This window comes from Muribacter muris (genome assembly GCF_001038205.1).
Lineage (GTDB): Bacteria > Pseudomonadota > Gammaproteobacteria > Enterobacterales > Pasteurellaceae > Muribacter > Muribacter muris.
In genome coordinates, this window is sequence record NZ_JWIZ01000017.1 from 1 (window position 1) to 57,048 (window position 57,048).

56 protein-coding genes, 1 other RNA gene, 2 pseudogenes and 1 riboswitch (1 of these 60 only partly in view) are annotated in these 57,048 nt (G+C 45.6%); of the genes and pseudogenes, 30 read left to right on the plus strand and 29 right to left on the minus strand.

Annotated elements, in window-relative coordinates; genetic code table 11:
- Positions 1–78: pseudogene (locus tag RO21_RS12750) on the plus strand (IS1595 family transposase); the annotation flags it as partial.
- A 27-nt stretch (positions 79–105) separates the two neighbouring features.
- On the opposite strand, the gene RO21_RS03175 reads toward RO21_RS12750, so the two are convergent.
- The 3 genes from RO21_RS03175 to RO21_RS03185 are packed head-to-tail and all read right to left on the minus strand — an operon-like array spanning position 106 to position 2,462.
- Entirely contained in the window at positions 106–1,155 is a 1,050-nt protein-coding gene (locus RO21_RS03175) for a hypothetical protein (RefSeq protein ID WP_047976353.1), read from the minus strand.
- A gap of 18 nt (positions 1,156–1,173) precedes the next feature.
- Complete coding sequence (locus RO21_RS03180; RefSeq protein WP_047976354.1) at positions 1,174–1,560, minus strand: tellurite resistance TerB family protein; 387 nt, start codon at positions 1,558–1,560, stop codon at positions 1,174–1,176.
- Positions 1,561–1,568: 8 nt separating this feature from the next.
- Complete coding sequence (locus tag RO21_RS03185) at positions 1,569–2,462, minus strand: helix-turn-helix transcriptional regulator (RefSeq protein WP_047976355.1); 894 nt, start codon at positions 2,460–2,462, stop codon at positions 1,569–1,571.
- Positions 2,463–2,681: 219 nt separating this feature from the next.
- Between RO21_RS03185 and RO21_RS03190 the strand changes: the two genes are divergently transcribed.
- Entirely contained in the window at positions 2,682–3,026 is a 345-nt protein-coding gene (locus RO21_RS03190) for a helix-turn-helix domain-containing protein (RefSeq protein ID WP_047976356.1), read from the plus strand.
- Between the two features lie 86 nt (positions 3,027–3,112).
- Here RO21_RS03190 and fbpC read toward each other — a convergent pair whose 3' ends face one another.
- From fbpC to RO21_RS03205, 3 genes are read right to left on the minus strand one after another with little or no spacing between them, the layout of a single operon-like run.
- The gene (gene fbpC / locus RO21_RS03195; protein WP_047976357.1) at positions 3,113–4,165 is read right to left on the minus strand and encodes a ferric ABC transporter ATP-binding protein; all 1,053 of its coding nucleotides are present in this window, start codon (positions 4,163–4,165) and stop codon (positions 3,113–3,115) included.
- Between the two features lie 9 nt (positions 4,166–4,174).
- Positions 4,175–6,217 (minus strand): ABC transporter permease, encoded by a 2,043-nt coding sequence (locus tag RO21_RS03200; RefSeq protein WP_047976358.1) that lies wholly within the window; start codon positions 6,215–6,217, stop codon positions 4,175–4,177.
- A gap of 49 nt (positions 6,218–6,266) precedes the next feature.
- Positions 6,267–7,301 carry an ABC transporter substrate-binding protein gene (locus RO21_RS03205; protein ID WP_047976359.1) on the minus strand — a complete coding sequence of 345 codons (1,035 nt, stop codon included), beginning with the start codon at positions 7,299–7,301 and terminating at the stop codon, positions 6,267–6,269.
- A 172-nt stretch (positions 7,302–7,473) separates the two neighbouring features.
- On the opposite strand from RO21_RS03205, the gene bcp reads away from it, so the two are divergent.
- From bcp to RO21_RS03225, 4 genes are read left to right on the plus strand one after another with little or no spacing between them, the layout of a single operon-like run.
- Entirely contained in the window at positions 7,474–7,953 is a 480-nt protein-coding gene (gene bcp / locus RO21_RS03210) for a thioredoxin-dependent thiol peroxidase (protein WP_047976360.1), read from the plus strand.
- Positions 7,943–8,503 carry a D-glycero-beta-D-manno-heptose 1,7-bisphosphate 7-phosphatase gene (gene gmhB / locus RO21_RS03215; RefSeq protein ID WP_047976361.1) on the plus strand — a complete coding sequence of 187 codons (561 nt, stop codon included), beginning with the start codon at positions 7,943–7,945 and terminating at the stop codon, positions 8,501–8,503. The genes bcp and gmhB overlap by 11 nt, the downstream gene beginning before the upstream one ends.
- Positions 8,500–9,339 (plus strand): NADPH-dependent 7-cyano-7-deazaguanine reductase QueF, encoded by an 840-nt coding sequence (queF, locus tag RO21_RS03220; RefSeq protein WP_047976362.1) that lies wholly within the window; start codon positions 8,500–8,502, stop codon positions 9,337–9,339. Before gmhB ends, queF begins: the two co-directional genes overlap by 4 nt.
- Entirely contained in the window at positions 9,339–10,457 is a 1,119-nt protein-coding gene (locus RO21_RS03225; RefSeq protein WP_047976363.1) for an anhydro-N-acetylmuramic acid kinase, read from the plus strand. Before queF ends, RO21_RS03225 begins: the two co-directional genes overlap by 1 nt.
- 66 nt (positions 10,458–10,523) lie before the next feature.
- Here the strand turns inward: RO21_RS03225 and RO21_RS03230 are convergent, their stop codons facing one another.
- Positions 10,524–11,912: an aminotransferase-like domain-containing protein gene (locus RO21_RS03230; protein ID WP_047976364.1), complete on the minus strand. Its 1,389-nt coding sequence runs from the start codon at positions 11,910–11,912 to the stop codon at positions 10,524–10,526.
- 136 nt (positions 11,913–12,048) lie between these two features.
- On the opposite strand from RO21_RS03230, the gene RO21_RS03235 reads away from it, so the two are divergent.
- Together RO21_RS03235 and murQ are read left to right on the plus strand one after the other, a co-directional pair.
- Positions 12,049–12,894: a DMT family transporter gene (locus tag RO21_RS03235; RefSeq protein ID WP_047976365.1), complete on the plus strand. Its 846-nt coding sequence runs from the start codon at positions 12,049–12,051 to the stop codon at positions 12,892–12,894.
- 41 nt (positions 12,895–12,935) lie between these two features.
- Positions 12,936–13,835: an N-acetylmuramic acid 6-phosphate etherase gene (murQ, locus tag RO21_RS03240; protein WP_047976366.1), complete on the plus strand. Its 900-nt coding sequence runs from the start codon at positions 12,936–12,938 to the stop codon at positions 13,833–13,835.
- Between the two features lie 8 nt (positions 13,836–13,843).
- Here murQ and RO21_RS03245 read toward each other — a convergent pair whose 3' ends face one another.
- The 3 genes from RO21_RS03245 to RO21_RS03255 form a co-directional block, all read right to left on the minus strand.
- The gene (locus RO21_RS03245; protein ID WP_047976367.1) at positions 13,844–14,296 is read right to left on the minus strand and encodes a DUF441 domain-containing protein; all 453 of its coding nucleotides are present in this window, start codon (positions 14,294–14,296) and stop codon (positions 13,844–13,846) included.
- Between the two features lie 52 nt (positions 14,297–14,348).
- Complete coding sequence (gene grpE / locus RO21_RS03250) at positions 14,349–14,939, minus strand: nucleotide exchange factor GrpE (RefSeq protein ID WP_047976368.1); 591 nt, start codon at positions 14,937–14,939, stop codon at positions 14,349–14,351.
- Positions 14,940–15,038: 99 nt separating this feature from the next.
- Positions 15,039–15,551, minus strand: coding sequence for an isoprenylcysteine carboxyl methyltransferase family protein (locus RO21_RS03255; RefSeq protein ID WP_047976369.1), 513 nt, complete (start codon positions 15,549–15,551; stop codon positions 15,039–15,041).
- Positions 15,552–15,725: 174 nt separating this feature from the next.
- On the opposite strand from RO21_RS03255, the gene aspS reads away from it, so the two are divergent.
- The gene (aspS, locus tag RO21_RS03260; protein WP_047976370.1) at positions 15,726–17,495 is read left to right on the plus strand and encodes an aspartate--tRNA ligase; all 1,770 of its coding nucleotides are present in this window, start codon (positions 15,726–15,728) and stop codon (positions 17,493–17,495) included.
- An 84-nt stretch (positions 17,496–17,579) separates the two neighbouring features.
- Entirely contained in the window at positions 17,580–17,876 is a 297-nt protein-coding gene (locus tag RO21_RS03265; RefSeq protein WP_157019613.1) for a hypothetical protein, read from the plus strand.
- 114 nt (positions 17,877–17,990) lie between these two features.
- Here RO21_RS03265 and RO21_RS03270 read toward each other — a convergent pair whose 3' ends face one another.
- Positions 17,991–19,295, minus strand: coding sequence for an MFS transporter (locus RO21_RS03270; RefSeq protein WP_047976372.1), 1,305 nt, complete (start codon positions 19,293–19,295; stop codon positions 17,991–17,993).
- A gap of 50 nt (positions 19,296–19,345) precedes the next feature.
- Complete coding sequence (gene tenA / locus RO21_RS03275; protein WP_047976373.1) at positions 19,346–19,999, minus strand: thiaminase II; 654 nt, start codon at positions 19,997–19,999, stop codon at positions 19,346–19,348.
- Positions 20,000–20,117: 118 nt separating this feature from the next.
- Positions 20,118–20,206: riboswitch (TPP riboswitch) on the minus strand.
- A 164-nt stretch (positions 20,207–20,370) separates the two neighbouring features.
- Between tenA and RO21_RS03280 the strand changes: the two genes are divergently transcribed.
- The 6 genes from RO21_RS03280 to ruvC all read left to right on the plus strand — a co-directional run bounded on the left by RO21_RS03280 (position 20,371) and on the right by ruvC (position 23,737).
- Complete coding sequence (locus RO21_RS03280; protein WP_047976374.1) at positions 20,371–20,694, plus strand: MazG nucleotide pyrophosphohydrolase domain-containing protein; 324 nt, start codon at positions 20,371–20,373, stop codon at positions 20,692–20,694.
- Complete coding sequence (locus tag RO21_RS03285; protein WP_047976375.1) at positions 20,691–21,251, plus strand: LOG family protein; 561 nt, start codon at positions 20,691–20,693, stop codon at positions 21,249–21,251. The genes RO21_RS03280 and RO21_RS03285 overlap by 4 nt, the downstream gene beginning before the upstream one ends.
- Complete coding sequence (nudB, locus tag RO21_RS03290) at positions 21,252–21,719, plus strand: dihydroneopterin triphosphate diphosphatase (RefSeq protein ID WP_047976376.1); 468 nt, start codon at positions 21,252–21,254, stop codon at positions 21,717–21,719.
- 93 nt (positions 21,720–21,812) lie between these two features.
- A complete protein-coding gene (locus RO21_RS03295) occupies positions 21,813–22,553 on the plus strand; it encodes a YebC/PmpR family DNA-binding transcriptional regulator (RefSeq protein WP_047976377.1) in 741 nt (246 codons plus the stop codon).
- A 21-nt stretch (positions 22,554–22,574) separates the two neighbouring features.
- On the plus strand, positions 22,575–23,099 hold the full coding sequence (locus RO21_RS03300) for a hypothetical protein (RefSeq protein WP_047976378.1): 525 nt from the start codon (positions 22,575–22,577) through the stop codon (positions 23,097–23,099).
- Positions 23,100–23,158: 59 nt separating this feature from the next.
- Positions 23,159–23,737, plus strand: coding sequence for a crossover junction endodeoxyribonuclease RuvC (ruvC, locus tag RO21_RS03305; protein ID WP_047976379.1), 579 nt, complete (start codon positions 23,159–23,161; stop codon positions 23,735–23,737).
- On the opposite strand, the gene RO21_RS03310 is transcribed toward ruvC, so the two are convergent.
- A complete protein-coding gene (locus RO21_RS03310) occupies positions 23,734–24,081 on the minus strand; it encodes a RidA family protein (protein WP_047976380.1) in 348 nt (115 codons plus the stop codon). The two genes, ruvC and RO21_RS03310, sit on opposite strands and share 4 nt — an antisense overlap.
- 81 nt (positions 24,082–24,162) lie before the next feature.
- Positions 24,163–25,200 (minus strand): annotated as a pseudogene (locus RO21_RS03315) (branched-chain amino acid aminotransferase); the annotation flags it as partial.
- A 421-nt stretch (positions 25,201–25,621) separates the two neighbouring features.
- Here RO21_RS03315 and RO21_RS03320 point away from each other — a divergent pair.
- From RO21_RS03320 to RO21_RS03340, 5 genes are all read left to right on the plus strand, one after another.
- Entirely contained in the window at positions 25,622–26,512 is an 891-nt protein-coding gene (locus RO21_RS03320) for a transcriptional regulator GcvA (protein WP_047976382.1), read from the plus strand.
- 85 nt (positions 26,513–26,597) lie between these two features.
- Positions 26,598–27,272 (plus strand): pyrimidine 5'-nucleotidase, encoded by a 675-nt coding sequence (gene yjjG / locus RO21_RS03325; RefSeq protein WP_047976383.1) that lies wholly within the window; start codon positions 26,598–26,600, stop codon positions 27,270–27,272.
- Between the two features lie 45 nt (positions 27,273–27,317).
- On the plus strand, positions 27,318–28,301 hold the full coding sequence (cysB, locus tag RO21_RS03330) for an HTH-type transcriptional regulator CysB (RefSeq protein ID WP_047976384.1): 984 nt from the start codon (positions 27,318–27,320) through the stop codon (positions 28,299–28,301).
- Positions 28,301–28,942, plus strand: coding sequence for a hypothetical protein (locus RO21_RS03335; RefSeq protein ID WP_047976385.1), 642 nt, complete (start codon positions 28,301–28,303; stop codon positions 28,940–28,942). The genes cysB and RO21_RS03335 overlap by 1 nt, the downstream gene beginning before the upstream one ends.
- A gap of 370 nt (positions 28,943–29,312) precedes the next feature.
- Positions 29,313–29,738 carry a universal stress protein gene (locus RO21_RS03340; RefSeq protein WP_047976386.1) on the plus strand — a complete coding sequence of 142 codons (426 nt, stop codon included), beginning with the start codon at positions 29,313–29,315 and terminating at the stop codon, positions 29,736–29,738.
- Positions 29,739–29,742: 4 nt separating this feature from the next.
- Here the strand turns inward: RO21_RS03340 and RO21_RS03345 are convergent, their stop codons facing one another.
- Positions 29,743–30,633, minus strand: coding sequence for a LysR family transcriptional regulator (locus RO21_RS03345; protein WP_047976387.1), 891 nt, complete (start codon positions 30,631–30,633; stop codon positions 29,743–29,745).
- Positions 30,634–30,750: 117 nt separating this feature from the next.
- Here RO21_RS03345 and RO21_RS03350 point away from each other — a divergent pair, with 117 nt between their 5' ends.
- Positions 30,751–31,176 carry a DoxX family protein gene (locus tag RO21_RS03350; protein ID WP_047976388.1) on the plus strand — a complete coding sequence of 142 codons (426 nt, stop codon included), beginning with the start codon at positions 30,751–30,753 and terminating at the stop codon, positions 31,174–31,176.
- A 33-nt stretch (positions 31,177–31,209) separates the two neighbouring features.
- Here RO21_RS03350 and RO21_RS03355 read toward each other — a convergent pair whose 3' ends face one another.
- Together RO21_RS03355 and RO21_RS03360 are read right to left on the minus strand one after the other, a co-directional pair.
- The gene (locus RO21_RS03355) at positions 31,210–32,442 is read right to left on the minus strand and encodes an aromatic amino acid transporter (RefSeq protein WP_047976389.1); all 1,233 of its coding nucleotides are present in this window, start codon (positions 32,440–32,442) and stop codon (positions 31,210–31,212) included.
- A gap of 92 nt (positions 32,443–32,534) precedes the next feature.
- Complete coding sequence (locus tag RO21_RS03360; RefSeq protein WP_084724240.1) at positions 32,535–34,577, minus strand: OPT family oligopeptide transporter; 2,043 nt, start codon at positions 34,575–34,577, stop codon at positions 32,535–32,537.
- Between the two features lie 353 nt (positions 34,578–34,930).
- Between RO21_RS03360 and RO21_RS12755 the strand changes: the two genes are divergently transcribed.
- Positions 34,931–35,089 (plus strand): hypothetical protein, encoded by a 159-nt coding sequence (locus RO21_RS12755; protein WP_157019615.1) that lies wholly within the window; start codon positions 34,931–34,933, stop codon positions 35,087–35,089.
- A gap of 239 nt (positions 35,090–35,328) precedes the next feature.
- Positions 35,329–37,470, plus strand: a complete 2,142-nt coding sequence (gene rlmKL / locus RO21_RS03365) for a bifunctional 23S rRNA (guanine(2069)-N(7))-methyltransferase RlmK/23S rRNA (guanine(2445)-N(2))-methyltransferase RlmL (RefSeq protein ID WP_047976390.1) — start codon at positions 35,329–35,331, stop codon at positions 37,468–37,470.
- A gap of 164 nt (positions 37,471–37,634) precedes the next feature.
- On the opposite strand, the gene recB is transcribed toward rlmKL, so the two are convergent.
- The 3 genes from recB to RO21_RS03380 all read right to left on the minus strand — a co-directional run bounded on the left by recB (position 37,635) and on the right by RO21_RS03380 (position 43,743).
- Positions 37,635–41,210 (minus strand): exodeoxyribonuclease V subunit beta, encoded by a 3,576-nt coding sequence (gene recB, locus RO21_RS03370; RefSeq protein ID WP_047976391.1) that lies wholly within the window; start codon positions 41,208–41,210, stop codon positions 37,635–37,637.
- Positions 41,211–41,293: 83 nt separating this feature from the next.
- Entirely contained in the window at positions 41,294–42,088 is a 795-nt protein-coding gene (locus RO21_RS03375) for a TatD family hydrolase (RefSeq protein ID WP_047976392.1), read from the minus strand.
- Between the two features lie 50 nt (positions 42,089–42,138).
- Entirely contained in the window at positions 42,139–43,743 is a 1,605-nt protein-coding gene (locus RO21_RS03380) for a carbon starvation CstA family protein (protein WP_047976393.1), read from the minus strand.
- A gap of 379 nt (positions 43,744–44,122) precedes the next feature.
- On the opposite strand from RO21_RS03380, the gene RO21_RS03385 reads away from it, so the two are divergent.
- Complete coding sequence (locus RO21_RS03385) at positions 44,123–45,508, plus strand: DegQ family serine endoprotease (protein WP_047976394.1); 1,386 nt, start codon at positions 44,123–44,125, stop codon at positions 45,506–45,508.
- A gap of 103 nt (positions 45,509–45,611) precedes the next feature.
- Here the strand turns inward: RO21_RS03385 and trxB are convergent, their stop codons facing one another.
- The 4 genes from trxB to mdh all read right to left on the minus strand — a co-directional run bounded on the left by trxB (position 45,612) and on the right by mdh (position 48,816).
- Positions 45,612–46,562: a thioredoxin-disulfide reductase gene (trxB, locus tag RO21_RS03390; RefSeq protein ID WP_047976395.1), complete on the minus strand. Its 951-nt coding sequence runs from the start codon at positions 46,560–46,562 to the stop codon at positions 45,612–45,614.
- A 49-nt stretch (positions 46,563–46,611) separates the two neighbouring features.
- Positions 46,612–47,460, minus strand: coding sequence for a co-chaperone YbbN (locus tag RO21_RS03395; RefSeq protein ID WP_047976396.1), 849 nt, complete (start codon positions 47,458–47,460; stop codon positions 46,612–46,614).
- A 37-nt stretch (positions 47,461–47,497) separates the two neighbouring features.
- The gene (locus RO21_RS03400; RefSeq protein WP_047976397.1) at positions 47,498–47,773 is read right to left on the minus strand and encodes a DUF3761 domain-containing protein; all 276 of its coding nucleotides are present in this window, start codon (positions 47,771–47,773) and stop codon (positions 47,498–47,500) included.
- Positions 47,774–47,871: 98 nt separating this feature from the next.
- Entirely contained in the window at positions 47,872–48,816 is a 945-nt protein-coding gene (gene mdh, locus RO21_RS03405) for a malate dehydrogenase (RefSeq protein ID WP_047976398.1), read from the minus strand.
- A gap of 183 nt (positions 48,817–48,999) precedes the next feature.
- Here mdh and argR point away from each other — a divergent pair, with 183 nt between their 5' ends.
- Positions 49,000–49,461, plus strand: a complete 462-nt coding sequence (gene argR / locus RO21_RS03410; protein WP_047976399.1) for a transcriptional regulator ArgR — start codon at positions 49,000–49,002, stop codon at positions 49,459–49,461.
- A complete protein-coding gene (locus RO21_RS03415; protein WP_047976400.1) occupies positions 49,461–50,333 on the plus strand; it encodes a TIGR01777 family oxidoreductase in 873 nt (290 codons plus the stop codon). Before argR ends, RO21_RS03415 begins: the two co-directional genes overlap by 1 nt.
- On the opposite strand, the gene ampD is transcribed toward RO21_RS03415, so the two are convergent.
- The gene (gene ampD / locus RO21_RS03420; RefSeq protein ID WP_047976401.1) at positions 50,317–50,880 is read right to left on the minus strand and encodes a 1,6-anhydro-N-acetylmuramyl-L-alanine amidase AmpD; all 564 of its coding nucleotides are present in this window, start codon (positions 50,878–50,880) and stop codon (positions 50,317–50,319) included. The genes RO21_RS03415 and ampD overlap by 17 nt on opposite strands.
- 72 nt (positions 50,881–50,952) lie before the next feature.
- On the opposite strand from ampD, the gene RO21_RS03425 reads away from it, so the two are divergent.
- From RO21_RS03425 to ispA, 3 genes are all read left to right on the plus strand, one after another.
- Positions 50,953–51,792, plus strand: a complete 840-nt coding sequence (locus RO21_RS03425) for a 23S rRNA (adenine(2030)-N(6))-methyltransferase RlmJ (protein WP_047976402.1) — start codon at positions 50,953–50,955, stop codon at positions 51,790–51,792.
- Positions 51,793–51,931: 139 nt separating this feature from the next.
- On the plus strand, positions 51,932–52,156 hold the full coding sequence (xseB, locus tag RO21_RS03430) for an exodeoxyribonuclease VII small subunit (protein WP_047976403.1): 225 nt from the start codon (positions 51,932–51,934) through the stop codon (positions 52,154–52,156).
- A complete protein-coding gene (gene ispA, locus RO21_RS03435) occupies positions 52,156–53,049 on the plus strand; it encodes a (2E,6E)-farnesyl diphosphate synthase (protein WP_047976404.1) in 894 nt (297 codons plus the stop codon). The genes xseB and ispA overlap by 1 nt, the downstream gene beginning before the upstream one ends.
- Positions 53,050–53,116: 67 nt before the next feature.
- On the opposite strand, the gene RO21_RS03440 is transcribed toward ispA, so the two are convergent.
- From RO21_RS03440 to RO21_RS03450, 4 genes are all read right to left on the minus strand, one after another.
- Positions 53,117–54,565, minus strand: coding sequence for an alanine/glycine:cation symporter family protein (locus RO21_RS03440; protein WP_047976405.1), 1,449 nt, complete (start codon positions 54,563–54,565; stop codon positions 53,117–53,119).
- 581 nt (positions 54,566–55,146) lie between these two features.
- Positions 55,147–55,523, minus strand: an RNA gene (gene rnpB, locus RO21_RS12080) — RNase P RNA component class A.
- A 95-nt stretch (positions 55,524–55,618) separates the two neighbouring features.
- Positions 55,619–56,302 (minus strand): 2,3-diphosphoglycerate-dependent phosphoglycerate mutase, encoded by a 684-nt coding sequence (locus tag RO21_RS03445; protein ID WP_047976406.1) that lies wholly within the window; start codon positions 56,300–56,302, stop codon positions 55,619–55,621.
- A 166-nt stretch (positions 56,303–56,468) separates the two neighbouring features.
- Positions 56,469–57,048, minus strand: the 3' end of a protein-coding gene (locus RO21_RS03450) for an ABC transporter ATP-binding protein (protein WP_047976407.1). The gene runs 1,013 nt beyond the window's last position; only the last 580 of its 1,593 coding nucleotides appear in the window; its start codon lies off the right edge, out of view; the stop codon is at positions 56,469–56,471.

Genomic DNA, 57,048 nt, shown 5'->3' on the forward strand with positions numbered 1-57,048 from the left:
GAATGGCGTTTTAACCACAGTGAAATAAAAGTTCAATTTTCCATTTTAAAACAATTAGTAAAGCAGAATTTATTCTAGTTATCTAGTACAGCCCCTTTAAAAATATTAAGCTAAAAGTTTATTTCTTTTGCATTCGGCTAGCTGATTATTAAATTTCTCTTCATTATCCATAGGGATATTATCGTTATCTAATAACACTTCATTTTCGCTATCCATTTTAAATAATGGAATAATACAAATATCAGTGATAATGCTAGCTATGGCTAGACCGTTTTGAACCGCAAGCCCTATTCTTTCGGCTAAATTTTCTACCTCATTTCTAGGAAGTTTCTTCACAAAAACAGCCTTATACATCTTTTTAACTTCCGCATAATAGCTATTAAAGATATTTTCTATTTTTTTAGTTTCCCAATATACGTTATCAACATAACAGGCTACACTAGTATATTTACCTTTAATCTTTTCCATTTTTTCTATGGCGTTTTCTGCATCTCGTTTATATTGTCTTGCTTTAGATAAATTTTCCTCTGCATTTGAGGCATATGTCCAAGCAGCAATAGCAATAATTGGGGCTGCAACAACTCCTCCTAACAAGGCTGTTCCTCCTGCAATACCAAAACCACCAGCCGCTAAAGATCCCCCACCTAAAGAAGCTAGGGTTGCTTTTGTTGCCGCAGCTCCTGCTAAAGAACTAATTGCAGTACCTGTAGATGCTGTTGCAAGTGCCATTGTTCCACCATATGCGGCATAAGCTGCTACACCGCCGGCGATGGCCCCTGAAGCAATACCTGTAGTAAATTCGGCAACGGATAAACCAAAAGCGTCAATCCTTTTTAATTTGATATTGCTGATATTAAAATTAAACGTTTTTTCAGAGGAAATAAGTTTAAGTTTTTCTTGTAATTTTTCAGCCATTTCTTTCAACTCTTTGACTCTTCCTCCTATATGCAGGCGTAAGTTACCCACGGATTCTATTTTTTTATTTAATTTATTATGAGACTCTTCTAGCTCTTTAGTAGCTTTGCTGTACTCTGATTTTGCACTATCTATAATGCGTTCCGCTTCTGAGTTATCTTGATAACCATCATAGGCTTTTTTTGCTCCTGTTCCTACAGCAGCCACTGCTAAACCAGCTAAAATAAACGGTAAAGGCATAATAATTTCTCCTAAAAACTAACTTAATAACATTTCAACTTCTTTTGATAAAGCGAATTGCTTTTCAACCCACTGCTCTAATGAACTTAATTTTTCATCTGAAATACCTAATTTAGTTGCATATTGTGCAACTAAATCTCTTTCAGATTGGTGGTAATCTTCATTTGCATAGGCAACACCTAAAAGTTCAAGTACCAAAGAACATTTCGATCTTTCTGTATCAAATACATCTGCAAGGTCATCAGCAGAGATTGATTTCTCACTAATCCCTTCTTCAGACTGCTTTAATAAAATTTCGACCATACCTAATTGTAGTTCATCTGAACTGCCGTCAACCTCAGCGATTTTCTTTGCTAAGTAGAGTAATACAGATTGTTGGTCTCGATTTAGATTTTGTATAAACATACATTCTCCTAATTTTTTGTGGTTAATAAATATTGTTGTAACTTATTGTGCATTGAACTTTGCAACTCACTCGGACTAATAATCACCAAATGTGGTATCCAATATTGCACTAACGGGATAATGTCCAGCTCGTGAACATTTTCGCTGGCGAGAATCAGTTCGCCACTTTCCAGTTTATGCACTAATTTTTGATTAGGCAGTAAATTGCGACGTAGGAAATAAGGGGCGGCAAACTCCGAAACCTTGATCAGCACTTCGCCAATTTGGTTGCCGAAAGAGATACTGTCGTTACGTTTAATTTCTGCGATCAGTTGTTGGTTAGGTTCAAAACTTTCCTCTAATATTCTCGGCATTGTAATTTGGGTAAAACAAAAGGTTTTTTGTTTGTCGTTATCCGTGCCGATTAAATACCAAATCCCGTTTTTATTGATGAGGCTATAAGGGGCAATTTTGTAAAATTTCCCCTGAATCTGACCGCTTTTCGTATATTGGAAATGAATAAATTGATGTTGCTCAATCGCTTGTGTGAGTAGATTAAATTCCTGCTCTAAATGGCGAATATCTTCATATTGAAAGCCTTTCACTTTGATACTTTCGGTGAGTTTTTCTTGGAAAAATTGGCGATCAACTTTTGGGAAAAGATCAGAAATACTGGCAAATAGTGCAAAGCGTTCGATGTCTTGTTGGTTGAGTAAGCTGAATTGATGATGGTTGAGCCGGTAATAACGGGGACCACTTTCTGCCCATTCTAAAAATTCCAGCCGATCTTTAATATCACGTTGAATGGTGCGAACGGCCACCCCAAATTCTTCCGCTAATTGATTAACATCAATGCGTTGCCCTTGATTAAGCCGAGCGAGGATTTCTGCTAACCTTTTCGCTAATACGGTATTCTTTTTCATTCTGTTCTATCCTGCTTATTGTTGAATAACCTAAGTCTAGCAAAAGGTGATGGACAGGTTGTGTCGCCTGCTGAACATTTTGCATTTTTTTCAAAAAAAGTTTGCCAAATATAATTATTTGATGATTTTAGACTTTAAAGGTCTAATATAAGTGTGATTTGCTATTTAACTGAAAAAGTCAATATCTATTATTTCTTCCTTTAGCGTTGAGGAGGATATATGGCGGATAAGAACGAGCAACTGCTGCAAACTATCGGGCGGGCAATCTCAAAATATCGCCAGGCCGTTGGTATTACGCAAGCACAGTTAGCCGAAATCTTAGGGATCAGCAATGATGCCGTTTCAAGAATGGAACGGGGAAAAACCGTGCCTTCCGTGCTGCGTTTATTGGAATTGTCCGAGATTTTTCGCTGTGAGCTAGCCGATTTATTGACGGAAACCAGTAATCGTTCGGTCGATCAAGCTCGCAAACTGGAGGCTTTATTTGCCGATTTAGATAGCATTGAACGCAGCGAGTTAGTCGATTTATTGGAAAGAATGGTGAAGTGGAAGCAACGCACTTGAATGGATTAGTTTGCAACAAAAGAGGCACAGGTATGTGCCTTTTTTATTTTGCAAATCACTGACCCTATCTGCCCGCTTGCTTAGCTTTATTCAAGCGGAAGAAGAAAAACACCGCTGTGGTGAAGGTGAATATAATGCAGCTTTTGTTGTTCGTCATAATATTCGGGGTTGAGGTTGATCATCAGCGGGGTGTTTTGCCAGATTGCCGTGATTTCCCAATGATTGCCCATATAGACGGCGTGCTGAATTTCACATTTTTGCGCCGGCTGCCCCTCGGGTTTTAGCTGAACGGCTTCGGGGCGGATACCGATCAGGCATTTGCCGTTCGGTACGTTAAAACGCTCGGCATTGTGTAGCTGAAATCGGTAGTCGCCAAGGGTGATATGGTCGCCTTCACGTGTGCCGCTAAACAGGGTGGATTCGCCCATAAAGTTAGCAAGAAACAGAGAGTTAGGCTGCAAATAGAGCATTTTTGCCGTGCCTTGTTGGCGGATTTTGCCTTTGTCCATTACGATAACTTCATCGGAAACGGCAAAGGCTTCTGTTTGATCGTGGGTAACATACAGTGCTGTAATATTGAGCCGTTGTTGCAATTCACGGATTTTTTCGCGCATTGCGCGGCGTAAATTGGCATCAAGATTGCTTAAAGGTTCGTCAAACAATAATACTTTAGGTTTTAGTATCAAGGCTCTAGCGAGGGCGACCCGTTGTTGCTGCCCGCCGGAGATTTGATCGACATAACGATCTTCAAAACCGGCTAAATCGACCAGTTCGAGCGCCGCTTTCACTCGCTGCTGCCGTTCGCTTTTCGGTACGCCTTGCATTTTTAACCCGTAACCGACATTCTCCCCAATCGACATATGCGGAAACAGGGCGTAGGACTGAAATACGATGCAGATGTCCCGTTGCTGAATGGCACTGCGGGTAACGTCTTCCCCGTCAATTAAAATTTGTCCGGTAGTCGGGCTTTCCAGCCCTGCGACAAGGCGCAGCACGGTCGTTTTACCACAGCCGGACGGGCCGAGCAGCGTTACCATTGTGCCTTGGCGGATAGAGAGGTTGAGATTATCAATTACCTTGCTTTTGCCAAACGCTTTACTGACATTTTTTAACTCAAGAAACGCATTTTGTTGTGTCATTTTCAATCCTTAATTCATTTTCTTGGCTTTTGAACGGGCAATGCGTGTGTCGCCGACCAGCCAATCAAACAGAAAAATAATGCCCATCATCACAACGATGAGGATAGACCCGTAGGCAATCGCAATGCCGTATTCACCGTCTTCCACCCGATTTAAAATATAAGAGGTGGCAACCCGTGTGTCTGCCGTAACTAAAAACACAATCGCACTGACGGTTGTCATCGCTCGTACAAAACTGGTTACCAAGGCGGAAAGCAGTGCCGGTTTGAGCAACGGTAAGACCACAAAGCAGAGGGTTTTTAACGAACCGGCTTTGAGGGAGAGCGAGGCTTCGTCTAAGGATTTATCTAATTGCCCCAACCCTGCCACTGCCGCCCGCATACCGACCGGCATATTACGCATTACCATTGATAAAATGATGATGATACCTGTGCCGGTGAGGTAAATCGGGCTATCGTTAAATGCCAAAATATAGGATACGCCCGCCACTGTACCAGGTACGGCAAAGCAGAGTAGGGTGAGAAATTCGAGCGTTTTTCTCCCTTTAAACTCTCGCCGTACGGTGATATAGGCAATCAGTAAGCCGAAGAATGCCGTAATGGGGGCAGCCGCGGCGGCAAACATCACGGTTTGGAGTAACGACGGCCAAGCGCCGTCATTAAAACCTTGTCCAAATAATGTGAGGTAGTTATTGAAAGTCAGGGTGTAATCGACGCCCCAATTCACCGTAAAACTGCCGTAGAAGATACTGCCGTACAGCATCAGATTAAACAATACCCAGCCGGCGAGGGCGACAATAATGACCCCTTTGAACAGAGTAGGCAGATCTTGCACTTCGCCACGGTAGGATTTGCCGGAAACGGTAACATAAGAGCGGTTGCCAATCCAAAGATATTGAATGATAAAAATGGCTAACGAAAACAGAAGCAGCAACGTGCCGAGCGTGCCGGCTGAGGTGTAATCCAGTTGCGAACCGGCGATATAGAAATAGATTTGCGTGGCGATCACATCAAAGCTGCCGCCTAACACAAGCGGGGTGCTGAAATCGGCGAGGGATTGAATGGCAACCACTAAAAATGCGTTTGCCAATGCTGGTTTCAATAACGGTAAAATAATATGAAAAAATGCTTGATAGCGATTGGCACGCAGCGTATAAGCCGCTTCTTCCACAGAGGGATGAATGGACTTCAACGCCCCTTCTAAAATCATAAACGCCATTGGGGTTAAGGCTAACGTATGGGCAATCACAATACCGGTAAAGCCGTATAGCCACTGGCTTTGAAAGCCTAAGTACTCGACTAAAAAGGCGGTAACATAGCCGGATCTGCCGAGCATTAGTGTAACCCCCAACCCAACCACAAACGGCGGGGTAACAATCGGCAAGATCGAAAAAATTTTCCCGATAAAGAGCGTGCGCTTGGCTATGCGGGTGGTGTAAAGGGCAAAAGCCAAGCCGAACAGCGTAGAAAATAGCCCCACCGTTGCCGCTACACTCAGTGAATTGCCAATCACCCGCAGCACATAGGATTTTTGCAAAATCGCCAAGGCGTATTGCGGTGCAAATTCGCCGTTGTGGTAAAACATTGACTGTAAAATAGCGAAGGTCGGATAGACAATAAAGCCGAAAATCAGCAGTACAATGCTGATCAAGGCTGCAATAATAAAGCGATCGCCCTGCATTACTTTTAGGTCTGCCAACGCATTGGTGGCAAGGGCTATCAGCGAGAGAATGAGCAAAAATACCGCATAGCCTAACCGAACGTTGAACCAGATTGCCGTGAGAAAAATCAGCAGAAACAGACCGCTTGCGAGGGCAAATTCACATCGGCTACGCAATAGGCTGGGGCGAGGTGTCGGGATCAGAAAAAGGCAGAGCGGTAAAAACCACGCCCAAGCGATATTCAGGCTCGTCCAGCCTTTGGCTTGCTGCCATTCTTCGGTGGTCGCATCAAACACCCCGTAATCTAAGGCGGTTACCGGCAAAAAAGCAAAGCCCTGCCACGCAAACAGTACCCAAACGGCAGGACGGGAAAAAGAGAAAAAATTCGGCATAGTGTTCCAAAAACGTCAGAAAAGGGGCTGATGCCCCTAGCATATCGGATTATTCGGCTAATTTGACCTCATTGACCCATTTTTCGATTAACCGTTTACGCTCTTCGGTTGAGCCGTATTTTTCAAAATCGTAATGGATTAAGGTCAGATCCTGCGGATTAAGGGAATAGGGGGACGGCTCGGCGGTGGTGTTGGTTAAGACTTGGAAAGCCTCGCCTTTTTGCCAAGCGAGCTCTTGCGCCTCTTTCGACAATGCCCAATCGACAAACCGTTTCGCATTTTCAAGGTTACGCGCCCCTTTTAAAATGCTCACCCCGCCTAATTCATAGCCTGTACCTTCGCTTGGCACAACCATTTCCAAATTTGCCCCGTGTTTCTTTTCCACCGCATAGTCGTGCAAAAAGCCGATGCTGATAGCCGTTTCACCCCGTGCCGTATTACGAGAAGGGGTAATACCGGATTTGGTATATTGGGAAATGTTTTTGTGGAGTTGCTTGAAATAGGCAAAGGCTTTTTCTTCGCCCCAAAGTTGAACGAAAGTGGCAATCGCTGTGTATGCTGTGCCGGAACTTTGCGGATCGGCGATCTGAATTTCACCGGCAAGTCGGGGATCGAGCAAATCCGCCCAACTGCTTGGTATTTTTTCGATACCCAATTTTTTCAGCCGATCAAGATTAACCCCAAAGCCCAAAATGCCCATATAAACGGCAGAGGTGTAGTTGCCTTTCAGTTTAGCGGGATCACGGAATTTTTCATTGATTTCGGCAAGACTCGGCGATTGGTAAGGTTGCAACAGCCCCATTTCACCGGCTTGGGATTGCGGATCGAGTGTGCCGCCGTACCAAACGTCCGCCTGCGGATTATTTTTTTCCGACTCAATTTTCGCCAATGTGCTGCCCGACCCGTTACGAACAAAGGCAACCTTGACTTGATATTTTTCACCAAAGGCTTGGGTTGCCTGCTCGCACATCAGGTTCGTGGTACTGCAATAGACGACCAAACGCCCTTCGGCGAGGGCAGATTGACTGGCGGTCAAGCCGAATGTTACGGCAGCAAATAAGGCGGAGAGCGTTTTCAATTTCATAGGGTATTCTCGGTGAGTTAAAATCGCATCTAATATAATCGGATTTGTATCAAAATACTGTGATGCTATTCACAAATAAGCAAATTTTTTCACAAAAACAGAATTTTGCAAAATTTTGCCGTTTTTCGACCGCTTGTATAGTAAGATAACCGCAACTTTTTGAGGATAGCAAATGAACAGATTAAACATAGGCGATCAAGCGCCGGATTTTACCTTACTTGACCAACACGAACAGCCGGTTTCCCTGATGCAATTCCGTGGGCAGCGGGTATTGGTCTATTTTTACCCGAAAGCCCTCACGCCCGGTTGTAGTACGCAGGCGTGCGGTTTACGGGACAGCAAAACCGAGCTGGCGGATTTTAATGTGGCGGTGTTGGGGATCAGCCCCGATTTGCCGAAAAAATTAGCCCAATTTGCCGAGAAAAAAGGGTTGAATTTCACCCTGTTATCCGACCCCGATCATCACATTGCAGAAGCCTTTGGGGTGTGGGGCGAGAAAAAATTTATGGGAAAAACCTATGACGGTATTCACCGTATCAGCTTTTTAGTGGATGCAAGCGGTCGGATCGAGGCTGTGTTTGACAAATTTAAAACTAGCGAACATCACCGGATTGTGATCGACTATTTGAAAGGGCAACAGAATGGCGCATAAAGCAGTATTTTTGGATCGGGACGGGACGATCAATCTCGATCACGGTTATGTGCATCAAATTGATGACTTTCAATTTATTGACGGCGTGATCGAGGCATTGCTTGCCTTGAAAAAGCAGGGCTATTTGTTGGTACTGGTTACAAATCAATCCGGCATCGCCCGTGGCTATTTTAGCGAAGATCAATTTTTACAATTAACCGAATGGATGGATTGGTCGTTAGCGGATCGGGGGGTAGATTTGGACGGAATTTACTACTGCCCTCACCACCCCGAAGGGCAGGGCGAATTTCGCCAACACTGTGATTGCCGTAAGCCGCAGGCAGGAATGTTTATACAGGCGATCCGAGATTTAAACATTGACCCCAGCCAATCGATAATGGTTGGGGATAAATTGGAAGATATGCAAGCCGCCCAAAATGCCGGCGTTGCGTATAAAATGTTGGTGCGTACCGGTAAAGCGGTTACTGAGGCGGCGGAGGCTGCTGCGGATTGCGTGATCGACAGCTTGGCGGATCTGCCGTTATTATTAGCGAAACAGGGGAAGATATGACCTATCAAGATAGCAGCTTAACCGCCTTAAAGTTGGGGCAGAAAACCGATTACGCCAGTGAGTATGATCCGACATTATTACAAGCCGTACCACGCCGTTTAAACCGTGATGAATTGGGCATTAGCGAGCAGCAGCCCTTTGATCGCGGGGCGGATATTTGGACGCTTTATGAACTTTCGTGGCTAAACAGTAAAGGCGTGCCGCAGGTGGCAATTGCCGATGTAGCGGTGGATTTTCGCAGTGAGAATTTGATTGAATCCAAGAGTTTCAAGCTCTATTTGAACAGTTTCAACCAGACAAAATTTGAGTCGATAGCAGCAGTCGAGCGTTGTTTGGTTGAGGATCTTAGCCGTTGTGCAAGCGGTCAGGTAACGGTGAATATTCACAAATTGGACGCTTACCGCCAGCAGCCGATTGCGGATTTTGGCGGGGAACGGATTGACGATTTGGATATTGAGATTCACGATTATCAATTCTCAAACCGTATCCTTGAAAATATTGCACAGGACGAACGGGTGGAAGAAACCTTGGTTAGCCATTTGCTAAAATCCAACTGTTTGATTACCAATCAGCCGGACTGGGGAAGTGTGCAAATTCATTATGTCGGCAAGCGGTTAGATCGTGAGAAATTATTGCGCTATCTTATCTCGTTCCGTCAGCATAACGAGTTTCACGAGCAGTGTGTAGAACGGATTTTTACCGATTTAATGCGTTTCGCCGAGCCGGAAAAACTGACGGTATATGCCCGCTATACCCGCCGTGGCGGTTTGGATATTAACCCGTTCCGATCTAATTTTGAGAGCGAACCGCAAAACCAAAGGTTGGCACGCCAATAATGAACGCTTCGTTGTATTTAGGCATAATGTCCGGCACGAGTTTGGACGGGGTAGATTTAGCCTTGGTGGATTTTGCCCAAAATCCGCCGCAAATGACCGCTTGTGCCTGCGTGCCAATGCCGGAAGAACTTCGGGCGGCATTATCAAGGCTGCTTAAAAGCGGACAGACCGACTTACAACAACTGGGCGAGTTAGACCAACGGCTTGGGCGGCTTTATGCGGACTGTGTGAACCACTTTCTGGCTGATTTGGCGCTGACGGCGGCGGATATTCAGGCTATCGGCTGCCACGGGCAAACCGTGTGGCACGCACCGAATGGCGATTATCCGTTCACGACCCAACTTGGCGATATGCACTGGCTGGCTGCCCACACGGGCATTACCACGGTGGGCGATTTTCGCCGTAAGGATATGGCTTATGGCGGGCAAGGTGCGCCGTTCGTGCCGGCGTTTCATCAAGCGCTGTTTAGCGATCCGAATCGGATTACCGGGGTGCTGAACATCGGTGGGATCAGCAATATTTCGTTGCTGATTCCGAATCGGCAACCCCTTGGCTACGATATTGGAGCGGGGAATACGCTGATGGATAATTGGATTGAGCGTCATCAAGGCAAGCGGTTTGATCGCAACGGCGAGTGGGCGGCTTCGGGCAAAGTGCATCACGGTTTACTGGCGGCACTGCTTGACGAGCCTTTTCTCGCTCAAAAACCGCCGAAAAGTACAGGGCGGGAATTGTTTAATTTGGCGTGGTTAGCGGCAAAATTGGCACAATTTGAGCCGATTGCCCCCAATGATGTACAAGCGACATTGCTGGAATTTACCGCTCAAAGTATTGCGCAAGATTTGCGGGCAATCAATCGTCCTCAAGACTTGCCGTGTCTGCTGTTGGTCTGTGGCGGCGGTGCAAAAAATGGTAGGCTGATGGCTCGCTTGCAGGTACTGCTGCCCGATTGGCAGGTAACCACGACCAACGCATACGGCTTAGATGTCGATTATGTGGAAGCCGCTGCGTTTGCGTGGCTGGCGTATCAACGGATACATAATCTGCCGTCTAATCTGCCGAGTGTAACGGGGGCATCACAAGCGGTCAGTTTAGGGGTAATTTTTACAACATTATGATGTAGCCGTTTAATCAGATCTTGATGTGATATGGTGGACGTCAGCATAGTTCCCTAGCCGTTTGGTTTAGCCTTGATGAGTGGCTTTATAGGCGGCTAGCCAGTGTAGAAATTCATCGCTAGTGCGGGTAACATTTAATCTTAAATAGTGGGAGAAATCGGTGTGTTGGGAAAATAAATAACCCGGTGCTAAGACATAATTCTCTTTTTTCGCTTCAATCGACATTTTGGTCGTATCTAATTTTAAGTCCAGCCATAAAAATATCCCTTTATTTGCCGGCTTAGGATATTCAATACCTATTTTATCCAGCGCATTTTTCATTTTTTCGTGTTTTTTAACTAATTTTAAACGCATTTCATCAATATGTTTGGGGTAATAAGAGTGTAGCCAAATAGAATAAACACTGCGTTCCGTTAATTCGGTACTGGTCATATTAGACAACATTTTTTGGCGAAGAATAATATCTAAAAACGATTTCGGCAGATAAATAAATGCCACCCGCCAATTTGCGCCAAGAATTTTAGAGACTCCGCTAATATAAAAGACTCTTTCACCTTGATCTAAAGTGATATAACGCAAGGTATGAGGGTTATTTTCTAACGGGCTGTAAATATCATCTTCTAATAAATAGGCATTATATTGATGCAGTAAATGAAGCACTTTGTAAATAATTGAAGGGCTGACATTATAGGACGTCGGATTATTTAAAATGCTGTTAGTAATATATATTTTAGGTTGATAAGTTTTAAATAAATACTCAAGTTTTTCTAGATTTGGGCCATTTTGATCCCTTGGTACACTTAATATGTTTAAATTTAATTGATGTAGGCAGCCTAATAACCAAAACCAACTGGGATCATCGACAATAATATAATCGTTCGGGCGAGTGAGCGATCTTAAAATTAATTGGATAGCCGCAGACACGCCCGGCATTGTAATCATAAACGAGGGATCGGCAGTGATACCTAAGTGGGATAATTGCGTGGCGAATAATTTTCTCAGCGGATAGTATCCCTGAATATGCCCATAAGTATAAATAAACTCGTGGGCTTCTTTGGCGGATTTTTTGATCGCTTGGCGAATAATCTTAGCGGGGATTAGCCAATCACTCGGGAGCAGCCCGCTACCGGGAGATTTATCTTTTTCCTGCTCGTGAAATAAATGTTGCATCAGCCAGCCCGTATCTGCAACATTTTGTGTAAATGAAGGGGCGGCAACCGCTTGTACGCTTTCGGTTTTGATTGGATTGACGAAATAACCCGACCCTCGAATTGCCTTGAGATAGCCTAATGAAACAAGGTGTTCATAGGCTTGAGAAATGGTGAATGCCGAGTAATTTAATCGTTTAGCAAGGGATCGGACAGAAGGAATTTTCTGCTCGGGCAGGTAAATATTGTGTTCAATCTTTTCAATCACCCAATCACATACTTGAGCAACTTTGGTTTTTTTATTCATTTTATTTCCTGCTGTATCGATGAAAGGGCAATACAGTTATTTTTTATTATCGTCAATTGCCTCGGTTGTGCATTGATTTTATCGTTTAAATTAAATATGAACAATCGGAACATCACCTTTCTAGGAGAAAAGCAGAATGAACCGTTATTTATTATTAGCGATGCTTTCAATATGTTGTTTGGCATTAGGCGGTATATTTGTCAAATTAAGTGAATTTCCCCCCATTACAACGGGAATGTATAGAGTGTTATTTTCATTGCCTGTCTTTTTTATATTGATGAAGTTTGAATCTCATCATCGCATAATGAGCTATAAAGAAAAAGGCATAGCAATAATAGCAGGGGGGTTCCTTGCATTGGATTTAGTCTTTTGGAATATATCGTTTGCTTATACGACCGTCGCGAATGCGAATTTATTAGCGAACTTAGTCCCTTTTACAGTAGTGCCGATCTCTTATTTTCTTTATAAAGAAAAATTAACGAAGTCATTTCTGTTAGGCGCAGGAATAATGCTAATCGGGTTGATGATCTTAATGAACGGCAAAATTTCACCTACTTTGCTTCATTTTAAAGGTGATCTGTTAGCATTACTAACGTCGGTCTTTTACGGTTTATTTATGATTAGCGTGTATAAATTAAGGTATCACTTTTCAACCATTCAAATAATGGCTTATGCAAGCATCGGGTGTTTGATCGTATTATTGCCGTTAGCGATTGGATATGAGGGCGTATTTTTACCGCTCACCTTTGCCGAAATTTATCCGCTAATCGGTTTGGCATTGTTATCGCAAATATTAGGGCAAGGCGGATTAAGTTATTGTTTAGGCAAAATTAACGCTAGTTTTGCCGCTTTATTAGTCTTAACACAGCCGATGATTGCTGCTTTCTACGCTTATGTAATATTTGAGGAAAGATTGTCATTTTTAGAAATCATCAGCCTATTGATTGTCTTAATCGGGCTATATATTGCCAATAAAAAATAGTATGATAATTGCCATCTACTTATGATTTAACCCAAAATACAATGGCTGAACACGCTTTATTAGAGACATTAACCCACTTAATCACGGAACAACGCAACCCTAAATCAATGGAGATGGATCGTTTATCGGCGGCAGAGATTGTCGCATTGATGAATGAGGAAGATCGCCAAGTGCCTGCGGCAGTGCAAGCCTGTTTACCGCAGATTGCTGCTGCCGTTGAACAGATTGTCGCCGCCTTTCAGCGAGGCGGTCGCTTAGTTTATTTGGGGGCAGGTACAAGCGGGCGGTTGGGCGTATTGGACGCTTCGGAATGCCCGCCCACGTTCGGCACATCGCTCGAAATGGTTAAAGGGCTAATAGCTGGTGGCGACAAGGCGTTGCGTCAGGCGGTAGAAGGGGCGGAGGATAGCGATGAGGCGGGCAAAGCGGATTTGCAAGCGGTCGGTTTTTGCGAAAAAGATGTTTTAGTCGGGATAGCGGCAAGCGGACGCACCCCTTATGTATTAGGCGCATTAAATTATGCAAAATCCCTTGGTGCATATACGGTTGCGATAGCCAGCAACCCTCGTTCGCCAATGGCGAAAATGGCTGATATTGCGATTGAAACGGTGGTCGGAGCGGAAGTCTTAACAGGGTCAAGCCGGCTCAAATCCGGCACAGCACAAAAATTGGTGCTGAATATGCTTTCTACTGCCAGTATGGTGCTAATGGGCAAATGCTATCAAAATTTGATGGTCGATGTGCAAGCCAGTAATCAGAAGTTGCTCGCCCGTGCCGTGCGTATTGTGATGCAAGCGACAGAGTGTTCGCAAACGACAGCGGAAACGGCACTCGCCCAAGCCAATCAAAATGCCAAATTGGCAATAATGATGATTTTGAGCGGCACGGATAGCGCCACTGCCGAGCAATTATTGCGTCAAAATCACGGGCGGTTAAGATAGTTGTACCGCTAGGCTTTGCCAATAACCAGTGAGAGAATACCTGCTGCAATAAGCGGCCCGACCGGCACGCCCTTCAAAAAAGCCACGCCGATAATCGTGCCAATCAACAGCCCCGTAACCAGCACGGGTTGGCTGCCCATCAGGTTTACGCCTCTTCCGCCTAACCAAGCAACCAGTACGCCGGCTATAATCGAAAAGAGCATTTTCAGATCAAGGAGCTGGCTGATTTCCGGCAGCGTAATTCTGCCGGATACTAACGGGCTCAGTACACCGATTGTTAAAATCACGATACCGATTTTTAAACCGTATTGATCGGCAAGCGGCAAGTATTTCGCCAAAAAAGTTTGTTGCATAATCAGTAGCACGGCAGCGGAGATCGTAACGGCACTATTTTGGCTGAATAAACCGAGTAGGATAAGTGCCACGAGCAGTAATGCCACTGCATTGAATTGTAAAGACATAATCTATATGCGGGAAAAGTAAAATCCCTTACGATTGTAAGGGATTGAAAGATTAACTGGCAACCATCACCATTGCAGGACGGATCACTCTGCCGTGTAAGGTGTAGCCTTTTTGCATTACGCTGCTGATATGGTTCGGCTCAATGTTTTCTGCGGGCTGCATTGAAATCGCTTGGTGCAATTCCGGATCGAAAGCCTCACCGATATTACCGACGGCGACCACACCGAAATTAGTCAGTGTTGAAACCAAACCTTTATGGGTTAATTCCACCCCTTCGGCGAGGGCTTTGCTGCTTTCGTCCGCCCCTTCCAATGCTTGTAGCGCACGCTCAAGATTGTCCACCACATTCAGTAATTCTTTGGAAAATTTCTCAAGGGCAAATTTGTGCGCTTTTTCAACGTCTTGTTCGGTGCGGCGGCGAATATTTTCAATTTCGGCTCTGGCACGCAGGGCAATGTCCTGTTCCCGTTTGTCTGCTTCGGCGATGTAAGCCTCTAAACTTTGAATGCGTTCATTTGCCGCAACAAGCGGGTCGATTTCTGCGTTTTCTTGCAAATCTGCCAGTGCTTGTTCGGTTTGCTCTACGGTTTCTTCTGCCACAACATCTTGTTCTACAGGGGATTTTTCGGTTTGATTTGTCATTTATAAGTCCTCTAAATGAAAATTTACATTGCAAATTTTTGCACAAAACTGACCGCTAATATAGGGTTAAATCCACCAATTTCAAGCCGAATAAGCGATTTAGTTCAGTAAATGCGCCATTGCTTTTTCTTCTTGTTTGATCCGCACCGCTAAAATGACAAGATAGACGGGTAAGCCGAACATTGCGGTATAACCGGCGTGGCAAAACAGGCTTAAACCGATTAGCTCCGGAATGATATTGAGAAAATAGTTGGGGTGGCGAATATATTTAAACAGAAAAGAACGGTTAATTTTGTGAGCGGGTAAAATGTAAAGTTTGACTGTCCAAATCTCTTTTAAGGCATAGATCACATAAAACAGCATAATAAAGGCAAAAATGAGCAGTGCTAAACCGAGCTGGGCGGTATGATCAAAGCTGATTTGGCGGAAATTTGCCTCTGTGATGGCAGCAAGATAAAACAGAATATGTGCGGCAGAGAGCAGTATTGAATTGGTTTTGCCGTATTGAACCGCCCCTTTTGCGATCAGGGCTTTTTCGTTACGAATTGAAATAGATAAGGTGTAAAAACGCAGGGCTAAAATAAGTGCGAAAAGGGTATTGATAAATAACATAAAATCTCCTTTTAAAAGGGTAAAACCATATCACCTTAGACAAAGTGATGCACCTATTCTTACATTATAGAACGCCGTTTGGCGAGATTATCCGCAGAAATAACCGTTCTCTCTATGTCGATTTTTCGCTATAATCGACACAATTTTTTCTCTATTTTGATAAAGGATAATTTTATGATGCGTTCTCATTATTGCGGGGCATTAAATCGCTCTCACGTTGGCGAACAAGTAACCTTAAGTGGCTGGGTTCACCGTGTGCGTAACCTCGGTCGTTTTATTTTTATGCAAATTCGTGATCGTGAAGGGATCGTACAAGTTTTCTTTGATGAAAAAGACGACGCACTGTTTAAAATTGCCAGTAGCTTGCGTGCGGAAGCCTGCGTACAAATTAAAGGCGAAGTGATTGCCCGTGATGAATCGCAAATCAATCAAGAAATGGCAACGGGTGAGATTGAAGTATTAGTAAAAGATGTATTGGTATATAACAATGCTGAAGTGCTTCCCCTTGATTTCAACCAAAATAACACGGAAGAGCAGCGTTTAAAATACCGTTATTTAGATTTACGCCGTCCGGAAATGGCTGAACGTTTGAAAACCCGTGCCAAAATCACCAGTTTTGTCCGCCGTTTTATGGACGATAGCGGCTTCCTTGATATTGAAACCCCAATGCTCACCAAAGCCACACCGGAAGGCGCGCGGGATTATCTTGTGCCGAGCCGTGTGCATAAAGGCAAATTTTATGCGTTGCCACAGTCGCCGCAGCTATTCAAACAGCTTTTGATGATGTCGGGATTTGACCGTTATTACCAAATTGTCAAATGCTTCCGTGATGAAGATTTGCGCGCCGATCGCCAGCCGGAATTTACCCAAATTGATGTGGAAACCACCTTTATGACAGCACCGGAAGTGCGGGCGATGATGGAAAAAATGATCCGTGGGCTCTGGTTGGATCGCTTAAATGTCGATTTAGGCGAATTTCCACAAATGACCTTTGCGGAAGCAATGCGCCGTTTCGGTTCGGACAAACCGGATCTGCGCAACCCGCTTGAATTGGTTGATGTCGCCGATTTATTAAAAGAGGTAGAGTTTAAAGTCTTTAACGAACCGGCAAATGATCCGGAAGGGCGGATTGCGGTTATCCGAGTGCCAAACGGGGCGGAAATCACCCGTAAACAGATTGACGAATACACCCAATTTGTCGGCATTTATGGGGCGAAAGGCTTGGCGTGGGCGAAAGTCAATGATGTGAACGCAGGGCTTGCCGGTTTGCAAAGCCCGATTGCGAAGTTTTTAACTGACGAGGTGGTTGTTGCCCTCTTAGCCCGTGTGAATGCACAAAACGGCGATATTATTTTCTTCGGCGCAGATAAAGAAAAAATCGTAACCGATGCAATGGGGGCGCTGCGTTTAAAAGTAGGGCGTGATCTAAACCTCACTGATCTGAATGCTTGGAAGCCGCTTTGGGTGGTAGATTTCCCAATGTTTGAAAAAGATGATGAAGGGAATTGGTCGGCAATGCACCACCCATTCACCTCACCAAAAGAGCTAACGCCGGAGCAGTTGATGGCTGACCCGAAAAGTGCGGTTGCCAATGCTTATGATATGGTGATCAACGGTTACGAAGTCGGCGGCGGCTCAGTACGGATTTTCGACCCGAAAATGCAACAAACCGTCTTCAACATTTTGGGCATTAACGAAGATGAACAAAAAGAGAAGTTTGGCTTCTTGCTGGATGCTCTCAAATACGGCACACCGCCGCACGCCGGTCTTGCCTTTGGCTTAGACCGTTTGACGATGCTGATTACCGGTACGGAAAATATTCGAGATGTGATCGCCTTCCCGAAAACCACTGCCGCAGCCTGCTTGATGACCGAAGCACCGAGTTATGCCAATCCGCAGGCATTAACCGAACTGGCAATTAGCGTGGTCGCTAAATCAGACTAAATTCAAAGCCCTTTAAATCAGCCGATTTAGAGGGCTTTTTTCTTAGACAAGTATAGTGAGAAATGTGAAAGTAAAAAGGAGACAATGATGCTTATCAACTATTGCAGCTTAGCCTGCCCGCATTGCCATCAGTCGATCAAAATTCCGCTCATCAAACCTGTTCAATGGATCAAGCAATGTCCCCACTGCCAACAAGCGATAAAATATAAATATTCGTTTGGAAAATTTTTTATCACTTTCTTGCTAGGTTATGCAATCGTTATGTTGATCTGTCATATGTTGCTAAGTGAATATCCTAAAATTCATTTTATTTTAGCGATGATTGGCGGCTTTATAACTCAACATTTTTTAGGTGATGCGCATTTTGACAAAGAAGAGTAGCCTTGGTTAAGCTGGGGAAGTTGTGAATAGTTTACAAGCGGGTATTTTCACTTAAAAATCTGCAAATAGGATAAACCCCACCAATCAAGATCTGATTGGTGGGGCGTTTTCCGTCTATAAAAGACTATCTTTGGTTTCTGCTATTTTCCATAGTGCGCCAAGGCTTAATAAGCCGTTAACAAAGAGATAAATGCCAACGCCCCATAAACCGAAATGATTATTTAGCGGAATGGTTATCAGCGTAGCAACACTTGCGCCTAAGATGCCGGCACAGTTATAAGCCAGCGATGCGCCGGAATAACGGACTTCCGTTGGAAACAGTTCGGGCAGTAAGCTGGCTAATGGGCCATACCCCATTCCGATGAGCCCCATACCTATCATAAAAAAGAAAAATAGTCTTAATGTAGTTGCATTTTCAAGGAAGAACGGGATAAAGAGCCCAAAGAGTGTTACGCCTAGCGTGGTGATTATCATCCATTGTTTACGTCCGATACGGTCGATATAATATCCCGAAAGGCTGATCGTCAATGCAAGGGCAAAAGCACTGCACATTAACAGGAAAGTCAATGTGCCGCTTGAAAGCCCCAACCCTGTCGCATAACCTGCAGGCGAGAGTCCGACCGGTGATTTTGCATATACTTGAGCAAAAGCAATCATAATATAAAATAAAACATAGCCGGCAACGGATAGCAACATTCCTAGAATAAAGGGTTTGGCGTAGGTGGAGAAAACCCATTTTATCGGCAAGTTTACCGCTCGTTTTTGTTGTGCTATTGCAGTGATAAAAATCGGGCTTTCAACTAATTTTAGACGGACGTATAATCCGATAAAAATGAGAATAACCGATGAGATAAACGGAATACGCCAAGCCCATTCAACTAATGCTTGATCGCCAAAAAGCCAATTAACGACAAAGAATACGCCATTCGCCAGTAATAATCCTATCGGTGCACCTAGCTGTGGAAAGGTGCCGTACCACCCTCGTTTATGCTGCGGGGCATTTTCAATCGCAACCAGTGCCGCCCCTCCCCATTCACCACCTAAGCCGATGCCTTGCCCGATTCTGCATAAACAAAGCAGTAATGTTGCCCAGATACCGATATGTTCATAAGTGGGTAATAATCCGATAATGACGGTTGCCGAGCCCATTAGAAGCAGAGAGACGACAAGCGTGTTTTTCCGACCGAAGCGATCACCGAAATGCCCGAATAATGCGGCACCTAGCGGTCGGGCGATAAAGGTCAGGGCAAGTGTCGAGAGTGCTGCGATCTGACTGGACACAGGATCGGCGTAAAAAAACTGATGATTAAAAATGAGTACCGCAGCAATCGCATAGATGTAATTATCAAAATATTCTATGGTCGTACCTATCATTGTCGCGGTAATTACCTGCTTGAGGTTGTTTTGTGTCGGTTGCATTTGTTGCTCCTTTAGCATTGCACGGGTGTATGATGAACGCTGAATAGCAGTTAGTTTAAATCTAATCCCATTTGCCAAAATGCCACTTCCATACGAGTAGCCGTAGTAAAAATCTCTTGGATTTTTTGCAACTGGGAGAGAGTGATAAACTGACAAAGTTGTTCTAGCGTTGCACCGATTTGTGCGGCACTATGTTGAAAGCCTGGGGAAGCGTAATTGTCAATCCATTTTTGATAAGGATTATTTGATGGACTAAGCTGTCGTTCATTAATCATTCTGGAAACTTCAGCATAGCCTAAAGCACAAGGAGCGATTGCGGCATATAGTTCGGCGAGTGTACCGTGCATACCACAGTCTAAAACGTAACGAGTATAAGCTATGCAGGCGGGGGATTCGGAAAGTTGTTGCAGCTCTTCCTTTGATATACCCCATTCCTTGCAATACGAGATATGTAACTCGATCTCCTCTAAAATAGATTGTACCACCTGCTGTGCAGCATTCATTTGAGCAAACGTATCCGCCTTGTAAACGGCTAACCCAAATGCTCGGCTATAATGGAAAAGATAGAGATAATCCTGCTTTAGATAATGTTGGAAATTTATAATGGGAAGTGTACCTTGAGCAAGTTGTAGCACAAAATGATGTTCGATGTAGTTTTTCCAATGGATTGAACTACCTTGGATGAGTTGTTGGCAAGTAAGCATCCTATTTCTCCTATTTTCAGTTGAATATAAACGGAATGAACTCAAGATAGTCTGAAAACAGTTAGTCTAATAGGGTAGAGAAAATGCGAGAATGGAGTAAAAAATAAAGGGGAATATGATGTGGACATAATTAGTTTCCTACGCCAGTACTAACTGTTTCAGGTTCACGGGTATGATCTCAGCCATAAGGCACCCCGACTAATGCCACCAGTGTAGCAATTTTCTTTGAACACTCAATATCCTTCACACAAAATTGTGATAAAGATCTCATTATTTTTATCACTATTAATAAAGCGGGACTTGCTCAAATTATTTTTATTGAAAATAGTGTAGAATTTCAAACGCAATATGGCTCGGAAACAGGGGGCAAAATGAGGCTACAAACCTATCAACACTGGCTGGTAGAATATTATAAACTTCGGCAATGGTATGACTACACCCCTTTTATCCGCTTGAATTTTTTGACGGAAGAAGTCGGCGAGTTGGCACAAGCGGTACGGGCGTATGAAATCGGGCGGGATAGAGCCGATGAACCGCCGTTATCTCAACAGACTCGTTTAGCACATATTCAGGAAGAAATCGGCGATGTGCTGAATAATTTGCTTATTTTAGCCGAGAAATACCAGCTTGATTTAGCAGTGATAATGCAAGAAAATCAACGCAAATTAACACAACGTTTGGAGGGGAAAGCGTGAATATTACCGTTTATTGCGGCGCAAGTTTGGGAAACGACACTGTTTATCGAGATTCGGCAGTGCGTTTAGGCAAGTGGATTGTCGCACATCAGCATCGCTTAATTTACGGTGGTGGGCGAGCAGGGCTAATGGGCGTGATTGCCGATACGGTGCTTGCCGAAGGCGGCGAAGTTATCGGGGTGATGCCGACTTTTTTAGCGGAGCGGGAATTGGCACATACCGGCTTAACCCAGTTAATCACGGTCGATTCAATGTCGGTACGCAAGCAAAAAATGATCGAGTTGGGCGAAGCGTATATTGCATTAGCTGGCGGGCCAGGGACGTTAGAGGAAATCAGCGAGGTGATTTCGTGGGCAAGAATCGGACAAAACCCGAATCCGTGCATTTTGTTTAACCAAAACGGCTATTATAATCCCCTCAAAATGTTGTTTGAGCAAATGGTGAAATCCGCATTTCTCACGGCAGAGGATTACCAAAAAATCTTATTTTCCGATGATTTAGACGAAATTGCACAGTTTATTGCCACTTACCAAGCCCCGGAAATTAGACGTTATTAAATGAAGTATAAAAATCCCTATTCCGTTTTAGTGGTGATTTATGCCCAACATAGCGGACGAGTGTTAATGTTGCAACGCCAAGATGATCCGAGTTTTTGGCAGTCGGTAACCGGCACGATTGAAAGTGGCGAGCAACCGTTCCAAACGGCGTTGCGGGAAGTGAGAGAAGAAACGGGCATTGATATTGCTGCGCAAAATTTAACGCTCGTCGATTGCCAATTCAAGATAGAATTTGAAATTTTCCCCCAATTCCGCTATAAATACGCCCCGCAGATTACTCATTGTCAAGAGCATTGGTTTTTATTGGCGGTTGATGATGAAATGTCCCCTGTGTTGAGTGAGCATTTATGTTTTCAATGGCTTTCACCCGAACAGGCGGCAAAACTGACGAAATCCCCCAATAATCGCTTGGCAATTGAACGCTATCTCATCAACAAAGAGAGCAAAATGTCAGATTTTTTAGCATAGCAAGCGGTCAGTTGCGTGCTATTTTTTGCAAAATCAGTATTGGGGCAAGTGATTGCCCCGTTAAATATTCAAGAAGACAAATAAGGAAACAAAATGGCAGGTCATAGTAAGTGGGCTAACATTAAACACCGCAAAGCCGCACAAGATGCGCAACGTGGGAAAATTTTTACAAAATTAATTCGTGAATTGGTTACCGCGGCAAAATTAGGCGGCGGTGATGTGTCGGCAAACCCTCGTTTGCGTGCGGCGGTGGATAAAGCCTTATCCAGCAATATGACACGGGATACGATTAACCGTGCGATCGAGCGGGGTGTCGGCGGCGGCGATGACACCAATATGGAAACAAAAGTGTATGAAGGTTACGGGCCGGGTGGAACTGCGGTGATGGTTGAGTGTCTAAGCGATAACGCAAACCGTACCATCTCCCAAGTCCGTCCAAGTTTTACCAAATGTGGTGGAAACTTAGGCACGGAAGGCTCGGTCGGCTATCTATTTAGCAAAAAAGGGTTGATTTTGATTGGCTCGGCGGATGAGGACGCTTTAACGGAAGCGGCGATTGAAGCCGGTGCGGACGACATTCAACCACAAGAAGACGGCAGCTTTGAGATTTATACGGCTTGGGAAGAATTAGGGACGGTGCGTGACGGTATTGAAGGGGCGGGCTTTAAAGTAGAGTCTGCCGAAGTTACAATGATCCCTTCAACAACGGTCAATTTAGACGCGGAAACCGCACCGAAATTATTAAAACTGATCGATATGCTTGAAGAGTGTGATGATGTACAGAACGTTTATCACAACGGCGAGATCAGCGATGAGGTTGCCGCACTACTTTAGTTTTTACTCAAAGGAGTTCGAATGAAATTGATGAAATTTGCCCCGGCACTTGCAGCGGCACTCGTATTATCTGCCTGTTCAACCGCATCTGATGTGGTATCCAGCACCACTAATGCCGTCAGCAAAACGGCAGATGCGGTGAGCAGCGGGGTATCTCAAGCAGCCACAACGGTAAAAGACGGCGTATCCGATGCGGTGAAAACCGTTACCGATAAATTCGATACAACGACAAAATCGGTGGTTTATCATTGCCAAAATAATACGCTGGTTACAGCCACTTACGGCTTTGAAGGCGAGAAAGCGAAAAGTGTGAACCTCACGTTAGGCAAAAAAGTGATTAAAGGCTTAATGGTTGATGACAAAGCACCTAATCCGGTAACCTTTGAATCAAAAACACATCGCTGGAACACCGATGAAACTTTCTCACTGGCAACATTCGATAAATCTTCTTCGGTAATGCTCACCAAATTAGGTAAGCAAACGGATCAAATTTTAGCGAAAAACTGCCGTATTGATGAAGCGGAAACCGCTAAATTGAATAAGTAATCTTTTCAATGCATTAAGGGACACCAAGTGTGTCCCTCTTTTTATTCTAGAGCGTAATAATGGCAATTATTTTGGGTATCGATCCGGGTTCAAGGGTTACGGGGTACGGAGTCATTCGGCAAATGGGGCGACAACTGGATTACCTTGGCAGCGGCGCAATTCGCACGGCGGTGGACGATCTCCCCAGCCGTTTAAAACGAATCTATGCCGGAGTGAGTGAAATTATTCAGCAATTTCAGCCGGATATGTTTGCGATTGAGCAAGTGTTTATGGCAAAAAATGCCGATTCTGCGCTGAAGTTAGGGCAAGCAAGAGGCACGGCGATTGTGGCGGCGGTAAATCACGATTTACCGGTGTTCGAGTATGCGGCAAGGTTAGTTAAGCAAACGGTGGTCGGAATTGGCTCGGCGGATAAGGTGCAAGTTCAAGAGATGGTTACCCGCATTTTGCATCTATCCGCTAAACCGCAAGCCGATGCCGCCGATGCGTTAGCGATTGCGATTACCCACGCCCATTCGATGCAGCATTCGCTACGGGTTGCGGCACAAACCACGCAGGCGGTCAGCTCGGAAAAAGAGCAAATTTTAGCCCTGATGAAAACCCGTTATAGCCGTGGGCGTTTTCGCTTAAAAGGTTAGCCGACTGCGGCGGTAACGACAATTTCGACTTTCCAATTCGGGTTAGCCAAGCGGGCTTCAACAGCGGCACGAGGCGGGCTGTTTTGCGTATCGACCCACTCGTCCCACGCCCGATTCATCTCGTCAAACTCCGCCATATCGGCAACAAAAACCTGCGCCGTCAAAATACAGCTTTTGTCTGTGCCGGCAACCTTTAACCATTTATCAATTTCGGCTAAAACCTGTTGGGTTTGACCGTACATATCCAGTTGATCATTTTCCGGCACTTGTCCGGCTAAATAAGCCACGCCGTTGTAAATCGCCAGTTCGGACAGGCGTTTACCGACTTGAAAACGTTGAATCATTGAGAAATCCCTTATTGTAAGCGGTCGGATAGCGGTCATTTTTTTTTGCAAATTTTGCCTGCGAACCGACCGCCTGTGAAATTATTCGACCTTGGTAATCCAGCCTGCCGGCGCTTCAATATCACCGAACTGAATCCCGACTAATTCGTCGTAGAGGCGTTTTGTGATAGGGCCGACTTCCGTTTCGGAATGGAAAACGTGGAAGTGTTCGCCGTGTTGAATCCCGCCGATTGGCGTAATCACTGCCGCTGTGCCGCACGCCCCCGCTTCAGTAAATTGATCAAGTTTATCAATATAAACATCACCTTCAATCGTTTCCATTCCTAAGCGATGTTTTGCCAAATAGAGCAACGAGTATTTGGTAATACTCGGGAGAATGGAGTCGGAAATCGGCGTGATAAACTGATTGTTGGCGGTAATACCGAAAAAGTTTGCCGCCCCGACTTCCTCAATCTTTGTGTGGGTTTTCGGATCAAGATAAATCGCATCGGCAAATTTTCTCTCAACGGCAATTTGGTGGGGTAAGAGGCTTGCCGCATAGTTACCGCCGACTTTCACACCGCCTGTGCCGTTCGGGGCGGCACGGTCGTAATCGGAGACGATAAAGTTTGCCGGCATTAGCCCACCTTTGAAATAAGCCCCGACCGGACAACAAAAGACGCTAAAAATATATTCGGGAGCAGGGCGAACGCCGATATTTTCGCCGACACCAATGACAAAAGGGCGTAAATAGAGTGATGCGCCGGTACCGTACGGGGCGAGCCATTCGGCATTGGCTTTGACAACCTGTTTACAGGCTTCGACAAACATTTCGGTCGGCACTTGCGGCATCAATAATCTGGCACAAGTCGTTTGCATTCGCTTGGCATTTTCATCCGGTCGGAAAAGGTTGATTGAACCGTCTTTGCAGCGATAAGCCTTTAAGCCTTCAAAGCATTGCTGCCCATAGTGGAGAGCGGTTGAGCCTTCGTGAATGTGCAGGGTGTTGTCGGTGGTCAATTCACCTTTGCTCCATTGACCGTCTTTCCAATGGGCGATAAAACGGTAATCGGTTTTGATATAAGAAAAGCCTAAATTTTGCCAGTCGATATTTTTTGTCATTGTTGTGTCCTTCGTTGTTTTCGTGGAAAGTGTGAAGAATTTACACTATTTCCTCAATAAAATGAAAGCCTTCGCACAAAAAATTAAAAATTTCGTATAAAAGTTGGCTTTTGGTGGTGATATTTGGAAATTCTGCTAAAATGGAGAGGATTTTAGAATGAAAAAAACCGCCCAAATGGGCGGTATTAAACCAAATGGTTCAAAATATACAGGAAGTGAAACGAGTAACTTTCGTTACTCCAGTCTAGTTGCCTAGACCAATATGCAAACACAACATCATACTTAAAATTCAAAATAGCTGAAACAGCTATCACTATCCATCTAAGTACAGGCAAAATTTTAGAGATGTTTAAACCATTAAGCAAACTAAATTTTTTAATTTTATTTATCAAAAAAAATAATGTAATAGGTTAGCCCTATTCTCAATTCGTTGTTAGTTATGAATAATAAAAAACTCCCGCCGCTCAATGCGCTGAAAGCCTTTGAATCTGCGGCTCGTCATCTAAACTTCACCAAAGCGGCGGAGGAACTGTTCGTTACACAGGCGGCAGTCAGCCACCAGATTAAACTGCTGGAGGATTTTCTGAGCATTCAGCTTTTCCACCGTCGTAATCGTGTGTTGGAACTCACGGAGCTGGGTTTGCAATATTTTGACGAGATCCGACCGCTTTTGGAACAAATTGCTAAAGCAACCGATAAAATTCGGGCGAAAAACAGCCGCCAGATCTTAACGATCAGCGTGCCGCAAACCTTTGGTATGCACTGGCTTGTGCCACGTTTGAACGATTTTCACCAAAAATACCCTGAAATTGAAGTCAGAATTAAAGGGGTCGATCAAGATGAGGGCTTGCTCGGCAAAGAAATTGACGTGGCGATCTACTACGGTTCGGGTAAATGGGAGAATGTTGAATCTATCCGATTGTCCGAAGCGCCGTTGGTGATTTTAGCTTCACCGAAATTTTTACAGGAAAATCCCCTCAACCGCCCGCAAGATTTAGTGGGTAAAACGCTTTTGCACGTTTTTAGCCGCAACAAATGGAAACGCACGATCGAGCATTTTGGTTTGAGCGGCGACATTGATGTGGAAGAAAGCGGCTCGATGTTCAGCCACACCTTTATGGCATTGCAGGCGGCGATGCATCAGCAAGGGATTGCGATTGCAAATAAAACGTTGGCACAGCACGAACTTGAGCAGGGGCATTTAATCGAACCGTTTCCGACCGGTTTGAACGATGAAAAAGGCTTTTATGTCGTCTTCCCACCACAAATGATGGAAGTGAGCAAAGTGAAACAATTTGTAGAATGGATTTTGCAGGAAATACGCACTTAAATCGGGTAAAATAGTAAAAAATGTAACAAGCGGTTAACTTTTGGCATTTTTTTGCAAAAGCTAGCCGTTTCCTTTAGGAAAAATGATGAAATATCAATGGATATTATTTGATGCGGACGAAACCCTGTATTCCTTTAATTCTTACTTTGGGTTAAAAGCGGTGCTGGCACAGTACGGGCTAGCGTTTACGGAAGCGGACTATGCCGAGTTTCAAGCGGTGAATAAACCCTTGTGGGTCGATTATCAAAATAAAAAAATTACGGCGGAACAACTGCGTACGATCCGCTTTGCCAAATTATCCGCACTGACGGGGCAGAGTGCCGAGCAACTTAATCTTGCTTTGATGGCAGAAATGGCATTGGTCAGTCGCCCGTTGCTGGATGTGCCGACAATGCTGGCAGCCTTGCACGGCAAGGTCAAAATGGGCATTATCACCAACGGTTTTGATGCTTTGCAACAAAAACGTTTACACAACACGCAAACACACCATTTTTTCGAATGGGTAATAACTTCCGAAGCCGTGGGCGTTGCCAAGCCTGATCCGAAAATTTTCCACGAAGCCTTTGAAAAAATGGGGACGTTCGATAAATCACACGTTTTAATGGTGGGGGATACGCTGGCTTCGGATATTTTAGGGGCAAACCAAGTGGGTATTGCGAGTTGTTGGTTTAATCCGGAACAAAAACAAAATGATACAGATATTAAACCGACCTATGAAATTCAAACGATTTTAGATTTAATCCGCATTGCAAGCGGTTAGATCATATTACTTTTGTGCTTATTTTTCTTACCTAAGGCTAACATTATGAAATTACAACAACTACGCTACATTGTCGAAATCGTTAATCAAAACCTCAATATTACCGAAGCGGCGGAGGTGCTTTACACCTCTCAACCCGGTATCAGTAAACAAGTGAAATTGTTGGAAACCGAGCTGGGTGTGAATATTTTTGAGCGAAACGGCAAACATATTAAGGGGCTAACGCCGAGCGGCGAAAAAATCGTTGCCATTGCCCGTGAATTGTTGGTGAAAGCTCAAAGCATTAAATCGGTAGCAGAGGAAGAAACTTGCCCGGATAAAGGCGTGTTACGCATTGCAACGACCAACACCCAAGCCCGCTACACACTGCCGAATGTGATTAAAACCTTCAAAGAAAAGTACCCTGAGGTCAGTTTTCACCTGCATCAAGGATCGCCGAGCCAAATTTATGATGCGTTAATGGCAGGCGAAGTGGATCTCGCCATCACCACAGAAGCACAATATCTGTTTGAAAATGTGGTACTGCTACCCTGCTATTTGTGGAATCGCTCGGTGGTGGTGAAAGCCGATCATCCGTTAGTGGCGTTTGTGAAACAAAATCGCAAATTGACGGTCGAAGAACTCGGAAAATATGACTTGATCACTTATACCTTCGGGTTTACCGGTCAATCCGATTTAGACAGGGCTTTCAATAAAGAAGGTATCTTGCCGAATATCGTGTTTACCGCCACCGATGCCGATGTGATTAAAACCTATGTCCGACTCGGTTTGGGGGTAGGGATTATGGCGTCAATGGCATACACCGAAGACGATAGCGATTTAGTCGCAATTGATGCAAGTCATTTATTCCAATCCAGTATGACACAAATTGCGTTTAGACGAGGAACATTCTTACGCAATTATATGTATGATTTTATTCACTATTTTTCACCACATTTAACCAAAATGCAGGTGGAAAAAGCAGAGCAGTTGCGTGATAACAACGCAATTTTGCTGATGTTTGAGAATATGCAATTAGAGGAAAAATGATGACAGCTTTACAAAAAATCATCTTATGGGTGGGCGTTTGTACCGCTTTAGTGGCAAATGTGGCAGCGGAACAATTTCATATTAAATACAGCTCAAACTATTTAATGCCGGCGTATGTACAGTTTAAAAATGACGGCAAAAGTTACGGCATTACCGCCAAAATTAACGTGCCGCTTTACAATATCGTGTTTAGTGCGAAAGGACGAGAAGCAAACGGGCAATTCCAACTGTTGAGCTATCGGGATAGCCGTAACGGCAAAAACTATGCGGTTGCCGAGTTGGATTCTAATACAATTCAATACGGCAAAACCAAAGAACCGCTCAAAAAAGAGGCACTAAAATTGCCGGCCTTTGACCTGTTCAGCCTTGCTTTTCAGCTTAGTTACTATGACAGATTGCCAATCAGCTTCCAAACGACAAACGGCAAAAAACTCTACCCGACTGAAAATGTGGTTTTGAATAAAAGCCAGAAAAACGTGAAAATGAACGGGCAGGATTTCCAAGAGATCACCTATAAATTCAAAACGGGCGATAAATTTATTACCGTGAAAAAATTTGCTGGCGAGAAATTCCCACGTTATATCGCCTATAACCGTGATAGCGATAACTACGAGCTGAAGTTTGATAGCTTTGTGAAATAAGCAAAGTCTAAGTTGTGTATGATAAGAGTGGTTATGTAGTATATATTTGAGTATTTATCCAAACGGTAGCGAATGCATCTTATAAAAATTTAGAAAATACAAAATATTTGCAACTGTGAGGTTGAATGGAAGAATGCTCGCAATTCTAATAAATTATGTACACAGGTACCTATTCTAAATTTATTACCTTTTTCTAGCAAGCGAGAATAGAATTATTGAGACTTCTATCTATACTGATGCATTTCATATTTATTGCTAGATAAAGTGTATCGCAATATATTTTCTATCTTAGGAGTAGATAATAGATTTTTTAATGGTATATTCCAAAACTAAATATTTCTGTTTCAAGATCTGATAAAAAGGATACCCAATGTATAATGAATTATTGCTTGCGATTGATTTGAATAATCCGCAAGGGTCGCAATTAGTGGTGGAGACGGCGTTGCATTTAACCGCACAAAATCCGAATGCACGTTTTCGGGCAGTTACGGTGATTGAGCCGCTTGATGACAGTTTTATTTCGGCATTTTTGCCGAAAAACTTTGATAAGTCTTTGATTACCGAGGTGAATAAAGCTTTACATCAGTTCACGCAAACCCATTTTCCACCGAGTGCCAAAGTGCAACATATTGTGGCACACGGAACAATTTATGAAGAAATCAATCGAATTGCCGCAGAGAAACAGGTGGATTTAGTCATAATGTTAGCCAGCAGTAAGCCGAAGGCTAAAGGCTTGAGTAATAATACCCGCCGTGTTGCGAAATATGGTACAACGCCTGTGTTGATCGTCAAGTAGTAAGCTATTTTTTCAGGTGCTCAAAATAGTGCGTGATGAGCTCGCAGGCGATGCGGACTTTTTCCGATTGAACACGTTGCAAAGTAACCAAATACAACGGCACAGGCGGTAGTTGCCAATCGCAAAAAATGCGGACTAACTCACCGCTTGCCAAGGCTTTTTCAACATCAACCGCCGGTTGAATTGACACGCCTAGCCCACTCATCGTGAGTCGGCGGCTGGCATAGAGGCTGTTACAGTGAATACGGTAGTCGGGGAAAATCTCTTGTTGCTGTTCGCCCTGTTTGAATGGGAGCGATGTAAACCGTGCATTAGAAAAACTGATCCAGTCTAATTTGGCAAGCTCATCTAAAGTAGCGGGTATCTCTTTTTCCGCAAAATAATCCCGATGCCCGACCACAACCCACTCAAAATCATAAATATGGCGAGCGATCATATTATCGGTCAGCACCCCAATACCGGAACGCAGTGAAATATCAATCCGCTGTTCGAGTAAATCTGTTATCTTATCTTCAAAATGCAAATTCAGGTGAAATTCGGGGTGGCTGTCTAGTACGGACTTAAACATATTGATCAGCAAACTGTCCATTAACCCCGTTACACAGGCGATATTTAGTTGCCCGAAAGGTTGGGAGCGGAGCAGTTCAACACTTTTGATCGCATTTTCGGCACTTTGTTGCATTTGCTGAACGTGTTGATAAAAGACTTCGCCGGCTTCCGTTAAAGAGAGCTTGCGGGTGGTGCGATTAAGCAATTTAATCTGTAACTGATTTTCTAATTTTTGAATAGATTGCGTAACGGCGGAGGGGGTCATTGACAATTTATCCGCTGCTCCTTGCATTGATCCCTGCGCAACCACACTGGCAAACACAGACATTGCTTTATAATCGTACATCGTAAGTTCCGTTCATTAAGTCAGGCTTAACAGTGTATTAAGTAAATCATAGATTATCAAGAGAAGGGTTATGCGTATAATGCACGCCTTTCGAAATATCTGATGAGGAAAGCACAAATGAACACATTTTCTGAAAAACTCACCCCAATGGTTTTCTTACTTGTCCGCCTTGTTGTCGGCTATATGTTTTTACTGCACGGTACGGCGAAATTTTTTGAGTTTCCCGTGTCGATGACCGGCGGTAACGGCAGTGTCGAACTGATGTCCCAATACGGGGTAGCGGGAACGTTGGAAATTATCGGCGGCAGCCTATTTATTCTCGGCTTATTGACTCGTCCGGTCGCATTTTTACTCTCCGGTATGATGGCATTTGCCTACTTTGGCGTACACGCCAGTGCCGAAACCCTATTCCAGCCAATGCTGAACCACGGTGAATTAGCCGCCCTTTATTCTGTGGTCTTTTTACTGTTTGTGTTTATCGGCGCAGGGAAATGGTCTTTGGATCATAAATTGTTTGCGAAAAATGATACATCAAAAGCATAAAGAAAATAGCCCCTGTGTTTAGGGGCTGTTTTTTTATTGACTAAATATTGGTAAGTAACCGTACATTGCCAACAAATGCGCGGCAGCGGTGAAAATACCAAAGATAATCACGAGAGCAATCAGCGGTGTGCCGCCCCAGACACGAAACGGATTTTGAGTGTTTTGCCGGCGGACTTTATAAGCCAATAATGCCGGAATAATACAAGCCCACACTGTTGCGATTGCACCGGCATAGCCAATCGCTTTCAAAAATCCGAGTGGGAAAAGCAAAGAAAGCAACAACGGCGGGAGAAACGTAACCGCCCACGATTTCGTTCTACCGGCTTTGCTGTTATCAAATTGGAAGAAATCTGCCAAGAAATCAAACATTCCTAACCCGACCCCAATGAACGAAGATAAAATCGCAGCCATTGAGAAGGCGTTCAGCGCATTTTTGACTGACTCCGATTGCACCACATTGCCGAGTGCGTTGAGAAGTACATCTAAATCGCCGTTACTGGCAATAATCGGTGCAAATTGATCACGCGCCAGATTGCCGAAAATGCTGAATACCCAAAGCAGATAGAGTGCAAGGGCAATCAACGTGCCGCCCAAAATCGCATACTGGGCTTTGCGTTCTTCGCCGTAGTAGGCACGCATTGTTGAAACGGAGTGGTGATAGCCAAAAGAGGTCAGCGCCACGGGGAACATTGCGATCGCATAGGGGGCGTAGCTGCCGTCAAGGTTGGCACGATCAAATAAAATGTTGAGGTCGATATTGATTGCTAAGCCATAGGTGCTGAAGATGAATGAAAGTGCCATAAATACAATCAGCAAAACCGACAAGCGGTCGACTAATCGGGTGGAATGCCAAACACAAAAGGAAAAGAGCAAAACAAACAGGATAGACCAAAATGCGCTATCCCACTCCCCAAGGGAAAACCACGGTTTTGCCAGTTCGCTGAGAATGCCGCCGGAAGCGGTGGTATAGGCGTAAAGCAGAATGCCGCCGACAAAATAGACCGATAAATTGTTCAATATATTGATTTTCGTACCGAGCAGATCTTTAGTAACGGTACTAAACGAGGCGGTAAGATCATAATTTTTATAGGCTTCAAGCAGAAACCAGCCGGAAGCCGTCATCATCAACATTGTGATCAACATCGCAAGGCTAGACCAGATTGTCCAAGCTCCAGCACCGGAACTCGGCAATCCTAGCATTCCTGCACCAACGCAGACCCCACCAATTATACAGGCTCCGCCAATCACGGAAGGTTGTTTTTGCATTTTTCATTCCTTTTTGTAAAAAATCTGCCGAAACCGACCGCTTGCAGTATTTCGGCAAATAGAGTGTATCATTGGCGGCTATTATCGCACAGTTAGTCGGATTTTTTCGCCCGCAACACGCGTAAACTCAAAATAATTACGCCGAAAATAAAGGCGAACAACCCGAGCCACTCGGAAGTGAGCACCCAATCTTGCAGGTTTAATGCAAGAGGTGATTCCGAACCGCCGGTGGTAACGGAGGTCGCGATAATAAAGGCTAAAATCACCCCGATGAGGCTTTCCCCGACAATCAGCCCGGCGGCAAACAGTGTACCGTTGCGTTCCGCCGCTTTTTGTAACGTCTCGTTGTCTTTGGCGTGGCGTTTGGCATAACCTTTTAAATGGCGTTGAATACACCAAGCGACAATCGCCCCGATCACAATCGGCATATTGATTGACGGCGGCAGATAGATGCCCATTCCAACCGCCAATGCCGGTAAGGCAAAGCGTTCGTTACTGGCTTTTTTTAGCACAAAATCGATCACAATTAAAGCGATACCGAGCGCAACGCCACTAAAAATATAGCGCCATTCCAAATCGGAGGAGAAAATCCCTTTAGCAATCGTTGTCATCAAGGTGGCTTGCGGTGCGGATAAAGCTTGGCTCGGATCCATTGTCTCCCGCGACAATGCACCGGTAAAGCCGTAAGCGTGGTAGAGAATTTCTAACACCGGCGCGATAACCAATGCCCCGACAACGCAGCCGATAATCAACGCAACCTGCTGTCGCCACGGGGTCGCTTTGACTAATAAACCGGTTTTGAGATCTTGCAGGTTATCGTTAGAGATTGCCGCAATCGCCACAATAAACGCACCAGAGAAAATGGTGAGTGCCGTTAAAAATTGCTGACCTTCCGGATTAGCCAAAATGCCGGTGCTGTTGCCAATCACCATTAATACAAGGGAAATCACCACCACCGAAATGATGCCGATGCCTGAAATCGGGCTGGAAGATGAGCCGACTAAACCTGCCATATAGCCGCAAGCCGCCGCAATAAAAAAGCCGATAAAGAAGACGAATAACGTACAAACCACGACTAATAAGAGCGCTATGCCGCTTGAAATCGGTAAATCTTGGACAAAACCGTACAGGGTTAAGCCGATGAGCAAAATGGTGAACAGTGAAATGCCGATCATTGATTTAAAAGATAAATCTTGCTCAGTGCGTTGCATTTTGTGAGCGCTCGGATCTTTTAACGCGCGGAAAGAGCGGTTCATTCCTTCCACCATCGGTTTGAGTAGGGTTAAAAGCGTCCAAAGTGCCGCCACTGCCATTGCGCCGACCCCGATAAAGCGTACTTTCGTTTTCCAGATCGTCATCGCATAGCCGATCATATCCGCATCGGCTGCCATTGGCGTATCTGCCGTAAAGTACGGTACGGCAACCCCCCAAGCGATGAAAATCCCCAGTAAAATAGCTAAACCGCCGATTAAGCCGATTAAATAGCCCGCACCAAGCAGAGCGAGGGAAAAGCCCATTGGCACTTGGAAAATACCGTTACCGACTTTAAACCAATAACTTGCACCGTCGGCAACCACCCGCAAGCCGTTGGTGAGAAACGCCAAGCCGCCTGCCAATGCACCGCCGGTGATGATGTCCTTGATTCCGCTTTCCCCTTGGTTTCCGCTTTCCTCATCGGGATTACCCGCTTTGAGAATTTCGGCGGCGGCAACCCCTTCAGGATAAGGCAAAGCACTTTTCACCACCATTACATAGCGTAACGGCACGGTGAAAATCACCCCTAAAATCCCGCCTGTACTACAAATCAGCATTGTTTGCCAGAACGGGAAACCTTGCCAGTAGCCGAGCATCAATAAGCCGGGCAAGACGAAGATTACAGAGGAGAGCGTGCCGGCTGCGGAGGCTTGCGTTTGCACCATATTGTTTTCAAGGATATTTGATCCTTTAAACATTTTTAGCACCGCCATTGAAATGACGGCTGCCGGAATGGAGGAGGCAAAGGTCAAGCCGACTTTAAGCCCTAAATAAACATTTGATGCGGTAAACACCACCGTAATCAATGCACCCAGTAGCATTCCCCGTAGTGTCAGCTCACGGTAGGACGCATAGGGATCGGTATAATGAGTTGGATTCATAAAACACACCTATTGTTATATTTGTGAAAAAAATTATTAAGTTTAAGTAAATATTGAAAAGTTATCTCGTTTAAGGGGGCTATTGTACGCAAACTTCAATCATTTTTCATCGTTTAATCGCATTTTACAAAAAATTGCTAGAAAACGACCGCTTGTTGTTATGCCAAAGGTTTGATTTGGCTATGACTGCATATTTTTTAGATCAATTTATGACAAATTTGTTAGTGTTTGTCGCTTTTTTGAACTAACATAATATGGCTATACTTCAGTGCTATTCTAAGGCTGATGTTGGAACAGGTGGCACAATGCCCAATCACAGTGAAAGTGGTTGAAGCGGAAAATAGGAGAGACTAATGGGCAATATAGACTGGGCATTTATCGGTATCGTGGGGGGCATAATGATCCTGCTCTATATCGTTCAATTTCTGCTCTCAAAAATAGGGATAAATATTAAATTAGGGGTTATCCTGAATTTTATCGCGAGCGCCTTAGTGTCCCCTTTCAAAGATTGAAATTCCGACTCAAAGCGGCTATCGTTTTTAGCCGCTTTTCTCATCTCTCAACTGATTTGAATGGCTAGTCAATGATGAAAAATTAAGCCTTGTCGAGATAATCTAAGGGACGTACAACGTTCATCTATCTTTCCTAGTGTTATCGCCATTTGCAAAAAATTGCCCGAAAATGACCGCTTGTGCTTATGCCCAATCCACGATTACGCTATAATCGCCACACTTTTTGAGAGAGAAATAAAATGACCACACAGACCTATTTTGCCACCACTGCCCGTGGCTTTGAAGAAATGTTGAAAACCGAGCTTGAGCAGATCACACAAGCGCAATGCAAAATCGCCCAAGGGGGCGTGCATTTTACCACCACATTGAAAGGGGCTTACCAAGCCTTGTTGCACAGCCGGTTAGCCTCTCGCATTTTGTTGCCGCTGGTAACGGCGAAAGTATTTAACGATATGGATCTTTATGCTACCGTGGTCAGCCAACCTTGGTGTGAGCTTTTTGACCAGCGTGCCTCTTTTTTTGTCGATTTCAACGGCACGAACCGAGAAATTCGCCACACGCAATTCGGTGCAATGCGGGTGAAAGACGGTATTGTCGATCACTTTGAACGCAAAGGTTTGCCGCGTCCGAGTGTGGATAAAATCCGCCCCGATGTACGTATCCATGTTTATTTACAGCGAGACGAAGCCGTGATTTCCCTCGATTTGAGCGGTGAAGCCTTGCACCAACGGGGCTATCGGCAAGATACAGGCAAAGCGCCGCTGCGTGAAACCCTAGCCGCTGCGATTATCTTACGCTCCGGCTGGCAAGTCGGCACACCGTTGGTCGATCCAATGTGCGGTTCCGGCACACTGCTAATTGAAGCGGCACAAATGCAAGCGAAGATTGCCCCGCAACTTCACCGTCAGCATTGGGGCTTTGATTTTTGGACGGGACATCAGCCGGTGGTCTGGCAGGCGGTATTAAATGAAGCGAAACAAGCGGTCGATTATAGCGGGAAAATTGCAAATTTCTATGGTTTTGATCTCGATCACCGTGTGCTTGCTAAAGCAAAACAGAATGCCGAAATGGCGGGTGTTGCGCACCTTATTCAGTGGCGGCAGGGCGATGTGTCGGCATTGCAAAATCCGTTTCCGACGCAAATCGGTACGGTCGTTTCCAACCCGCCCTACGGCGAACGGCTCGGCACAACACCGGCGTTGATTGCGTTATATTCGGTGTTTGGGCAGCGTTTAAAACAGCAGTTTGCCGGCTGGAATGTGTCCGTGTTCAGTGGTGAACCGGAACTGCTTAACTGCCTGCGCTTACGTTCCCACCGCCAATTTAAAGCCAAAAACGGCCCGCTGGATTGTGTGCAGAAAAATTATCAAATCAGCGAACGGGCGGCGGAAAATGAGGATCTGACGGCGGTATTAACCCAGCCAGTATCGCCGCAAGTGGCACAGGACTTTGCCAATCGGCTCGCCAAAAACAGCAAAAAAATTGAAAAATGGGCAAAACAGCAGGGGCTTGATGCCTACCGTCTCTATGATGCCGACTTGCCGGAATATAATCTTGCGGTTGATCGCTACGGCGATCACATCGTGGTGCAAGAGTATGCCGCACCAAAGAATATTGATGAACAAAAAGCCCGCCAACGTCTGCTGGACGCCGTTTCCGCCACTCTTTCTGTTACAGGGGTAGAAACCAACAAATTGGTGTTGAAAGTTCGCCAAAAACAGAAAGGCACGAACCAATACGAAAAACTGGCGAACAAGGGCGACTATTTCTATGTGAATGAATATGGGGCGAAATTGTGGGTGAATTTAACCGACTATTTGGATACGGGATTATTCCTCGATCACCGCCTGACACGCAAAATGGTCGGTGAAATGGCAAAGGGCAAAACCTTTCTCAATTTGTTTGCCTACACCGGCTCGGCAACGGTTCACGCTGCATTAAACGGTGCGAAATCGACCACAACGGTGGATATGTCGAACACTTATTTGAATTGGGCGGAGCAGAATTTAACGCTTAACGATTTATCCTTAAAAACCAACCGCTTACATCAAGCCGATTGCCTACAATGGCTGGCGGCGTGCCGTGAACGTTTTGAGTTGATTTTTGTTGATCCACCGACCTTTTCCAATTCCAAAAGAATGGAAAGCAGTTGGGACGTACAACGGGATCATCTTGACTTGATGAAACAGTTAAAACGCATTTTAACTGCCAACGGCACTATTGTGTTCTCCAATAATAAACGGGGATTTAAAATGGATATTGACGGGCTGACAGAGCTAGGCTTAACGGCGGAAAATATTTCCTATAAAACCCTTCCCCTTGATTTTGAACGCAATCCGCATATCCACAACTGCTGGCTTATTCGTCATTGCGAGGCTTAACAAGCGGTCAGTTGCGGGCGTTTTTTGGCAATGATGTCGCCGTTATCCAAAATTCAATCTGACTCATAGGTAGGGACACAATGCTTGCGTCCGTTTAATCATATCTTGAAATAGGGTGATTTTATGACGGGCGATACTCTACGTCCTGCAATCTTGAGGGTGCGTTAGCCAAACAGTTGATCCAATGCTTCGATCAGCTCGACACTCGGTTTATCAAAAAATACGCCGCTTTGCGGGCTGCCGTTCATTCCTCTTAAAAACAGATACGCCACGCCGCCAAAATCCCGCTCGTATTGATATTGGCTACCTAAACGGGTGCGTAAATAGCGGTGCAGGGCGAGGGTGTAAAGCAGGTATTGCAAATCGTAGCGGTACTGCGTCATTGTTTTTTCCAGTCGCTCAAGTTGGTAATCTTGCGCAAAATAACCGAGAAAATTCGATTTGTAATCAATGAGATAGAATTTATCTTGCCATTGAATAATGCAATCGACAAAGCCTCGGATAAACCCTTCCAACTGCTTTAATTGCAGATCCGGCAGTGATTTTGCCAAACGGCTATGCTGTTTCAATAGCCGGTTGAGCTGCGGGAGCGCATTTTCATTCTTTAGCCTTAAATAAAATTGCCACTCGTTCAAACGTTTGTCGGGGTGAATGCTATTAAGGCACAAGCCTTCGGGGATTAAAGGGGTGTGGCTGATTTTTTCAAACCACTCTTGCAATGGCGCAAGCCACTGCTCGCCCAAATCGAGGGCTTCACAAAGGGAGGTCAGTTGCTCAACGGAAATCGGTTGCGAAAAATCCCACTGTTCAAACAGTTTATGCAATAGATTACCTACTTTGGTGCTATGCGGGAATTGATAAGGGCTGTAAGGCATCGGCGTATCCGGATCGTCTAACGGTACGGCAGGGGTAAACTGGCGATCGTAATCCTGTGCATCATCGCCGAAGATCGCAAGCGGTGTTTGGCTGCGGTTATTTTGCAAAAATTCATTTTGCGCTTGTAAGGCACTGAAGCTGGTAATCAACCCTTTCGGGATAATTTTCCCGTGGAAGAGGCGTGCCGAGCCGTTCGGCTGTGGCAGGCTGTGTGGCTGCCAGTCGTCTTGAGGAATGTTGCCCTTCAGTGTGTGTAACTGACATTCAATCCCTTTTTGCTGAAGATAATCTGCTGTAGGCTGTGGCGGTTGCGTTTTACCGTTGCTCAATAGATAGTGCAGCGCACTCCATTGTTTACCAAACTCCTCGGGCAAAATGAGGTTGAGCTGATATTTCGCCCGTGTGATCGCCACATAAAGCAGACGCAGATCTTCCGCATAATCCGCTTGATTGATAAGTGCTTTTACCTCATCGGATTGAAAGCCGAAATCCCACGCTAATCTGTGTTGGTGGTTGCGGTAAACCGTCAGGGCTTTGCTTTTCACGCCTTGGCTGGCTTTGGCTGCAAAGGGTAGCCAGACAATCGGGTATTCTAAGCCTTTTGAACCGTGAATGGTGATCACTTTTACCAAGGCTTCTTCACTTTCCAATCGCTGTTTTTGATCGTCCGCCAGCCCGTTCGGGTTTTCTAACTGCTGTTGATACCAACGCACGAGGGCGGCTTCATTTTCCACGTTTGCCATCGCCTCTTGCAGTAATTCGGCAAGGTGGAGCAGATCGGTCATACGCCGTTCTGCGTTCGGCTGGCTGTCGAGACGGGCGAGCAGCTCGTGCTGTACAAACAGGCGGTGTAACATCGGCAAAATACCGTGCTGTTGCCAAATCTGTTGGTATTGAACAAATTGTTCCACCCAACTATCCCACTCGGTTTCGTCATTTTTGAGCTGATACAGTGCCTGTGCATCCAGCCCCCACAATGCCGTACCGAGTGCTGCCAATAACGCTTGCGGTTGGTAAGGGGTTAATGCCGCTTTTAAGATAAAGAGCAGATCTTGCGCTTCGGGGCTTTCATAAACGCTGTTGCGTTCCGAATAAAAGACCGAACGAATACGGCGTTTTAGCAAGGCTTGGCGTACCAGTGTGGCTTGCGTATGGCTTCGGACTAAAATCGCTATATCACTGGCTTGAACAGCGTGTTGCCCGTCAGCATCTTGCCGATAAAATTGCTGCTGCTCGGCACGTTTTAACTGTTGCTGAATTTGATAAGCGCACCACTCGGCACACTGCTTTTCATCATAGCCGGCTAATAGATAGTACTGGGTGTTTGCCTCTCCCTGCAACGTGTCGGCACGGGGATTGGATTCCACCGGATAAAAGGCGATCCCGTGGTATAAAAAGGGGCTACGCTCACTGTTCGGCGGGAAAGTAAACAGTTGGTTGGTGCTTTGCACCACCGCCGGTACGGAACGCCAGTTGCGGTTGAGGGTATATTTGCCGGCAACCTGATCAGCGGCGGTGAGATAGGTAAAAATATCTGCACCACGGAATTTGTAAATCGACTGCTTCGGGTCGCCAATCATAATAAAGCCCTGATTTTCTACTTTCGGCGGCATAAAAATCTGGCTAAAAATCTCGTATTGGGCTTGGTTGGTATCCTGAAATTCATCGATCATTGCAAAGGGGAACAAGCGGCGGATTTGAGCGGCAAGGGTTTGCCCTTGTGCCTCATCAAACAATGCCCGATGCAAAAAGTGCAGAATATCGCCGAAACTTTTTTCCCGATGCTGTTGCTTATAATCGGCTAATTTTTGGCGGACAAGCATTAAAAATTGGAACAGTAATAACGGCTTTTGCTTATTGGCAAAATTTTCCCGATAAACGACCGCTTGTTGCTCGATCTCAACAAAAAGCGGTGAGTGAAGCGGTTCAGCCCCCTCTTCGGCAATCAGATTGAAATTAGCTTGGCTGAATTTTTCCCATTGGGCAGGCAAAATATCCTCGTCCGATGTCGCCCACGCCGTCAGTTTTTGCTGATAACCATTGAGATGTGAGGCGTTTAACTTACGCCGATTCAACGCTTTCGCTACGCCGCTGGGGTATTTCTTTTTCTGCTCTTGTGCCACGAGATCGACAATCTGCTGCCCGTTTTCCCGCCAAAAGGCTTTCGCTGTAGCGATAAACTGACGATGTTCTCCCAAATGTGTCGCAAGATCTTGTCGCATCAGTTGCTGTTGTGTTGGGGATAGATCGGGTAAATCGCCGTAGAGATAGGCTTTGATTTCGTCTAAAACATATTGCGGGTGGTGTAATTCCCGCCGCACGACCGCTGCCTCATTTTGTGCCATCGGGTAAAACAACTCCCGCCAAGTGTCCTCACAGAGTTGTTGCAGCAGTTTTTGCTCGTCCGCTTGTAATTCAATATCAAAACGAATACCGGAATTGAAGGCAAATTGAAACAACATTTTTTGGCAAAAACTGTCAATCGTGAAAATACTGGCGAGATCCATCTCCTGTTCGGCAATACTCAGCCGTAGCAGAGCTTCCTGTAAGTTCGGTTCAACCTGCTGATAGAGCGCCTGCAGAAAGGGATCTTGACTAAGCATCGCCGAAGGGGCTTGCTGATGCTGTTCAAACAGTTGGGCAACGATTTTGATTTTATCCCGAATCCGATCCCTGAGCTCTTGGGTGGCGGCTTTAGTGAAGGTTACCACTAAAATTTGCTCAACGGAAAGCGGTTCGCACCCCACACCTAATAGTAAGCGGAGGTATAAATTTGCCATTGTGTAGGTTTTGCCTGTGCCGGCGGACGCCTCAATCAAGTTGGATTGGTTAAGCGGTAAAGTAAGCGGATCGAGAATGTGCATAGCGGTCTTTCGCAACGTAAATATCGCCCTATTTTAGCATTACAAGCGGGGCGATTTGGGGGGATTTTTGCAAAATTATGCGGTTATTTTCGCCAAAATAGCTGTTCACTTGTTTGCCAAATGGTCTCGACAATGGTATCGGGGGATTCCGCACGCAGTTCGCACAGAGCATTAAAGCTGACTAATAGCCGCTGCGGGCGGTTCGGCTGCCCTTGATAGCCGAAGACGGGCATATCGGGGGAATCGGTTTCCAGCAGTAAACTATCCAGCGGCAATTTGCGAATTGCCTCGCGGGTTTTGTTGGCTCGAGCATAGGTAATCGTACCGCCTACACCGATTTTATAGCCTAAATCGACAAAACGTTTTGCCTGCTCATAGCTGCCGGCAAAGCCGTGAACTACGCCGGTGCGGTTTAATCGGGCGGTTTTAAGATACACGGCGAGGGTGTCGTGGCTTTTGCGGGAATGCAAATTCACCGGTAAATCGTAGCGTTGCGCCAATGCGAGCTGGGTGGCTAAAAAATCCTGTTGCTTTGCCCATAATGTCGGCGAACAAACGGTTGCCACTGCGTTTTCCAAACCGATTTCGCCGACCGCCGTGCAAGCGGGATCTCGCTCGGCTAAACGGCGTTCGAGTAAATCTAAATCCGCCGTACTGTGTTGCTCAATGTAGAGCGGGTGTAAGCCGAGTGCGTAGGCGATATGTTGAGGTTCGGCACGGCTGCAAGCGGTAACATCGGCAAAATTTTTGGCAAAAACCGCCACCACCAAAATCCGTTCCACTTGAGCAGCTTGGGCATCGGCACATAACGTCGGCACGCTTAGCCCAAGGGTGCTTGCGAGGTAATCTAGATGGGTGTGAGTGTCAAAAAATCGCATTATAGTTGGAAGAAGAAAGCGAGGACGAACCTCGCTTTAAAATGAGTGAATTAGGCTTTTTTCTGCGCGTTATTATCATCGACAAAGGCATCGGGATCTTTATCGCCCATTGGTTTGAGCAAGGTAAAGAATAACACGGTGCAGAGTGCGGTGAGGGCAAAGCCGATATAAACGGATAACTGGTAATCCAAGCTGAAACCGACTTTATTGTTTGCCAAGTAGGTAAAGCAGACCGTGCTAATAAACATTGCCGGCAGCGTACATACCCAGTGGAATTTGTTATAGCGGTAGAGGTAAGCCGCTGCCGTCCATAACATAATCATCGCAGTGGTTTGGTTCGCCCAAGTGAAGTAGCGCCATAATAAATTGAAGTCTACTTTAGAGGCGATGATATAGAAACCGAGTGCAAAGATTGGTATTGCGATCAGTAAACGCTTCGCCAGGGTACGTTGTTCGACTTTGAAAAATTCAGCGATAATTAAGCGAGCGGCACGGAAAGCGGTATCGCCGGAGGTAATTGGTAAAACTACCACGCCTAAAACCGCAAAGATCCCACCGACAAAACCTAAGAAGTGTAATGAGGAATCATAGACCACTTTAGACGGTGAGCCGGCATCAATTGCCGCTTGTAGTGCTTGCGGGTTTTCATAGAAAGAGAGACCGACCATACACCAGATTAATGCAATCACCCCTTCGGCGATCATTGCGCCGTAGAAAATAAAGCGACCTTCTTTCTCATTTTCCGCACAGCGTGCCATTAAAGGTGTTTGGGTGGCGTGGAAGCCGGATAATGCCCCACAAGAAATGGTGAGGAACAATAAAGGCCAAATCGGTACATCCCCTTTTACTTGGAAGTTTTGGGTGAATTTCTCCCAGCTCATACCGTCAACGGTACGGAAAAACTCAATCGGATCAGTCGCACTTAAGTGGCTACTGATTAAGCCGTACACCATACCAATAGACATAAACATCAGTAATGCACCAAACAGCGGATAGATTTTACCGATGATTTTGTCTACCGGTAGTAACGTGGCGAGAATATAGTAGCCGAAAATAATCGCTGTCCAAACGGCAATAATCATCGGCTTATCCATTCCCCATACGGTAATATCGCTTGCAGCCACAGTTGCCGTGCTGACGATTTCTTCGGCATTATTGAGGGAGAGCGTACCGCTGCCGCCGAAAGCGTCCATTGTAATGGTGCTAAGCAGTTGGGCAGGGCTAGTCACGAACACGAGTCCGACAAGGAACAATAAGACGACCGCAAGTAAGTTAATAAACATTTTAACCGGCGAACCTAAATATTTACCGGCAAGTGTCGGCATTGAAGCGCCGCCGTTACGCACGCTCAACATACCGCAGAAATAGTCGTGTACCGCACCGGCGAAAATACAACCGAGGACAATCCACAACATAGCGACCGGCCCGTATAATGCGCCGAGAATTGGCCCAAAAATCGGGCCGGTGCCGGCGATATTAAGGAGTTGAATCAGCCAAATACGGCATTTTGACATTGGCATATAATCAACGCCGTCTTGCATTGCATAGGCAGGCGTTGTTTTTTTCGGGTTGATCACAAAGATCTTTTCAATGATTTTACCGTACACAAAGTAACCGAGTACCAATACGGCAACACAGAAGAAAAACCACAACATAGGAAGACAATCCTTTTAGAGTAAGTGAAGATAATCCCAGAAAGACTGGGGGCGGATTATTTTAGTGAGTAATGTTAATAAAGTAAATTGAGCGGTTGAGAAAATGTTGTGAATGATAAAAAACTGTGAGCAACTTCACAATTTTTTCGGGCATTTGCGGTTTTTAGGCTAAAATAAACCGCTAATTTGATGAATTTTTATTCTATCAACGGCGTAAAGCGAACCCTTGAAATGTTTGTCTGTCTTAAAGGCGGTAAATAGTGAAGAATCCTTGAATACTACGCTCGCAAGCGGTCAATTTTGCCGACTTTTTTACAACACACGAGCGTGTATAATAGATTCAAACGTTGATTTAAACTCAAATTAGGAAGGAATTGTAATGAAAAACGTTTTTAATAAATCATTATTCACAGCATTAGTGTTAGGTTTAGGTATGGCGTCAATGCCAACGATGACACAGGCGGCATTGCCTTTGGCGGTGGACGGACAAACCTTGCCAAGCCTTGCACCGATGATTGAAAAAGTGCGTCCGGCGGTGGTGAGCATTGCCGTTGAAGGTAAAACCCAAGACAACCGCCGCAGCCGTGCCGTGCCGGAGGAGTTTGAATTTTTCTTCGGGCCGGATATGTTTGGCGATCGTAGCGCAGCGCCCCGCCAATTTCGAGGCGAAGGATCCGGGGTAATCATCAATGCCGCCAAAGGTTATGTCGTTACGAATAACCACGTTATCGACAAAGCGGATAAAATTACGGTGAAATTAGATGACGGGCGGGAATTTAAGGCAAAACTGGTGGGCGCTGATCCGATGTCTGATGTGGCGTTAATCCAAATTGAGAACCCGAAAAATCTGACGGAAATTAAAATTGCCGATTCCGATAAATTGCGGGTCGGGGATTTTACCGTAGCGATCGGTAATCCGTTTGGTTTAGGGCAAACGGTAACGTCAGGGATTGTGTCGGCGTTAGGGCGTTCAACAGGCAATACCGATCAAGGCTACGAAAGCTATATTCAAACCGATGCCGCAGTCAATCGAGGCAATTCAGGCGGGCCGCTGATCAATTTGCAAGGAGAATTGATCGGTATTAACACGGCGATTATCTCACCAAGCGGCGGTAATGCGGGTATTGCGTTTGCGATTCCAAGTAATATGGCGAATAATCTCGTTCAGCAAATTATTGAATTTGGGGAAGTTAAGCGGGGATTACTCGGCATTAAGGGCGGGGAATTAAACGCTGATCTGGCTCAAGCCTTTGATGTAAGTGCACAGCAAGGGGCGTTTGTCAGCGAAGTGATTGCCGACTCTGCGGCGGCAAAAGCCGGCTTAAAAGCAGGCGATGTGATTACGGCACTTAACGGGCAGAAAATCCGTAGCTTTGCCGAATTACGTGCGAAAGTGGCGACCACCGGTGCAGGCAAAGAAATTGAATTAACCTATTTGCGAGACGGCAAAGAAGGCACGGTGAAAGTTACATTGCAATCCGATGAGCAAACCAAAACCAGTGCGAAAGGGTTACTACCGAGCCTAAACGGTGCGGAATTAGCCAATTATGCGGAAAAATCTATTAAAGGGGTGGAGATCACCAAAGTGGAAAAAGGCTCGATTGCGGAAAGCCGTGGCTTTAGAAAAGGGGATATTATCGTTGGGGTAAACCGTAAAGCCGTTGAAAATATTGGTGAATTACGCAAAATTCTAGATACTAAACCGTCTGCGATTGCGTTAAATATTCTGCGTGATGGCTCAAATTTCTATGTGATTATCCAATAATCTTTCCAACAACTCACTAAAAAGGGCGTGTTAAACGCCCTTCTTTATACAAATAAATTTGAATTAAAGCGGTTTGTATATGTGTACATACCGCTTTTTGAGTTTAATGTTGGCTGTCTAAGAAGCGCTCCGCATCCAGTGCTGCCATACAGCCCGTACCGGCGGAGGTAATCGCTTGACGGTAATTGTGATCCATTACGTCGCCGGCGGCAAAAACACCTTCTACGCTGGTAGCGGTCGCATTCCCCTCTAAACCCGATTTCACCACAATATAGCCGTTATTTAAGGCTAACTGATCATTGAAAATAGCAGTATTCGGTGAATGACCAATGGCAACAAACACACCGTCTAGGGTTAAGGATTCACAGCTATCATCAAGGGTCGATTTAATTTTTGCACCGGTTACGCCCGCATCGTTACCCAGCACTTCCTCTAACACACGGTTGGTATGCAAAATGATTTTACCTTCTTCGACTTTTTGCATTAACCGCTCGATCAGAATTTTCTCACTGCGGAAACTATCACGGCGATGAATTAAATGCACTTGGGACGCCACATTTGCGAGATAGAGCGCCTCTTCTACCGCCGTATTTCCCCCGCCGATAACCGCCACCGGCTTGTTACGGTAGAAAAAACCGTCGCAGGTTGCGCAGGCGGATACGCCCCGTCCTTTGTACAGCTCCTCAGACGGTAAGCCTAAATATTTCGCCGATGCCCCTGTGGCAATAATGAGCGCATCGCAGGTAAAGGTGTTGAAATCGCCGTAAAGGGTAAAAGGGCGTTTTGAGAGATCGACACGTTGAATGTGGTCGAAAATGATTTCCGTATTAAATTTTTCTGCGTGCTTTTGCATTTTAGCCATCAGTTCCGAACCGGTGATCTCTTCAAATTCACCGGGCCAATTCTCAATTTCCGATGTAGTGGTTAATTGCCCGCCCTGTTGCATTCCGGTAACAAGTACAGGGTTAAGGTTGGCACGGGCGGCATAGACCGCCGCGGTATAGCCGGCGGGGCCTGAACCTAAAATCAGCAATTTGGCGTGTTTAGTTGCCATAATATATTCTCCAATATTTTGTAAAATTGGGCGGTCATCTGACCGCTTGTTAATATAAAAGTGAGTAGAGGCGGCGGCGGAAAGTCGCCACGAGCGGATCGGCATTACCCATTGCCGATAAAATCGCTAAGAATTGCGTTTTCACTTCGCCGTTTCCGGCGGTTAAATCCTGTTCTAGCCACTCAAATAAAAGCGTTAATGCCTCTTGATGACGGGCGACTTGGTGTAATTGATTGGCGAGTTTAACCGCAATTTCCGGTGATTTATTGCGGGCGTAGTCCTGCTGTAATTGTTGAATTTCCGGCGAATCTGCCGCCTGCTCCAATAACGTGATTTGGTCTTGCAAGCCTTGCCAACGGCTGTCCCTGTCTTGTAGCGGAATTTGGGCAAGAATAGCTTTGGCGGGTTCAATGTGCTTTAATGCGATATGGGTCTCGGCATAAAGCAGCCCGAAATCGCTCTGTTTTTTATCGGTTAATTCCCACGCCGATTTGAGCAAAGGCAACGCCTGCTCGTACTGCTCCGCTTCTAGCAACTCAAGGGCTTGGGCAAATTGTAACTCTTCTTCTTTCGGTAAAATGGTTTTGAGCCGAATGCGTAAATCTTGCTCGCTGATGCTGCCTTGTACGGCATCGACCGGCTGACCGTTTGCAAAAAAGTAAGTGGTCGGCACCGCTTGCACACGAAATTGTGCCGCAATCATCGGTTGCTCATCGCAATTAACCAGTGCCAATAAAAATTGTTTAGGGTACTCGTCTGCTAAACGGCGCAACAAAGCGTCCATTTCAAGCGAACTCGGCTCTCTCGGTGAGAGAAAATGAAACACCACCGGCACGTCTGCGGCGGCGTTAATCACCTCATTAAAATTGGTTTCATTAACCTGAATTAAATAATCCATAGCAGCCTTAAAGGGTGAGTTGTCTCACCCGGTTAAATTATTCAGAGTGGTAACGGTTGATAAAATGCAGCACGCCGCCGTTACCGATACACGCTGTTTCACGATCTTCAAAACTGGCAGTGGAAAAACTGCCGTCCCGGCACATTGCGGTGGCATTTGGCGGGATATTGTTCGGTAGAGTAGGTTGTGCGACTTTTTGCGGCACAATCGTTTTATCCTGTGAGGCTTTAGCAATTTCGACTTTTTGTCCCGAACTACACGCGGTTAATCCTAACGCGGCAACCGCCATTGTAAAGATAAGCTGTTTGTTCATCACCGACTCCAAAATAGAAAGGGGTTAAAATAATAAAGGCTGGAAGCATTAACGCCTCCAGCCCACATAATGACGATTTTTTTCGCTAAATTCAACCCTTAGCCGTTTACGAATTTTTCGCCTAATTCAATATCGGCTTTTAAAGTCGGGATCATTGCGTCAATCGCCGCTTTTTCATAAGTGCTTAACTCACCGATTGGCAGCAATTCTTCCACACCGTTTAAGCCTAACACGACAGGCTGTGCGAAGAAACGGGCATACTCGCCGTTGCCTTCTACATAGGCGTACTCAACGGTTTTCTCGCCGGTTAAGCCTTTTAATACCGATACACCGAAACGTGCTGCCGCTTGCGCCATAGAAAGCGTTGCCGATCCGCCGCCCGCTTTGGCTTCAACCACTTCCGTACCGGCATTTTGGATACGTTTGGTTAAGGCATCAATTTCATCGGCACTGAACTCAATTTTGTCTTCCTCGTGTGCTTGGGAAAGCAACGGCAAAATGGTTACGCCGGAATGACCGCCAATTACCGGCACTTTGGTTTTAGCAACATCTTTACCTTTTAATTCGGCAACAAAGGTTTCGGAGCGGATAACGTCTAAGGTCGTTACACCAAATAATTTACGTTTGTCGTAAACGCCCGCTTTTTTCAACACTTCGGCGGCGATTGCAACGGTGGTATTGACCGGATTGGTGATGATGCCCACACAAGCGTTCGGGCAAACCGCTGCAACTTTTTCGATTAAATTACGCACGATACCGGCGTTAATGTTGAATAAATCGGAGCGATCCATTCCCGGTTTGCGTGCCACACCTGCGGAAATCAACACCAAATTTGCCCCTTCGAGCGCAGGTGTCGGATCTTCACCGCTAAAACCGACCGCTTTCACCGCTGTCGGAATATGACTCACATCTACCGCCACACCCGGTGTAACAGGGGCAATATCATATAATGCCAAATGCGTACCTGCCGGAAGTTGTAATTTTAATAATAATGCCAATGCTTGACCAATACCGCCGGCTGCACCTAAAACTGCTACTTTCATAAAGTCTCCTATTGATGTATTTATGGTGTGTGGCAAGTTTAGGTAAAACGCCGTGAATTTTCAAATGGCAAAGTGCAAATTTGAGAACTAACGCAAATTTTCGTGAAAAAAAGGGCGTTATGATTGCTTTATTTGAATAAATACGCAAAAATTCTGCATATTTTTAACTAAAAGGAAGACGGAGTGGAAAAAATCGACTCACTCGCCGATGCGTTTAAATCATTACTAAAGGAAGAAAAATTCAGTTCACAAAGCGAAATTGTTACCGCTTTACAAGAACTGGGGTTTGAGAATATCAACCAGTCGAAAGTGTCTCGTATGTTATCCAAATTTGGGGCGGTGCGGACACGCAATACCAAAATGGAAATGGTCTATCAACTACCGGCGGAGCTTAGTGTGCCAACCACCTCCAGCCCTCTCAAAAATTTGGTGATTGATATTGACCATAATGATGTGCTGATTGTGGTACGCACCAGTCCCGGTGCGGCTCAGCTTATCGCCCGTTTGTTAGATTCAATGGGCAAAGGCGAGGGCATTTTAGGCACTATCGCAGGCGATGATACCATTTTCATCACCCCGACCAAACAAACCGCCATTCAAACCCTGATTGAGCAGATCACCGAACTGTTTGAGACTGCCTGGTAATGCACATTTTTATCACCGGCGGCACGGGCTTTATCGGCAAAAGGCTCTGCGCAGCCTTAGTCGCACAGGGACATCGGCTAACTATCTTGAGCCGTCAGCCGTTAGCCGATACGCAAGCGGTACATTTCTGTCAAAATCTTGCAACCTTTGCGCATTTCAATAACTTTGACGCGGTGATTAACCTCGCCGGCGAACCGATTTTTGCACAGCGTTGGACGGCGGCGCGCAAGCACTGTTTACGGGAAAGCCGGTTAAGTTTGACGCACAGACTAAGCGAGCTGATTTTACGCAGCAACCAGCCGCCGCATACCTTTCTTTCCGCCTCTGCCACCGGCTTTTACGGCGATTTGCCTGTTGCAAAAACATATGACGAACAGACCGCTTGTAGTGCGACATTTACCGGCAGATTATGTCAAGAGTGGGAAAATGCGGCGTTGGCGGCAGCCTCTCCCCATACTAGAGTGTGCTTGCTACGCACGGGCTTGGTGCTGGATCAATCGGGCGGTGCGTTACAGAAAATCCTTCCACTCTATCGGCTTGGTCTAGGCGGCAAATTAGGCGGTGGTAAACAGCACTGGGCGTGGATCTCGCTCAACGATCAGGTGCGGGCGATCCTGTTTTTACTTAACCACGCCGATTGCCAAGGGGCGTATAATTTGGTTGCGCCGAGTTTGATGGCCAATGCGCAATTTAACCGTCAGCTTGCCCGTCAGCTCAAGCGGCCGGCATTGTTTAACGTGCCGGCGTGGGGGCTGAAAATGCTACTCGGCGAGCGTTCGCAATTACTGCTCGATAACCAACCGCTTGTGCCGCAACGTTTATTGGCGGCAGGGTTTGAATTTGAGGATCGGCACTTTAGGCTGATTGAGTAAGCAAGTTACGGTAATACTCCCAGTCAAAATATTGACCGGGATCGATTTTGCGTTCGGGCGCAATCTGATTATGCCCGACAATCCGCTCCGGCGTGATTGCGGGATAGTGGTGCATAATCGCTAAGGTGAGTTGGGCTAGACGCTGATATTGCGCATCGGTAAACGGCTGATTATTGCTGCCTTCCAACTCAATCCCAATGGAGAAATCGTTGCATTTTTCCCGCCCGTCAAAGCACGACACACCGGCGTGCCACGCCATATCCTCGAAATTCACATATTGCGTAATCTGCCCTTGGCGGTTAATCAAGGCGTGGGCAGACACTTTCAACGCCTTAATTTCCTCAAAATAAGGGTGCAGGCTGGGGTCAAGAGTGCCGCTGAAAAAACGGTCGATAAAATCGCCGCCAAATTCCTCTGGTGGCAGGCTGATATAATGAATAACCAACAAGGAAATATCCTGTCGGCAGGGGCGAGGGCTGAAGTGGGGGGAAATCACCCTCTTTTGTGCGGTCAGCCAGCCTTGTTGAATGGTTAAATCTGTGTTCATTTGTAATCGTAAAATAGTCTAAAGCGGGAAATTACGCTAAAATACGCCCATTTTACCCGAAAGAGAACCAAAATGCTCAGTTACCGCCACAGTTTTCACGCCGGCAATCACGCCGATGTGCTGAAACATACCGTTCTAACCCTTATTTTGCAAGCCCTCAAACAAAAAGAGAAGGGCTTTTTCTACCTTGATACGCACGCCGGTGTCGGCCGTTATAGCCTGCTGAGTGCCGAAGCGGAAAAGACCGGTGAATATATTGAGGGGATCGCACGTTTGTGGGATCGCAACGATTTGCCCGCAGAAATTCAGCCTTATTTGGACGAAGTGAAGAAAATCAACAAAGGGCAGCTACGTTTCTATACGGGATCACCCCTATTGGCAGTGCAGCAGCTCCGCCCGCAAGATCGGGCATTGCTGACCGAATTACACCCCAATGATTTCCCGTTACTACGCAACGAATTTGCGAAGACCCCCAATGTCGTTACCAAGCGGGAAAACGGTTTTCAACAGCTCAAATCCGCTCTGCCGCCGAAAGAGAAGCGCGGATTAGTGCTGATCGACCCGCCTTACGAACTCAAAGATGATTATGAACTGGTGGTAAAAGCGATTGTAGAAGGCTACAAACGTTTTGCGACAGGTGTATATGCGATTTGGTATCCGGTTGTGCTACGCCAACACACCAAACGGATTGTACGGGGATTACAGGAAACGGGAATCCGCAAAATCTTGCAAATTGAACTTGCCGTCCGCCCCGACTCCGATCAACGAGGAATGACCGCAAGCGGTATGATCGTGATTAACCCGCCGTGGCAACTGGAAACCCAAATGAAAAACTGTTTGCCTTATTTAACCCAAGTGCTTGTACCGGAAGGCACAGGCAGTTGGCAAGTGAGCTGGATTACGCCAGAATAGTGGCAATATTGACTACGGATTTGCAAGATTTTTCCGTTATCCGACCGCTTACCGTTTAGAAAAAGATCTACTTTTAGGCGGTTCTCAAGTAAAATAAAGCGTGCAATGTAGATCAACAGATTGAACAGGAAAAAACAGAATGGCAAAAAAACCGACTCCGGATTTTGAAACAACCTTAAAAGAATTAGAAGAGATTGTCGGGCGTTTAGAAGCGGGCGATCTACCCCTTGAAGATGCCTTAAATGAATTTGAAACGGCGATCAAACTGGTTCAGCAGGGGCAAGAGCGGTTACAAAAAGCCGAGCAGCGTATTCAAATCTTGCTGAATAAAGATGATAACTCTCCACTGGCGGACTATCCATAATGCAACACGATTTTTCAGCCCGATTGCAACAGAACCAAGAGCGGATCAATGCGTTTTTGGCACAACAGTTAGCCGATTACGCTGCTTGCGATACTCCGTTGATTGAGGCGATGTCCTATACGGTCTTACTGGGCGGCAAGCGGATTCGCCCTTTTTTGATTTATACGGTCGGGCAAATGTTGGGCGTGCCGCTAACCAAACTCGATCGCAGTGCCGCCGCAATGGAAGCGATACACGCCTATTCTTTAGTACACGATGATTTACCGGCGATGGACAACGATATGTTGCGCCGAGGGCAGCCGACTTGTCATATCGCCTTTGACGAAGCCACGGCGATTTTAGCGGGCGATGCGCTCCAAACCTTTGCTTTTGAGCTGGTGGCAAACGATTCGCAGCTAACCGCAGAGCAGAAAATTGCTCAAATTCAATGGCTGGCGGCTTCAGCGGGGGCAAAGGGAATGTGCTTGGGGCAAAGTTTGGATTTGCAGTCGGAAAACAAAGCGATTTCACTGGTGGTACTTGAGCAAATTCACCGTCATAAAACCGGCGCATTGATTGAAGCATCGGTAATGTTAGGCTTTAACCTTTCCGATTATGCACAAGACAGCCGTATTAAGCAGGCTTTGTTGCACTATGCTCAAAGTATCGGCTTAGCCTTTCAAGTACAGGACGATATTTTAGATATCGTGGGCGAGAGTGAGAAAATCGGCAAAACGGTTGGTGCTGATGAAGCCTTGAATAAAAGCACTTACCCTAAATTACTGGGATTATCGGGGGCGAAAGCAAAAGCGGACGGGTTGTATCAATCGGCGTTGGCAGCCTTGAATGAGTTACCTTTTAATACATCGGTATTAGCAGCACTCGCTCATTTTATTATCAGCCGAGAGAGCTAAACAAGCGGTGAGATACTCAGCAAAATTTGCAAGTAAAAAAGAGCCTGTGCAAACAGGCTCTTTTCGTTTAGTCTTTGGATTTCCAAACTTCCGCATCGACCCCGCGTTTGAGTAATTCAGGGTGATCTTCAATACGGAAAATCGGTTGTGTTACGCCGGCTTTAATCTGTTTCTGATAATCTTTCAGCACTAACCAAACAATTGGCGCAAGGATAACGATGGTGATTAAGTTGATCATCGCCATTGATGCCATTACCGTATCGGCAAACGCCCAGACAATACCGCCGTCCCGCACTGCGCCGAAATAGACGAAGAACAAGACGATTAAACGGAATGCTAACACAAAGCCCGGTTTGTTGCGGATGTAGCGGATATTGGTTTCCGCATAGGCATAGTTACCGATAATTGAGGTGTAGCAAAACAGCAACAGAATAAAGGCTAAGAAGTGTAATCCGAACTCGCCGATGTGAAATTCTAAGGCTTTTTGAGTTAAGGAAACACCACGCAAGGTTTCGCTGCCGTAGTCGTTTGACATTAGAATAATGACGGCGGTACAGGTACAGACGATAATGGTATCGACAAATACACCGAGCATTTGGATTAAGCCTTGGCTGGCAGGGTGTTTGGCATCAGAGGTTGCCGCCGAGTTTGGCGCAGAACCCATACCTGCTTCGTTTGAGAATAAGCCCCGTTTAATCCCCATCAGCATTGCTTTGGAAAATAATGCGCCGAACATACCGCCTGCCATTGCAGAGAAATCAAAGGCACTTACGACGATATTGTTTAACACCGCCGGTACTTTTTCGATATTCATTCCCAAAATGATGACTGCCATAATCAGATAGAACAACGCCATCATCGGCACGACTTTCGCCGACACTTGCCCGATCCGTTTTACCCCGCCAAAGATGATCGCCGCAGTAAGAATAACCAGACCGATGCCGACATAGTTAGCGTCCCATTCCCACGCATTGCGGGTCGCTTCCACGATTGAGTTGGCTTGTACCGCATTGAAAGCGAAACCGAACGTGAAAATTAAAGTAATCGCAAAGGCAACCGCTAGCCACGGTGCTTTTAGCCCGCGTGTAATGTAGTAAGCCGGGCCGCCACGGAACATACCGTTCGGATCACGCACTTTATATACCTGTGCTAAAGACGATTCCGCAAAGGCACTGCTCATACCGATTAGAGCGGTGATCCACATCCAAAATACTGCTCCCGGACCGCCTAAGGCGATAGCGGTTGCCACACCGCCGATATTACCCACGCCGACACGGCTGGCTAAACCGGTTGCAAAGGCTTGGAACGGAGTGAGCGATTCACCTTCCGCAGCCCGCCCAGACCACATTTCACGCAGACTGCGGGGCAGCAAGCGTAATTGGACTAAGCCGGTTGTAATCGTAAAAAAGAGACCGACACCCAACAGGGTAATCACGGTAATATCCCAAAGCGGACCGTCAATGGTATTCACGATCCACGTCAGAATACCTTCAAGCATAGACACAATACTATCCATTAGGAAAACCTCGTAGAGAAAAAAAGAAGTGTGCATTGTAACCATTTTTTAACGTTTGAGAAGTTTTTTTAATTTTATTTATTAAAAAAAATAATACTAGCGATGGGATCTTAGCCTAATAGTTAAGAAAATCAGTCCGTCTTGCGGTTATATAAGCTGGATTTATTTCAACGGCTGTCGGGCTTCAATACTTGGCGTTTGTGATGTCAGATGATGTTAAGCGGTCAGTTTGGAGATAGCCCCGACATTCATTGAATAACGGGGTTAACAATAAGATTGCAAAAAATCGGGATAATCAAACCGCTTGTATTAGAGAGAAAGTGAAGCGTTAGCCGATTATTTGTAACTGAACAAGCGGTCGGTTTCGTGGCAAAATGTGTGACATTGGCAGTTGCACAATGCTAAACGGTTGCACATAGGCTGGATACACTGAATGAGCCCAAACTTAAGATTATCAATGGGTTATCGGATAGAACATACTTTGTGTATCTGCCTTTTGATGAAAAGCAGAGTTTGTTCCAGTGATGATAATGTCGGAAAATGCAAGAAAAAGGCGAACGGAAAAATCCGTTCGCGCAAATGAGGTGAGTTGGTCGATAAGCCGAGTTCTGTCGTGGACAATCATTCCTCTAGGCTTGCATTTACACACAAGCTCAAGCAACCTACCCGAATCCTGAGCGGGCCACCCATTGGATTCCTATTTGGTCTTGCTACGAGTGGAGTTTACCCTGCTGCGAACTGTTGCCAGCCGCACGGTGCGCTCTTACCGCACCCTTTCACCCTTACCGGAAAACCGGCGGTCTGCTCTCTGTTGCACTGGTCGTAGGCTCACGCCCCCCGGACGTTATCCGGCACTCTGCCCTGTGTAGCTCGGACTTTCCTCTCGTTTACTTGTCCCCTAGTTTACGCAATGCGAATTTGAGGGCTTCAATAAACCAGCGATTGTCTAACCAACTCAGGCGGGAGAGTATAGCGGATTTGCAACGATTTGCCAATAAGCGACCGCTTGTGCGATAAAAAAGGCATATCCTGCGATATGCCTTAAAAACGTGATTAGAGGTAGAATTTCTCGATAAAGTTAAGTTTATCGTCTAATTTTAACACCAACGGCTGACCGGTCGGGATTTCAAAATCCATAATGTCTTCGTCTGAAATATCGATAATGTGTTTTGCCAATGCACGTAGGGAGTTGCCGTGGGCGGTAACTAAAACACGTTTGCCGGACAATAATGCCGGCGCGATTTGATCTTCCCAGAATGGTAATACACGCTCAAGGGTGATTTTGAGGTTTTCCGCATTTGGCACAACGTCTGCCGGTAAATGTGCATAACGGCGGTCGTTATGGGCGGAGTTTGGATCTTTCGGGTCTAAATCCGGTGGAGAAATATCGTAAGAACGGCGCCAAATATGCACTTGCTCATCGCCGTATTGTTCTGCGGTCGCTTTTTTGTCTAGGCCTTGTAATGCACCGTAATGACGCTCGTTCAAACGCCAGTTTTTGACTTGTGGAATCCATAATTGGTTAGACTCTTCTAACACGATATTACAGGTTTTGATCGCACGGGTGAGGACAGAGGTGAACGCAATATCAAATTCATAGCCGGCATCTAATAGTTTTTTACCGGCGGCTTTCGCTTCTTCTACGCCACGCTCGGTTAAATTCACATCACGCCAACCGGTGAATAAGTTTTTCGCATTCCACTCACTGAAACCGTGACGGATAAATACTAATTCCATAAGTTCTCCTAATAATTTGAGTTGATTTGAAATGTCGCCATTTATAACAAAAATTCCCTGATTTTGAAAGCGAATGCGCCGATAAAAGCTGATCTTTCTCAAACAAAGGGAATTTTTTCATTTATTAAATTATTTTGCAAAATATCGGCGCTAACCGACCGCTTGCTTATAAATTCGAAGCAGAAATCAGCCGTTTGGTGTAGTCATCGGTCGGCATTTCAAAAATCTGATGTACATCGCCACTTTCTACCACTTGCCCTTGGCTCATTACAATGACACGGTCGCTTAATGCCCGAATAACCGCAAGATCGTGGCTGATGAAGATATAGCTCAAGCCGTATTTTTGTTGTAACCGATTAAGTAATTCCACCACAGTGATTTGTGTGGAACGATCCAATGCGGAAGTCGGTTCGTCCAACAACACAAATTTCGGCTCAAGGATAATCGCCCGTGCAATCGCAATCCGCTGACGTTGCCCGCCGGAAAACTCGTGCGGGTAGCGGTTGATCATCGTAGGCGACAGATTAACCTCTTCAAGCATTTTCATCACTTTTTCCCGCCGTTGTTGAGCGCTCATTTGCGGGTAATGCACCGATAGCCCTTCACCGATAATTTCACCCACCGTTAAGCGAGGCGAGAGAGAGTTAAACGGATCTTGGAAGACCATCTGCATCTCTTTTTTTAAGGCTCGGGCGGCGGGTTTCGGCAAATGTGCAATGGTTTTGCCGTCAAATTCAATATTGCCA

Excerpts from the sequence above, each read along its gene's own strand:
- RO21_RS03235 (WP_047976365.1), top strand. The coding sequence starts at position 12,049 with ATGAACCGTTATTTATTATTAGCGATGCTTTCAATATGTTGTTTGGCA.
- rlmKL (WP_047976390.1), top strand. The coding sequence starts at position 35,329 with ATGACCACACAGACCTATTTTGCCACCACTGCCCGTGGCTTTGAAGAA.
- aspS (WP_047976370.1), top strand. The coding sequence starts at position 15,726 with ATGATGCGTTCTCATTATTGCGGGGCATTAAATCGCTCTCACGTTGGC.
- RO21_RS03265 (WP_157019613.1), top strand. The coding sequence starts at position 17,580 with ATGATGCTTATCAACTATTGCAGCTTAGCCTGCCCGCATTGCCATCAG.
- RO21_RS03320 (WP_047976382.1), top strand. The coding sequence starts at position 25,622 with ATGAATAATAAAAAACTCCCGCCGCTCAATGCGCTGAAAGCCTTTGAA.
- yjjG (WP_047976383.1), top strand. The coding sequence starts at position 26,598 with ATGAAATATCAATGGATATTATTTGATGCGGACGAAACCCTGTATTCC.
- murQ (WP_047976366.1), top strand. The coding sequence starts at position 12,936 with ATGGCTGAACACGCTTTATTAGAGACATTAACCCACTTAATCACGGAA.
- RO21_RS12755 (WP_157019615.1), top strand. The coding sequence starts at position 34,931 with ATGGGCAATATAGACTGGGCATTTATCGGTATCGTGGGGGGCATAATG.
- RO21_RS03280 (WP_047976374.1), top strand. The coding sequence starts at position 20,371 with ATGAGGCTACAAACCTATCAACACTGGCTGGTAGAATATTATAAACTT.
- RO21_RS03385 (WP_047976394.1), top strand. The coding sequence starts at position 44,123 with ATGAAAAACGTTTTTAATAAATCATTATTCACAGCATTAGTGTTAGGT.
- grpE (WP_047976368.1), bottom strand. The coding sequence starts at position 14,939 with ATGACAAATCAAACCGAAAAATCCCCTGTAGAACAAGATGTTGTGGCA.
- RO21_RS03270 (WP_047976372.1), bottom strand. The coding sequence starts at position 19,295 with ATGCAACCGACACAAAACAACCTCAAGCAGGTAATTACCGCGACAATG.
- RO21_RS03205 (WP_047976359.1), bottom strand. The coding sequence starts at position 7,301 with ATGAAATTGAAAACGCTCTCCGCCTTATTTGCTGCCGTAACATTCGGC.
- xseB (WP_047976403.1), top strand. The coding sequence starts at position 51,932 with ATGGCAAAAAAACCGACTCCGGATTTTGAAACAACCTTAAAAGAATTA.
- RO21_RS03340 (WP_047976386.1), top strand. The coding sequence starts at position 29,313 with ATGTATAATGAATTATTGCTTGCGATTGATTTGAATAATCCGCAAGGG.
- RO21_RS03440 (WP_047976405.1), bottom strand. The coding sequence starts at position 54,565 with ATGGATAGTATTGTGTCTATGCTTGAAGGTATTCTGACGTGGATCGTG.
- RO21_RS03360 (WP_084724240.1), bottom strand. The coding sequence starts at position 34,577 with ATGAATCCAACTCATTATACCGATCCCTATGCGTCCTACCGTGAGCTG.
- RO21_RS03345 (WP_047976387.1), bottom strand. The coding sequence starts at position 30,633 with ATGTACGATTATAAAGCAATGTCTGTGTTTGCCAGTGTGGTTGCGCAG.
- RO21_RS03380 (WP_047976393.1), bottom strand. The coding sequence starts at position 43,743 with ATGTTGTGGTTTTTCTTCTGTGTTGCCGTATTGGTACTCGGTTACTTT.
- RO21_RS03300 (WP_047976378.1), top strand. The coding sequence starts at position 22,575 with ATGAAATTGATGAAATTTGCCCCGGCACTTGCAGCGGCACTCGTATTA.
- bcp (WP_047976360.1), top strand. The coding sequence starts at position 7,474 with ATGAACAGATTAAACATAGGCGATCAAGCGCCGGATTTTACCTTACTT.
- RO21_RS03310 (WP_047976380.1), bottom strand. The coding sequence starts at position 24,081 with ATGATTCAACGTTTTCAAGTCGGTAAACGCCTGTCCGAACTGGCGATT.
- ampD (WP_047976401.1), bottom strand. The coding sequence starts at position 50,880 with ATGAACACAGATTTAACCATTCAACAAGGCTGGCTGACCGCACAAAAG.
- tenA (WP_047976373.1), bottom strand. The coding sequence starts at position 19,999 with ATGCTTACTTGCCAACAACTCATCCAAGGTAGTTCAATCCATTGGAAA.
- RO21_RS03175 (WP_047976353.1), bottom strand. The coding sequence starts at position 1,155 with ATGCCTTTACCGTTTATTTTAGCTGGTTTAGCAGTGGCTGCTGTAGGA.
- queF (WP_047976362.1), top strand. The coding sequence starts at position 8,500 with ATGACCTATCAAGATAGCAGCTTAACCGCCTTAAAGTTGGGGCAGAAA.
- RO21_RS03395 (WP_047976396.1), bottom strand. The coding sequence starts at position 47,460 with ATGGATTATTTAATTCAGGTTAATGAAACCAATTTTAATGAGGTGATT.
- ispA (WP_047976404.1), top strand. The coding sequence starts at position 52,156 with ATGCAACACGATTTTTCAGCCCGATTGCAACAGAACCAAGAGCGGATC.
- RO21_RS03350 (WP_047976388.1), top strand. The coding sequence starts at position 30,751 with ATGAACACATTTTCTGAAAAACTCACCCCAATGGTTTTCTTACTTGTC.
- gmhB (WP_047976361.1), top strand. The coding sequence starts at position 7,943 with ATGGCGCATAAAGCAGTATTTTTGGATCGGGACGGGACGATCAATCTC.
- RO21_RS03425 (WP_047976402.1), top strand. The coding sequence starts at position 50,953 with ATGCTCAGTTACCGCCACAGTTTTCACGCCGGCAATCACGCCGATGTG.
- RO21_RS03190 (WP_047976356.1), top strand. The coding sequence starts at position 2,682 with ATGGCGGATAAGAACGAGCAACTGCTGCAAACTATCGGGCGGGCAATC.
- RO21_RS03400 (WP_047976397.1), bottom strand. The coding sequence starts at position 47,773 with ATGAACAAACAGCTTATCTTTACAATGGCGGTTGCCGCGTTAGGATTA.
- RO21_RS03415 (WP_047976400.1), top strand. The coding sequence starts at position 49,461 with ATGCACATTTTTATCACCGGCGGCACGGGCTTTATCGGCAAAAGGCTC.
- RO21_RS03225 (WP_047976363.1), top strand. The coding sequence starts at position 9,339 with ATGAACGCTTCGTTGTATTTAGGCATAATGTCCGGCACGAGTTTGGAC.
- recB (WP_047976391.1), bottom strand. The coding sequence starts at position 41,210 with ATGCACATTCTCGATCCGCTTACTTTACCGCTTAACCAATCCAACTTG.
- ruvC (WP_047976379.1), top strand. The coding sequence starts at position 23,159 with ATGGCAATTATTTTGGGTATCGATCCGGGTTCAAGGGTTACGGGGTAC.
- nudB (WP_047976376.1), top strand. The coding sequence starts at position 21,252 with ATGAAGTATAAAAATCCCTATTCCGTTTTAGTGGTGATTTATGCCCAA.
- mdh (WP_047976398.1), bottom strand. The coding sequence starts at position 48,816 with ATGAAAGTAGCAGTTTTAGGTGCAGCCGGCGGTATTGGTCAAGCATTG.
- RO21_RS03245 (WP_047976367.1), bottom strand. The coding sequence starts at position 14,296 with ATGTCTTTACAATTCAATGCAGTGGCATTACTGCTCGTGGCACTTATC.
- trxB (WP_047976395.1), bottom strand. The coding sequence starts at position 46,562 with ATGGCAACTAAACACGCCAAATTGCTGATTTTAGGTTCAGGCCCCGCC.
- RO21_RS03185 (WP_047976355.1), bottom strand. The coding sequence starts at position 2,462 with ATGAAAAAGAATACCGTATTAGCGAAAAGGTTAGCAGAAATCCTCGCT.
- RO21_RS03180 (WP_047976354.1), bottom strand. The coding sequence starts at position 1,560 with ATGTTTATACAAAATCTAAATCGAGACCAACAATCTGTATTACTCTAC.
- RO21_RS03335 (WP_047976385.1), top strand. The coding sequence starts at position 28,301 with ATGACAGCTTTACAAAAAATCATCTTATGGGTGGGCGTTTGTACCGCT.
- RO21_RS03375 (WP_047976392.1), bottom strand. The coding sequence starts at position 42,088 with ATGCGATTTTTTGACACTCACACCCATCTAGATTACCTCGCAAGCACC.
- RO21_RS03445 (WP_047976406.1), bottom strand. The coding sequence starts at position 56,302 with ATGGAATTAGTATTTATCCGTCACGGTTTCAGTGAGTGGAATGCGAAA.
- RO21_RS03295 (WP_047976377.1), top strand. The coding sequence starts at position 21,813 with ATGGCAGGTCATAGTAAGTGGGCTAACATTAAACACCGCAAAGCCGCA.
- RO21_RS03255 (WP_047976369.1), bottom strand. The coding sequence starts at position 15,551 with ATGTTATTTATCAATACCCTTTTCGCACTTATTTTAGCCCTGCGTTTT.
- RO21_RS03355 (WP_047976389.1), bottom strand. The coding sequence starts at position 32,442 with ATGCAAAAACAACCTTCCGTGATTGGCGGAGCCTGTATAATTGGTGGG.
- RO21_RS03230 (WP_047976364.1), bottom strand. The coding sequence starts at position 11,912 with ATGAATAAAAAAACCAAAGTTGCTCAAGTATGTGATTGGGTGATTGAA.
- RO21_RS03200 (WP_047976358.1), bottom strand. The coding sequence starts at position 6,217 with ATGCCGAATTTTTTCTCTTTTTCCCGTCCTGCCGTTTGGGTACTGTTT.
- fbpC (WP_047976357.1), bottom strand. The coding sequence starts at position 4,165 with ATGACACAACAAAATGCGTTTCTTGAGTTAAAAAATGTCAGTAAAGCG.
- cysB (WP_047976384.1), top strand. The coding sequence starts at position 27,318 with ATGAAATTACAACAACTACGCTACATTGTCGAAATCGTTAATCAAAAC.